Source organism: Halomonas sp. CSM-2 (assembly GCF_002119345.1).
In the GTDB taxonomy this organism is placed as follows: domain Bacteria; phylum Pseudomonadota; class Gammaproteobacteria; order Pseudomonadales; family Halomonadaceae; genus Vreelandella; species Vreelandella janggokensis.
Map to the genome: position 1 here is coordinate 1 of NZ_NBYR01000024.1, position 51,029 is coordinate 51,029.

The 51,029-nt window shown below is 58.1% G+C and carries 43 protein-coding genes, 3 tRNA genes, 1 rRNA gene and 1 pseudogene; 28 read left to right on the top strand and 20 right to left on the bottom strand.

Going from position 1 to position 51,029, the window contains the following annotated elements; genetic code table 11:
• Positions 1-224, bottom strand: a pseudogene (locus B7L15_RS17200) (iron ABC transporter permease); the annotation flags it as partial.
• On the bottom strand, positions 214-1,344 hold the full coding sequence (locus B7L15_RS17205; RefSeq protein ID WP_085920148.1) for an ABC transporter substrate-binding protein: 1,131 nt from the start codon (positions 1,342-1,344) through the stop codon (positions 214-216). The gene B7L15_RS17205 and the pseudogene B7L15_RS17200, both read right to left, overlap by 11 nt.
• A gap of 257 nt (positions 1,345-1,601) precedes the next feature.
• On the opposite strand from B7L15_RS17205, the gene B7L15_RS17210 reads away from it, so the two are divergent.
• The 5 genes from B7L15_RS17210 to greA all read left to right on the top strand — a co-directional run bounded on the left by B7L15_RS17210 (position 1,602) and on the right by greA (position 8,086).
• Positions 1,602-1,883, top strand: coding sequence for a DUF2218 domain-containing protein (locus B7L15_RS17210; protein WP_085920149.1), 282 nt, complete (start codon positions 1,602-1,604; stop codon positions 1,881-1,883).
• Between the two features lie 98 nt (positions 1,884-1,981).
• A complete protein-coding gene (gene dapB, locus B7L15_RS17215) occupies positions 1,982-2,788 on the top strand; it encodes a 4-hydroxy-tetrahydrodipicolinate reductase (protein WP_085920150.1) in 807 nt (268 codons plus the stop codon).
• 377 nt (positions 2,789-3,165) lie between these two features.
• Positions 3,166-4,311, top strand: coding sequence for a glutamine-hydrolyzing carbamoyl-phosphate synthase small subunit (gene carA / locus B7L15_RS17220; RefSeq protein WP_176243724.1), 1,146 nt, complete (start codon positions 3,166-3,168; stop codon positions 4,309-4,311).
• 71 nt (positions 4,312-4,382) lie between these two features.
• Positions 4,383-7,613, top strand: coding sequence for a carbamoyl-phosphate synthase large subunit (gene carB, locus B7L15_RS17225; protein ID WP_085920152.1), 3,231 nt, complete (start codon positions 4,383-4,385; stop codon positions 7,611-7,613).
• A complete protein-coding gene (gene greA / locus B7L15_RS17230) occupies positions 7,610-8,086 on the top strand; it encodes a transcription elongation factor GreA (protein WP_085920153.1) in 477 nt (158 codons plus the stop codon). Before carB ends, greA begins: the two co-directional genes overlap by 4 nt.
• Positions 8,087-8,204: 118 nt before the next feature.
• Here the strand turns inward: greA and yhbY are convergent, their stop codons facing one another.
• Complete coding sequence (gene yhbY, locus B7L15_RS17235; RefSeq protein WP_085920154.1) at positions 8,205-8,531, bottom strand: ribosome assembly RNA-binding protein YhbY; 327 nt, start codon at positions 8,529-8,531, stop codon at positions 8,205-8,207.
• 115 nt (positions 8,532-8,646) lie between these two features.
• Between yhbY and rlmE the strand changes: the two genes are divergently transcribed.
• The 16 genes from rlmE to B7L15_RS17315 all read left to right on the top strand — a co-directional run bounded on the left by rlmE (position 8,647) and on the right by B7L15_RS17315 (position 25,604).
• Positions 8,647-9,297: a 23S rRNA (uridine(2552)-2'-O)-methyltransferase RlmE gene (gene rlmE / locus B7L15_RS17240; RefSeq protein ID WP_085920155.1), complete on the top strand. Its 651-nt coding sequence runs from the start codon at positions 8,647-8,649 to the stop codon at positions 9,295-9,297.
• A 202-nt stretch (positions 9,298-9,499) separates the two neighbouring features.
• A complete protein-coding gene (ftsH, locus tag B7L15_RS17245; RefSeq protein ID WP_085920156.1) occupies positions 9,500-11,500 on the top strand; it encodes an ATP-dependent zinc metalloprotease FtsH in 2,001 nt (666 codons plus the stop codon).
• A 108-nt stretch (positions 11,501-11,608) separates the two neighbouring features.
• Positions 11,609-12,526 carry a dihydropteroate synthase gene (gene folP, locus B7L15_RS17250; RefSeq protein WP_085920181.1) on the top strand — a complete coding sequence of 306 codons (918 nt, stop codon included), beginning with the start codon at positions 11,609-11,611 and terminating at the stop codon, positions 12,524-12,526.
• Positions 12,523-13,872: a phosphoglucosamine mutase gene (gene glmM, locus B7L15_RS17255; RefSeq protein ID WP_085920157.1), complete on the top strand. Its 1,350-nt coding sequence runs from the start codon at positions 12,523-12,525 to the stop codon at positions 13,870-13,872. Before folP ends, glmM begins: the two co-directional genes overlap by 4 nt.
• Before the next feature lie 78 nt (positions 13,873-13,950).
• A complete protein-coding gene (tpiA, locus tag B7L15_RS17260; protein ID WP_085920158.1) occupies positions 13,951-14,700 on the top strand; it encodes a triose-phosphate isomerase in 750 nt (249 codons plus the stop codon).
• Between the two features lie 4 nt (positions 14,701-14,704).
• On the top strand, positions 14,705-15,064 hold the full coding sequence (gene secG / locus B7L15_RS17265; RefSeq protein ID WP_066316119.1) for a preprotein translocase subunit SecG: 360 nt from the start codon (positions 14,705-14,707) through the stop codon (positions 15,062-15,064).
• Positions 15,065-15,098: 34 nt separating this feature from the next.
• Positions 15,099-15,185 (top strand) — tRNA-Leu (locus B7L15_RS17270).
• Between the two features lie 121 nt (positions 15,186-15,306).
• Positions 15,307-15,383: transfer RNA gene (locus tag B7L15_RS17275), tRNA-Met, on the top strand.
• A 290-nt stretch (positions 15,384-15,673) separates the two neighbouring features.
• Positions 15,674-16,135, top strand: a complete 462-nt coding sequence (gene rimP / locus B7L15_RS17280; protein WP_085920182.1) for a ribosome maturation factor RimP — start codon at positions 15,674-15,676, stop codon at positions 16,133-16,135.
• 72 nt (positions 16,136-16,207) lie between these two features.
• The gene (gene nusA / locus B7L15_RS17285) at positions 16,208-17,722 is read left to right on the top strand and encodes a transcription termination factor NusA (RefSeq protein ID WP_085920159.1); all 1,515 of its coding nucleotides are present in this window, start codon (positions 16,208-16,210) and stop codon (positions 17,720-17,722) included.
• A gap of 27 nt (positions 17,723-17,749) precedes the next feature.
• Positions 17,750-20,305: a translation initiation factor IF-2 gene (gene infB / locus B7L15_RS17290; protein WP_085920160.1), complete on the top strand. Its 2,556-nt coding sequence runs from the start codon at positions 17,750-17,752 to the stop codon at positions 20,303-20,305.
• 15 nt (positions 20,306-20,320) lie between these two features.
• Positions 20,321-20,734: a 30S ribosome-binding factor RbfA gene (gene rbfA, locus B7L15_RS17295; protein WP_085920161.1), complete on the top strand. Its 414-nt coding sequence runs from the start codon at positions 20,321-20,323 to the stop codon at positions 20,732-20,734.
• Positions 20,734-21,657, top strand: a complete 924-nt coding sequence (truB, locus tag B7L15_RS17300) for a tRNA pseudouridine(55) synthase TruB (protein WP_085920162.1) — start codon at positions 20,734-20,736, stop codon at positions 21,655-21,657. The genes rbfA and truB overlap by 1 nt, the downstream gene beginning before the upstream one ends.
• Positions 21,658-21,777: 120 nt before the next feature.
• Positions 21,778-22,047, top strand: a complete 270-nt coding sequence (rpsO, locus tag B7L15_RS17305) for a 30S ribosomal protein S15 (RefSeq protein ID WP_066316110.1) — start codon at positions 21,778-21,780, stop codon at positions 22,045-22,047.
• Between the two features lie 139 nt (positions 22,048-22,186).
• Positions 22,187-24,349, top strand: a complete 2,163-nt coding sequence (pnp, locus tag B7L15_RS17310) for a polyribonucleotide nucleotidyltransferase (RefSeq protein WP_085920163.1) — start codon at positions 22,187-22,189, stop codon at positions 24,347-24,349.
• Between the two features lie 85 nt (positions 24,350-24,434).
• A complete protein-coding gene (locus B7L15_RS17315; protein ID WP_085920164.1) occupies positions 24,435-25,604 on the top strand; it encodes an MFS transporter in 1,170 nt (389 codons plus the stop codon).
• A 72-nt stretch (positions 25,605-25,676) separates the two neighbouring features.
• On the opposite strand, the gene B7L15_RS17320 is transcribed toward B7L15_RS17315, so the two are convergent.
• From B7L15_RS17320 to dksA, 11 genes are all read right to left on the bottom strand, one after another.
• The gene (locus B7L15_RS17320; RefSeq protein ID WP_085920165.1) at positions 25,677-26,855 is read right to left on the bottom strand and encodes an acetyl-CoA C-acetyltransferase; all 1,179 of its coding nucleotides are present in this window, start codon (positions 26,853-26,855) and stop codon (positions 25,677-25,679) included.
• Between the two features lie 185 nt (positions 26,856-27,040).
• Positions 27,041-27,421, bottom strand: coding sequence for an aspartate 1-decarboxylase (panD, locus tag B7L15_RS17325; protein WP_027337660.1), 381 nt, complete (start codon positions 27,419-27,421; stop codon positions 27,041-27,043).
• A gap of 21 nt (positions 27,422-27,442) precedes the next feature.
• Positions 27,443-28,309 (bottom strand): pantoate--beta-alanine ligase, encoded by an 867-nt coding sequence (gene panC, locus B7L15_RS17330; RefSeq protein WP_085920183.1) that lies wholly within the window; start codon positions 28,307-28,309, stop codon positions 27,443-27,445.
• Between the two features lie 57 nt (positions 28,310-28,366).
• The gene (gene panB / locus B7L15_RS17335) at positions 28,367-29,158 is read right to left on the bottom strand and encodes a 3-methyl-2-oxobutanoate hydroxymethyltransferase (RefSeq protein WP_085920166.1); all 792 of its coding nucleotides are present in this window, start codon (positions 29,156-29,158) and stop codon (positions 28,367-28,369) included.
• A 135-nt stretch (positions 29,159-29,293) separates the two neighbouring features.
• Positions 29,294-29,800, bottom strand: a complete 507-nt coding sequence (folK, locus tag B7L15_RS17340; RefSeq protein WP_085920167.1) for a 2-amino-4-hydroxy-6-hydroxymethyldihydropteridine diphosphokinase — start codon at positions 29,798-29,800, stop codon at positions 29,294-29,296.
• A 5-nt stretch (positions 29,801-29,805) separates the two neighbouring features.
• Positions 29,806-31,191: a polynucleotide adenylyltransferase PcnB gene (gene pcnB, locus B7L15_RS17345; RefSeq protein ID WP_085920168.1), complete on the bottom strand. Its 1,386-nt coding sequence runs from the start codon at positions 31,189-31,191 to the stop codon at positions 29,806-29,808.
• A gap of 834 nt (positions 31,192-32,025) precedes the next feature.
• A complete protein-coding gene (locus B7L15_RS17350) occupies positions 32,026-33,414 on the bottom strand; it encodes a sigma-54-dependent transcriptional regulator (RefSeq protein WP_085920169.1) in 1,389 nt (462 codons plus the stop codon).
• Positions 33,407-36,340: an ATP-binding protein gene (locus tag B7L15_RS17355; RefSeq protein WP_085920170.1), complete on the bottom strand. Its 2,934-nt coding sequence runs from the start codon at positions 36,338-36,340 to the stop codon at positions 33,407-33,409. Before B7L15_RS17355 ends, B7L15_RS17350 begins: the two co-directional genes overlap by 8 nt.
• Positions 36,330-36,506, bottom strand: a complete 177-nt coding sequence (locus tag B7L15_RS19620) for a hypothetical protein (RefSeq protein WP_176243723.1) — start codon at positions 36,504-36,506, stop codon at positions 36,330-36,332. The genes B7L15_RS17355 and B7L15_RS19620 overlap by 11 nt, the downstream gene beginning before the upstream one ends.
• 1 nt (position 36,507) lies before the next feature.
• A complete protein-coding gene (gene gluQRS / locus B7L15_RS17360; RefSeq protein WP_085920171.1) occupies positions 36,508-37,407 on the bottom strand; it encodes a tRNA glutamyl-Q(34) synthetase GluQRS in 900 nt (299 codons plus the stop codon).
• A gap of 78 nt (positions 37,408-37,485) precedes the next feature.
• Positions 37,486-37,923, bottom strand: a complete 438-nt coding sequence (gene dksA, locus B7L15_RS17365; protein ID WP_066316091.1) for an RNA polymerase-binding protein DksA — start codon at positions 37,921-37,923, stop codon at positions 37,486-37,488.
• Positions 37,924-38,108: 185 nt separating this feature from the next.
• Here dksA and B7L15_RS17370 point away from each other — a divergent pair, with 185 nt between their 5' ends.
• Both B7L15_RS17370 and sfsA read left to right on the top strand, forming a co-directional pair.
• The gene (locus B7L15_RS17370) at positions 38,109-39,269 is read left to right on the top strand and encodes an aminotransferase class I/II-fold pyridoxal phosphate-dependent enzyme (RefSeq protein ID WP_085920172.1); all 1,161 of its coding nucleotides are present in this window, start codon (positions 38,109-38,111) and stop codon (positions 39,267-39,269) included.
• The gene (gene sfsA / locus B7L15_RS17375; protein WP_085920173.1) at positions 39,266-40,057 is read left to right on the top strand and encodes a DNA/RNA nuclease SfsA; all 792 of its coding nucleotides are present in this window, start codon (positions 39,266-39,268) and stop codon (positions 40,055-40,057) included. The genes B7L15_RS17370 and sfsA overlap by 4 nt, the downstream gene beginning before the upstream one ends.
• Here the strand turns inward: sfsA and metW are convergent.
• The 5 genes from metW to B7L15_RS17400 all read right to left on the bottom strand — a co-directional run bounded on the left by metW (position 40,004) and on the right by B7L15_RS17400 (position 44,085).
• A complete protein-coding gene (metW, locus tag B7L15_RS17380) occupies positions 40,004-40,597 on the bottom strand; it encodes a methionine biosynthesis protein MetW (RefSeq protein ID WP_066316286.1) in 594 nt (197 codons plus the stop codon). The two genes, sfsA and metW, sit on opposite strands and share 54 nt — an antisense overlap.
• Positions 40,597-41,793, bottom strand: a complete 1,197-nt coding sequence (metX, locus tag B7L15_RS17385; RefSeq protein WP_085920174.1) for a homoserine O-succinyltransferase MetX — start codon at positions 41,791-41,793, stop codon at positions 40,597-40,599. Before metX ends, metW begins: the two co-directional genes overlap by 1 nt.
• Positions 41,794-41,846: 53 nt before the next feature.
• The gene (locus tag B7L15_RS17390; RefSeq protein WP_085920175.1) at positions 41,847-42,440 is read right to left on the bottom strand and encodes a YggT family protein; all 594 of its coding nucleotides are present in this window, start codon (positions 42,438-42,440) and stop codon (positions 41,847-41,849) included.
• A 29-nt stretch (positions 42,441-42,469) separates the two neighbouring features.
• A complete protein-coding gene (gene proC / locus B7L15_RS17395) occupies positions 42,470-43,294 on the bottom strand; it encodes a pyrroline-5-carboxylate reductase (RefSeq protein ID WP_085920176.1) in 825 nt (274 codons plus the stop codon).
• 86 nt (positions 43,295-43,380) lie between these two features.
• Entirely contained in the window at positions 43,381-44,085 is a 705-nt protein-coding gene (locus B7L15_RS17400) for a YggS family pyridoxal phosphate-dependent enzyme (protein WP_085920177.1), read from the bottom strand.
• Positions 44,086-44,118: 33 nt separating this feature from the next.
• On the opposite strand from B7L15_RS17400, the gene B7L15_RS17405 reads away from it, so the two are divergent.
• Complete coding sequence (locus B7L15_RS17405; RefSeq protein WP_085920178.1) at positions 44,119-45,162, top strand: type IV pilus twitching motility protein PilT; 1,044 nt, start codon at positions 44,119-44,121, stop codon at positions 45,160-45,162.
• Between the two features lie 3 nt (positions 45,163-45,165).
• A complete protein-coding gene (locus B7L15_RS17410) occupies positions 45,166-46,332 on the top strand; it encodes a PilT/PilU family type 4a pilus ATPase (protein WP_085920179.1) in 1,167 nt (388 codons plus the stop codon).
• 10 nt (positions 46,333-46,342) lie between these two features.
• Here the strand turns inward: B7L15_RS17410 and B7L15_RS17415 are convergent, their stop codons facing one another.
• On the bottom strand, positions 46,343-47,473 hold the full coding sequence (locus tag B7L15_RS17415) for an anhydro-N-acetylmuramic acid kinase (RefSeq protein WP_085920184.1): 1,131 nt from the start codon (positions 47,471-47,473) through the stop codon (positions 46,343-46,345).
• Positions 47,474-47,588: 115 nt separating this feature from the next.
• On the opposite strand from B7L15_RS17415, the gene tyrS reads away from it, so the two are divergent.
• The 3 genes from tyrS to B7L15_RS17430 all read left to right on the top strand — a co-directional run bounded on the left by tyrS (position 47,589) and on the right by B7L15_RS17430 (position 51,029).
• Positions 47,589-48,788 (top strand): tyrosine--tRNA ligase, encoded by a 1,200-nt coding sequence (gene tyrS / locus B7L15_RS17420; RefSeq protein WP_085920180.1) that lies wholly within the window; start codon positions 47,589-47,591, stop codon positions 48,786-48,788.
• Positions 48,789-49,237: 449 nt separating this feature from the next.
• Positions 49,238-50,769, top strand: a 16S ribosomal RNA gene (locus tag B7L15_RS17425).
• A 186-nt stretch (positions 50,770-50,955) separates the two neighbouring features.
• Positions 50,956-51,029, top strand: a tRNA-Ile gene (locus tag B7L15_RS17430).

The following is a 51,029-nucleotide window of genomic DNA, read 5'->3' on the forward strand; positions in this document are numbered from 1 at the left end:
ACCCGGGCCTGCTGGCTGACGCTGTCGGGGGTGAACAGCGCGGCCATGACCTCGCCCAGGCTATAGCGCGCAGGGCCGAGGGCAAGATCGACGCACAGGCTGAAGAAGAGCGCGACGACCAGCGCCGCCAGAATCATCTGGCGGCGAAACACTTGGCTGCGATAAAAGGCGCGCCCCTGTGAATCCTGCGCGTTGGGCGTTGTCGCGATGCTCTCAGTCGTCATTCAAGGATAACCAGTAGCCGGGTTCATAATCGATGGGTAAAAAGCGATCGTGCAGTTCCGCCATGGTGGCTTCCGGGTCCAGGTCCGCAAACAGGTCGGGGTGCAGCCATTTCGCCAATCGCTGGATAGCGACAAAATAGTAGGGGCTGTTATAGAACTGGTGCCAAATGGCGTGGACATTATCTGACTCGACCGCCTGAATACCGGTCATGGCGGTGCGTTCGGTGAGGGCCTCGAGCTTGGCCTGCGCCTTCTCCATGTCAGCGCCAGGCCCGACGCCGACCCAGTCGCCGCCTGGCACGTAGGCATCCCAACTGCCGCCAGTCACTACCATGTGGTCTGGGTCAGCAGCGATAATCTGCTCGGGATTCAAGGTGCCGAAGGTGTTGGGGATAATGTCCGCGGCAATGTTGGTGCCACCGGCCAGGGCGACGTATTCGCCAAAGTTGGCAGGGCCAAAGCTCATGCAGCATTCGTCTGAGTAGCCGCCCGCTCGGTCAATAAAGACGCTGGGTCGCTCGGGGTCGGCCTGCTCGATGACATCCGTGACCCGTGCAAGCTGTTCCTCGGCGAAGGTGATGAACTCTTCGGCGGCGGCTTCATCGCCCAACAGCTTGCCGATGATTCGCATAGAAGGAATGGTGTTTTTGATGGGGTCTTCGCGGAAATCCACATAGACGATAGGGATGTCCAGCTCGGCCAGTTTGTCGTCGTAGCCAGCATCCTCGGTGGCGGTTTTGGCTTCAATGTTCATCATCACCACGTCGGGGGTAAGCGATGCAGCCTGTTCAACATCGAAGGTGCCGTCTTTAAAGCCGCCAAAAGTCGGGATCGCTTCAATCTCAGGAAAACGCTCAAGATAGCGTGCGTAGTTGTCGGGGTCAGCTTGGGAAAAATCCTCGCGCCAGCCCACTACATGCGCAAAGGGGTCCTCCGGTTCCAGTATGCCCACCAAATAGATTTGCCTGCCTTCGCCTAGAATAACCCGCTCGGCCGGCGCTTCTAGGGTGACGTTGCGACCGGCAACATCGGTCACGGTAATCTCGTCAGCTGAAGCGACGCAGCTCAATGCAGACAGTGCACCAAACAGCCATTTTGAAAAGTGGGTAGCTATACGCATTTTTATTACCAGTCGATAAAGTGAGCCAGTGGGGGGAGTCGCAATGCTCGCCAACGGAGCGTGAATGATTCAACTATGTCCTGCGTTTAATTCCTATTTGCAACAGAGATCATTATCGTGGAAACGACCCTGGCTGTCGAGAGGGGTAACCCCGTAAACGCCGCGTCACGCCAAGGGTGAAAACGCTGCTTGGCACTTATGGCTGCGCGGATTAGGCTAGTAGGTACTCACTTGCCACTTCTTTTGGAGAAAGCAGCATGCCGCTATCTCGTGCTGAAATCGCGACGCCCTCTGGCGAGCGCTTAATGAATCGCTTGTGCAAGCACTGGGCGCACGAGCTTGAGGTTGAGCACTCTGATCAAGAGGCAAAAATCGTTTTTGGTTCCGGTACTTGCCTGATGAGGGCCGATGACGAAACCTTGATAGTGGCGCTCGAGACACTGGAGGAAGGCCATCTGGACGAATTGGAAGGAGTAGTGGAGCGGCACCTGGTGCGTATGGCCGGTGATGAAGCGCTGGTCATCATTTGGGAAAATTGAGCGAGACCCGACGTCGAACAGGATAGTGGGTCTGTTATAATCACTTTCTTTTATTTCCTCTATGTTGATGCACTAGACCACTTAGCGCAGGAGTTTCCATGACCCGAGTTGCCATTGTTGGCGTCGCTGGCCGGATGGGCCGCACACTGGTAAACGCTGTTGAACAGGAGGCAGACGCCACGCTGGCCGGTGGCATTGTCGAGCCTGGCAGTTCCCTGGCCGGTGCGGATATTGGCGAACTGGCAGGTGTTGGCAAGCGTGGTGTGAAGGCGGTGGATTCGCTGGAGGCCATCGTGGACGATTTCGATGTGCTGATCGATTTCACTGCGCCGCAGGTAACCCTGGCTAACCTGGCGTTCTGTGCCAAGCATGGCAAGCGTATCGTGATTGGCACCACGGGCATGAACGATGATCAACTGGCCCAGTTGGATAGCTACCGTGATGACGTCGCGATGGTGTTTGCACCCAATATGAGCGTGGGGGTCAACCTTACCCTGAAACTATTGGAAACCGCCGCCAAAGCGCTGGGCGATGAAGGCTACGATATTGAAGTTATCGAGTCCCACCATCGTCACAAGGTGGATTCGCCGTCGGGCACCGCGATCAAGATGGGCGAAGTGGTCGCGAAAAGCCTGGACCGCACGCTGAAAGAGCACGGCGTGTTCGAGCGGGTGGGGCAGTGCGGCCCGCGCACCGATAAAGAAATCGGCTTTGCCACCGTTCGCGCGGGCGATATCGTCGGTGAGCATACGGTGATGTTCGCCACCGAAGGCGAGCGCATCGAAATCACCCACAAGGCCTCCAGCCGCATGACCTTTGCCAAAGGCGCGGTGCGCGCGGCGCGCTGGGTCGCGGGTAAGGAGAGCGGCCGCTACGATATGCAGGATGTGCTGGCGTTGAAATAGATAAAGGGCGCGTCTGCGATATGACAGTTCGGTCTCTAGGGGGTAGTCTTGGGTCAGAAATTCCTGTAACATTCCAAAAATTTTGGCCGAGTGGCTGCCTACAGGCAGCGAAATGTCTGCAGCGAAAGCACCGCGCTTGTTGCACTGGCCTCAGGTTAGAGAGAAATAGCTAATCGCTGCGCCATGACGGTTAGCCATGGATGAGAACAACAAGCGGGATGAAACCGATTTTTAATCGGCGTCATCCCGCTTTTTTACGGCCCCAGTTTAATGAAGATAGTTTCACTAATGAGCGTCGTGAATAACGAAGAAATTGCTGAGCCTGCGCCCACAGGCTCCCATCAGCCTGGGAGGATCTTGTTTTGAATAACACCGCATTGAGCAAACCCGCAATATTGGCTCTGGAGGATGGCAGTGTCTTCCACGGAACCGCCATTGGCGCGGATGGCGCCACAAGCGGTGAGGTGGTATTCAATACAGCCATGACCGGCTACCAGGAAATCCTCACCGACCCTTCCTATACCCGCCAGATCGTTACCCTCACGTATCCCCATATCGGCAATACCGGCACTAACAGTGAAGACGTGGAATCTGCCTCGATTGCCGCTGCTGGGCTGGTGATTCGCGACCTCCCGCTGCTGGCCAGCAATTTCCGTTCCGAGCAGACGCTTTCAGACTACCTGAAAAGCCAGAACGTGCTGGGGATTGCCGACATCGATACCCGTCGCCTGACGCGCATTTTGCGTGATAAGGGGGCTCAGAACGGGGCGATTCTGGCAGGCGCTGATGCAGAAGGCGACGATGCGGTGGAACGAGCGCTGGAAGCCGCCCGCGCGTTTCCGGGGTTGAAGGGCATGGATCTGGCCAAAGAGGTGTCCTGTAAGGCGGTCTATGAGTGGTCGGAAGGCGAGTGGGCGCTAGGTGAAGGTTATGCAGATGCGACGCAAGGTGAGCGCCCCTACCATGTAGTGGCGTATGACTACGGTGTGAAATTCAACATTCTGCGCATGCTGGCGTCACGCGGCTGTCGTCTGACGGTGGTGCCAGCGCAAACCAGCGCCGCCGATGTGTTGGCAATGAAACCCGATGGCGTCTTTTTGGCCAACGGCCCCGGCGACCCGGAACCCTGCGACTATGCCATCAAAGCGATCCAGGACGTACTGGAAACCGATACGCCGGTGTTTGGTATTTGCCTGGGTCACCAGCTGTTGGCGCTCGCCTCGGGGGCAAAAACCATCAAGATGAGCCACGGCCATCACGGTGCCAACCATCCCGTGCAGGATCTGGATACCGGCACGGTGATGATCACCAGTCAGAACCACGGTTTTGCGGCGGACGAAGATAGCTTGCCCGCTAACCTGCGTGCTACGCACCGTTCACTGTTCGACGGCACCTTGCAGGGGGTTGAGCGCACCGATCGTCCGGCCTTCAGCTTCCAGGGGCACCCGGAGGCCAGTCCTGGCCCCCGCGACGTGGCGCCGTTGTTTGATCGCTTCATCGCCATGATGCAGGCGCGACGCTAACGCAATCGTTTGTTGCCGCCATTTATCGCCGTCTTTTGTCGTCCATCGTCACCATTTTTGCGGGAACCGTTATGCCCAAGCGTACCGATATCAACAGCATACTTATCATTGGCGCTGGCCCGATCGTTATCGGCCAGGCCTGCGAATTCGACTACTCCGGTGCCCAGGCGTGCAAGGCGCTACGTGAGGAAGGCTTCCGGGTGATTCTGGTCAACTCCAACCCGGCGACCATCATGACCGACCCGGTCATGGCCGATGCCACCTACATCGAGCCAATCACCTGGCAGGCGGTTGAAAAAATTATTGAAGCCGAGCAGCCGGATGCCGTTCTGCCCACCATGGGGGGGCAGACCGCGCTGAACTGTGCCCTCGATCTGGAAAAGCACGGTGTGCTGGCAAAGCACGGCGTCGAGATGATCGGCGCTAACGCCGATGCGATCAACATGGCCGAAGACCGTGACCTGTTCGATCAGGCCATGAAGCGGATCGGTCTGGAATGCCCGAAAGCGAAAGTCGCCCATACCATGGAAGAAGCCTGGGAGATCCAGGCCGAGCTCGGCTTCCCGACGATTATTCGCCCTTCCTATACCATGGGCGGCTCCGGCGGCGGCGTGGCGTACAACAAGGAAGAGTTCGAAGAGATCTGTATCCGCGGGTTTGAGCTTTCCAACAACCACGAGCTGTTGATCGACGAGTCGCTGCTGGGTTGGAAAGAGTACGAGATGGAAGTTGTGCGTGACAAAAACGACAACTGCATCATCGTCTGCGCGATCGAAAATTTCGACCCCATGGGGGTGCATACCGGCGACTCCATCACCGTGGCGCCGGCGCAAACGCTGACCGATAAAGAGTATCAGATCATGCGTGACGCCAGCCTCGCGGTCCTGCGCGAGATTGGCGTGGAAACCGGTGGCTCCAACGTCCAGTTCGGTATGGACCCCAAGACCGGCCGCCTGGTGGTGATCGAGATGAACCCGCGGGTGTCGCGTTCCTCGGCGCTGGCCTCAAAAGCCACTGGCTTTCCGATTGCCAAGATCGCCGCCAAGCTGGCGGTGGGTTATACCCTGGATGAGCTGCAAAACGATATTACCGGTGGGCGTACACCGGCGTCGTTCGAGCCGTCTATCGATTACGTGGTGACCAAGATTCCACGTTTCACCTTCGAGAAATTCCCGCAGGCCAACGACCGCCTGACCACCCAGATGAAATCGGTGGGCGAAGTGATGGCGATCGGCCGTACCTTCCAGGAGTCGCTGCAAAAAGCGTTGCGCGGCATGGAAACCGGTAACGACGGCCTTGATCCCATCATTACCGATTTCACGTCTGACAATATGGCGGTGATTCAAGGCGAGCTTCAGGCCGCCGGTGCCGAGCGCATCTTCTTTGTCGCTGACGCCCTGCGTGCCGGGATGAGCGTCGAGGAGGTGTTTGCGCTCACCAATATCGACCGCTGGTTCCTGGTGCAGTTGGAAGATCTCGTGCTGAGCGAAGCCGCTGTGCAACGGCGTTCTCTTAGCGAGCTTTCCGCCCGTGAGCTTTACCAGCTCAAGCGTAAGGGCTTCTCGGATGCCCGGTTGGCCAAGCTGTTGGGCGTGGCAGAGAAAGATTTCCGCAAAACGCGCCAGGCCGCCGGCATTCGCCCGGTCTACAAGCGGGTGGATACCTGTGCGGCGGAGTTCGCCTCGGATACCGCCTACATGTACTCCACCTACGAAGAAGAGTGCGAAGCAGACGTCTCTGACCGTCAGAAAATCATGGTGCTGGGCGGCGGCCCCAACCGGATTGGTCAAGGGATTGAGTTCGACTACTGCTGTGTGCACGCGGCGTTTGCCATGCACGACGATGGCTATGAAACCATCATGGTCAACTGCAATCCGGAAACCGTCTCGACCGACTACGATACCTCTGACCGGCTATATTTTGAGCCAGTGACACTGGAAGACGTGCTCGAAATCGCCGACAAAGAGAAGCCGGTGGGCGTGATCGTCCAGTTCGGTGGCCAAACCCCATTGAAGCTCGCCCGCGAGCTTGAAGCCGCTGGTGTGCCGATTATCGGCACCACGCCGGACGCCATCGACCGCGCCGAAGACCGCGAGCGTTTCCAGCAGATGATCGACAAGCTGGGCCTCAAACAGCCGCCCAACGCCACTGCGCGCAGCTTTGACGAAGCCTTTTCCAAAGCTGATGCCATTGGCTATCCGTTGGTGGTGCGGCCCAGTTACGTCCTCGGCGGTCGGGCGATGGAAATCGTCTACGATGCTTCCGAGCTCGAGAACTACATGACCAACGCGGTGAAAGTCTCCAACGACTCACCGGTCCTGTTGGATCACTTTTTGAGCGCGGCGATCGAGATCGATATCGATGCGGTTTCCGACGGTCAGCAGGTAGTGATTGGCGGTATCATGCAACACGTGGAGCAAGCGGGCGTTCACTCCGGCGACTCGGCCTGTTCGTTGCCGCCTTACTCGCTACCCGCCGCCGTGCAGGATGAAATGCGCGATCAGGTCAAGCAGATGGCCGTGGAGCTGGGCGTCAAGGGCCTGATGAACGTCCAGCTTGCCTGGCAGGACGGCGAGATCTACGTGATCGAGGTCAATCCGCGTGCATCGCGTACCGTGCCGTTTGTCTCCAAGTGCATTGGTACCTCGCTGGCCCAGGTCGCGGCGCGCTGCATGGCCGGTCAGACCCTTGCTGAGCAGGGCTTCGATCATGAAATCGTGCCGCACTTCTATAGTGTTAAAGAGGCGGTTTTCCCGTTCAATAAATTCCCCGGTGTCGATCCGATTCTGTCGCCGGAAATGAAGTCCACCGGCGAAGTAATGGGGTCGGGCGAGACCTTTGCTGAAGCCTTCTTCAAAGCGCAACTGGGGGCGGGGGAGGCGATTCCTGCGCTCACCGGCGAGCGCAAGGCATTTCTGTCCGTACGTGAGCCGGACAAGCAGGGGATTATCGAAGTGGCTCGTTCTCTGCTAACATTGGGCTTTACTCTCTGTGCAACGCGTGGCACGGCAGCTGCCCTGGAAGCGGCTGGTCTGTCAGTGGAGCACGTCAATAAAGTCTACGAAGGTCGTCCCCACATCGTCGATCTGTTGAAGAACGACGAAATCGCCTACATCGTGAACACTACCGAAGGTCGCCAGGCTATTAACGACTCTTCGGTCATTCGCCGTACTGCTCTCGCGCGCAAGGTGCCCTATGCGACCACCTTGGCGGGCGCTAATGCCGTTTGCATGGCGCTTGAGTACGGTAGGGAGATTACGGTGCGGCGCCTTCAGGATCTGCATGCAGGAGCAAGTCAATGAACAAGGTCCCGATGACGATAGCGGGCGAAAAAAGTCTTCGTGATGAACTCAATCACCTCAAGAGCGAAGCTCGTCCCCAGGTGATTGCGGCTATCGCTGAAGCGCGCGAGCACGGCGACCTTAAGGAAAACGCCGAGTATCATGCTGCGCGTGAACAGCAAGGGTTTATCGAAGGGCGTATCCAGGAAATCGAAAGCAAGCTGTCAGGCGCCCAGGTAATCGATGTCACCAAGCTGCCAAAGACCGGGAAGGTGATTTTTGGCGTGACGGTATCACTGCTCAATCTGGATACCGACGCTCAGGTGACGTACCGGATTGTGGGTGAAGACGAAGCCAATATTAAGTCAGGACTCATCTCCGTGACCTCGCCGATTGCCCGTGCACTTATCGGTAAAGAGGAAGGCGATGTGGTCGTGGTGACGACCCCGGGTGGCGACGTCGAGTACGAGATCGAGAGTGTTGAGCACCTCTGATTCAAGCTTGAGCGAAGCCTGAAACAAAACGCCCCCGCAACCATGGCTGCGGGGGCGTTTTGTCTGACGGCGGGTGCGGCATGCTGGCCTGGCGGTAGCTTCTGGCTCGTGCGAGGCGTTAGTGACGACCGTGGTGGTTTTCGAAGCGTTTGATGTTCGAAAGCTTGGGGTTCACTTGCGGATTGCGGCGATAGAGCAGCGCCATTTTGCCAATGGTCTGAACCGGCTCTGATTGGCTGTGGTTGATCAGCTCCTCGAGCATGGCGGCGCGCTCATCGCGCTCCGGTAATGCCAGCTTTACCTTGATCAGTTCGTGGTCGTTGAGCGCACGGTCGAGTTCAGCCAGTAAATTGTCGGAAACGCCGTTTTCTGAAACGGTGACGACCGGATTCAAGTGGTGACCAATGCTACGAAATGCTTTCTTTTGTGCCTGTGACAAGCTCATGGTATCTTGCGGTATCCCAGTTTGCGCTTAACGTTCCATCTTACGGTGAAACGCCACCGAGTGAAAGACATGGTGTTAAAGCGTGCCGTCGCCTCTTCCAGTGTTAGATTTTCTCATGCAGCACACGCCCCCAGGCCGTAAGCGGCCATCAAGTAAAACCAGCGCAAGCTGGATGAAAGAGCATTTTGACGATCCTTACGTCAAGCAGAGTTGGCAGGATGGCTATCGCTCGCGGGCGAGCTATAAATTGCTCGAGATTGACGAAAAGGACAAGCTGTTGCGTCCTGGGATGACCGTCATTGACCTTGGTGCTGCGCCAGGGGGGTGGAGTCAAATCGCCGCCGAGAAAGTCGGTCCGCAGGGCATGGTCATCGCTTCCGATATTCTCGATATGGATGGGCTGGCCGATGTGTCCTTTGTTCAGGGGGACTTTACCGAGGAAGCGGTGCTCAATGCGATTCTTGAGCGGTTGGAAAATCGTCCGGTAGACCTTGTGATGTCGGATATGGCCCCCAATATGAGTGGCATGGCGGCGATTGACCAGCCTCAAGCCATGTATCTGGTGGAGCTGGCGCTGGAGTTGGCGCGTGAAACGCTCTCTCCGGGTGGTCAGTTGCTGGTAAAGGTCTTTCAGGGCGAAGGCTTTGACAGTTATCTAAAAGAGCTTCGCGAAAGCTTCAAGCGGGTGGTGACACGTAAACCCGGTGCTTCTCGGGCGCGATCCCGTGAAGTCTATCTGCTGGCGGAGGGCTTTCGGGGGGCATGATCAGCGCTAGGACTATCGACAGGATTTATCACCGCGATAGCCAGACAGACAGTTGCAAAGTGTGTCATATTGAGCCTTAAAGGTGATCGTGGCACAGATGGCCCAAGGTATTAGACGCCTTGGCAATGGTTGAACCCTCGAGGCTGGTGTAAGGTCTCATTGATAGGTTTAACTGACGGATTCTTGTAATGAGGGTAGCCCCTTGAACGATATGGCAAAGAACCTGATTCTGTGGTTGGTCATCGCGGCCGTTCTACTGACAGTGTTCAATAATTTCAGTACCGAGAGCGCACCTCAGACAATGAACTACACCCAGTTCGTTGAGCAGGTGCAGGACCAGGAAGTACGCAGCGTCACTATTGATGGCTATACCATCTCCGGTGAGCGGACCGATGGTTCACAGTTTCAGACAATTCGTCCTGCGGCAGAAGATCCCAAGCTGATGGATGATCTGCTGAGCAACGACGTGACGGTTATCGGTAAAGAACCGGAGCAACAAAGTATCTGGACGCGTCTGCTGATTGCCAGCTTCCCGATTCTGCTGATCCTGGCCATTTTCATGTTTTTCATGCGCCAGATGCAGGGCGGTGCCGGCGGAGGTAAAGGCGGCCCGATGAGCTTTGGCAAGTCCAAAGCCAAGCTGCTCTCTCATGATCAGGTCAAGACGACGTTCTCGGACGTTGCCGGTTGCGATGAAGCCAAGGAAGAAGTCGAAGAGCTTGTCGACTTTTTGCGCGACCCGACCAAGTTCCAGCGCCTGGGCGGCACAATTCCGCGTGGTGTTCTGATGGTGGGGCCGCCGGGTACCGGTAAAACGCTGCTGGCGAAATCGATTGCCGGCGAAGCCAAGGTGCCGTTCTTCTCTATCTCCGGCTCTGACTTCGTTGAAATGTTTGTCGGTGTCGGCGCGTCCCGTGTACGCGATATGTTCGAGCAGGCCAAGAAGCAGGCGCCGTGCATCATCTTTATTGATGAGATTGATGCGGTAGGCCGCTCGCGTGGTGCTGGCATGGGTGGCGGTAACGACGAGCGTGAGCAGACCCTGAACCAGCTACTGGTTGAGATGGACGGCTTCGAGGCCAATGAAGGCGTCATCGTCATTGCGGCTACTAACCGTCCTGACGTGCTTGACCCCGCACTGCTGCGTCCAGGACGCTTTGATCGTCAGGTAACCGTTGCCTTGCCTGATATCCGTGGTCGTGAGCATATCCTCGGCGTGCACTTGCGCAAGGTGCCGCTGGCTGACGATGTCAAACCGCAGCTGATTGCACGCGGTACACCCGGCTTTTCGGGGGCCGATCTGGCCAACCTAGTCAACGAGGCTGCCCTCTTCGCTGCCCGTCGTAACAAGCGGCTGGTCAGTATGGAAGAGCTCGACCTGGCCAAGGACAAGATCATGATGGGCGCTGAGCGCAAATCCATGGTCATGACCGACAAGGAAAAGCTCAATACGGCTTACCACGAGTCGGGCCACGCAATTATCGGCCTGGTGGCGCCCAGCCACGACCCGGTTTATAAGGTAACGATCATTCCTCGGGGACGGGCATTGGGTGTGACCATGTTCCTCCCTGAAGAGGATCGTTACAGCCTGTCGCGTCAGCAAATTCTGAGTCAGATCTGCTCGCTGTTCGGTGGTCGTATTGCCGAGGAGATGACGCTTGGGCCTAACGGTGTCACCACCGGGGCATCCAACGATATCAAGCGCGCCACTGAGCTTGCCCATAACATGGTCGCCAAGTGGGGGCTGTCGGATGAAATGGGGCCGATCATGTATGACGAGGACGAGTCCCACCAGTTCCTCGGCGGTCCTGGCCAGGGTGGCTCCAAGATGAAGTCGGGTGAAACCACCACACGGCTCGATAAGGAAGTCCGCAAGATTATCGATGATTGCTACGAGGAGGCGCGCCGCATTCTGACCGACAATCGCGATAAACTCGACGCGATGGCGGAAGCGCTGATGAAGTACGAAACCATTGATGCCGACCAGCTAAAAGATATTATGGACGGCCGCGACCCGCGTCCGCCGGAAGGCTGGAATGACGGCGATTCATCCGGTGGTGGGACGCCTGCATCAAGCGATCAGTCCAGCGCGTCCCCCAGCGATACGCGTAATGGTGATGAGGCAAGTGGCGATGGTGATTCAGATGACGAAGAGCCTAGCCGTCGACCCTCTGACCCCCTAGGTGGCCCTGCCGGTCCTTAGGCTCCAAGTCCGGTCATTGAGCTAACATTAAGGCGTCCCCAAACGGGACGCCTTTTTGTTATGCTGTGCACCTATAATACCGATATGTTTTTTCGACCAGGCGACAGCATGACTTCTACGGCACGTCCCACCCCGTCGGCTCCGCAGGCGCAGCTTTCAGCGCAATTGCGTTGTGGCCGGCATTTACTTGACCTTTCCTTTCCTCGCGTCATGGGCGTTTTGAACGTCACGCCGGATTCGTTCTCTGACGGTGGCCAGCACGTGGCATTGGACGATGCGTTACGCCGCGCCGAGCAAATGCTGGCGGAAGGCGCCGCCATGATTGATGTGGGGGGTGAATCGACTCGCCCTGGTGCCTCCCCCGTCGGCGAGCAGCAGGAGCTTGATCGTGTTGCGCCGGTCGTGGAAGCACTGGTACGCGAGCTGGATGCGCTTGTTTCGGTGGACACCAGTTGCCCTGCCGTGATGCACGAGGCGAGCACGCTGGGGGCCGGCATGATCAATGACGTGCGGGCACTTGAGCGGGATGGGGCCTTGGCAGCCGCCACGGGCAGCGGATTGCCGGTGTGCTTGATGCACCGTCAGGGTGAGCCGCAGGATATGCAGCAGGCACCTGCCTATACTCAACCCATCGAAGAAGTGGTGGTCGACTATCTGGCGGCCCGAGTTGCCGAGTGCGAAGCCGCAGGGCTGCGCCGTCATCGTCTGCTCGTGGATCCGGGGTTTGGCTTTGGCAAGACGGTTGAGCACAATTTGCGCTTGCTGAATCGCATGGATGCCCTTCGATCATTAGGTCTGCCGGTGCTCGTCGGCATGTCACGCAAGAGCATGATCGGTAAAGTGTTGGGTCGACCCATAGACGAACGGCTGCCAGGCGGGCTTGCGTTGGCGGCCATGGCGGTTGAACGCGGGGCGAGTATCGTTCGCGTCCATGATGTGGGGCCGACGGTCGACGCCATCAATATGGCGTGGGCTGTGTGTCAGGAAGGCTGTGAGGCCGCTACCAAGAAGGAGAATAACGCATGACAAGACGCTATTTTGGCACGGACGGTATTCGCGGAACGGTCGGTCAGTCACCCATTACCGCCGATTTTATGCTCAAGCTGGGCTGGGCCGCGGGGCAGGTCTTACGCCGGGAGAAAGGTCGCACCCGGGTGTTGATCGGCAAGGATACCCGTATCTCTGGTTACATGTTCGAGTCTGCGCTTGAATCGGGGCTGTCTGCAGCGGGCGCCGATGTGGCGCTGCTGGGGCCAATGCCTACCCCCGGTATTGCCTATTTGACGCGCACCTTTCGGGCCGATGCCGGGATCGTGATTTCAGCCTCCCACAATCCATTCGACGATAACGGCATCAAGTTTTTTTCGGCGGAGGGTAAGAAACTCCCGGACGCTATTGAAGACCAAATCGAGACCATGCTGGATGCGCCGTTAACCACCGCAGGGGCCGCCCAACTGGGCAAAGCCATGCGGATTGATGATGCGGCCGGTCGCTATATCGAGTTTTGCAAATCGACCCTGCCGGATCGCCTCAGCCTGCATGGCTTGACCATTGTGCTCGACTGCGCTCATGGTGCCACTTATCACATCGCGCCGAGTGTGTTTCGCGAACTGGGGGCCGAGGTCAGCATCATTGGCGGGACGCCAGATGGTTTGAATATCAACCAGAACGTGGGCTCGACGCACCCGGCAGCGTTGCGCGCGGCGGTTATCCAGCAAGGCGCCGACCTGGGGATCGCCTTTGACGGCGACGGCGATCGTGTATTACTGGTCGATTCCGATGGTCGTGAAGTCGACGGCGACGATATTCTTTATCTGATTGCCCGGGATCGTCACGAGCGTGGTTTGCTGGATGGCGGTGTGGTAGGGACGCTCATGAGTAACTTGGGGCTGGCGATGGCGCTGGAAAAAATGGGTATTCCGTTTGAGCGCGCCAAGGTCGGTGACCGTTTCGTGATGGAGCGTATGGCGGCCAATCAGTGGGAGTTGGGTGGCGAATCGTCGGGCCATATCTTGTGCAGCCATGTCCAGACCACCGGAGACGGCATCGTGTCAGCGTTGCAGGTGTTGGCGCTGATGATGCGTGAGCAGCAACCGCTCCCCGCCTTGTTAAGAGGGTTGGAAAAAGTCCCGCAGGCGCTGGTGAACGTCAGGTTGCCTGCAGGGACAAATGCCAAGGACGTGATGGCCTCGGAGCCGCTTCAGAAGGCAGTGTCCGCTCTCGAAAAGGAGTTGGGTGATGAAGGTCGTGTATTGCTCAGGGCCTCGGGCACTGAGCCGTTAATTCGTGTCATGGTGGAGGGGCGCGCGCATCTGGATGTCGATAAGTTGGCCAATCGTTTGGCTGAACAGGTGCAAGCGCTGCTTAAATAGCCTCTGCTGACAACAGCGGTTGTCTTGACAAGTCCGCTCCTATACCATTTCGCTCCACCTTGAGTGTGAGGAGATTCCATGCGTAGGCCATTAATTGCCGGTAACTGGAAAATGAACGGTTCGACGGCTCTGGTGAAAGCGTTTGGCGATGCTTTTGCGGCCGCCAAATTGCCTGCTGGCGTTGATGTGGTCGTTATTCCGCCTTTTCCTTATCTGGAGATGGCGCGGCAGGCCTTCAAAAAGACGTCGCTAAAACTGGGTGCGCAGACGCTCAATCCTCAGTCCTCAGGCGCTCATACCGGCGAAGTCAGTGGCAGTATGCTTCAGGAGTTTGATGTCGCCTACGTACTGGCTGGCCATTCAGAGCGGCGTCAGCTTTATCAGGAAAATGACGAGCAGGTATTTGATCGTCTGATGGCAGCCCTGGCGTCAGGACTTACCCCGATTCTCTGTGTCGGGGAAACCCTGGAAGAGCGCGATGCGGATCGCACCATGGATGTCGTGCTGCGCCAGGTCGGGTACGTAATGTCTCGCCTGGAGCCCGCTCAGCGTTCTGAGGTGGTCATCGCCTATGAGCCGGTTTGGGCGATTGGCACAGGACGAACAGCAACGCCTGAACAAGCTCAAGAGGTAATGGCCGGTATTCGGTCTTACCAGGCGTCCTTCGACGCGGTGCTTGCCGAACAGCTCAAGCTGTTGTACGGCGGCAGCATGAATGCAAGCAATGCGGCTGAGCTGCTTGCTCAGCCGGACATCGACGGCGGTTTGGTGGGCGGTGCTTCGCTCAAAACCGACGAATTTTACGCCATTTGTCAGTCAGCAGGATAACGCCATGCAAGTTGCAATTCTAATGGTCCACGTGGTGATTGCGATCGCCCTGGTTGTGCTCATCCTGCTTCAGCAGGGTAAAGGTGCCGAAGCAGGTGCCGCCTTTGGTGGCGGTGCGTCGCAAACGGTATTTGGTTCACGCGGCAGCGGTAATTTTCTGTCTCGTTTCACGGCCATCCTTGCCGCAGGCTTTTTCGTCACATCGATGGCGCTGGCTTACTTTGCCACTCAGGCAGGGCAGGCACCGGAAGCAGGTATTCCTGATGCCAACCTGATCGAGCAACAGCAAAGTGCACCAATGCTTGACGAAGGTGACGAAAGTGCGGATAATGCCGCGCCAGTGCTAGAGGAAAGCAGCGAGTAACTGATTGATGTTGCTTCCTTGAGCCTCCCCTGATGCCGAAGTGGTGGAATTGGTAGACACGCTATCTTGAGGGGGTAGTGACCTTACGGTCGTGCGGGTTCAAGTCCCGCCTTCGGCACCATCTGTTGCGCTGGTTCTCCAGCTCCCCAGACGTAATAAACGCTACTTGGTTGGAGCGTGTAAGGGTAAAAGACAGCTTGACGAAATAAGCTTGAGCGTCTATTATCTGCGACCTAGATTGATGCGGGGTGGAGCAGTCTGGTAGCTCGTCGGGCTCATAACCCGAAGGTCATCGGTTCAAATCCGGTCCCCGCTACCACTTTCTGGCGATAAGCAAACATGTGCGAGCGTTTCATGTCATAAGAGGCGGCGCCATCGTTAAGGGCTTTCCCAATGCTTACCGTCATGTTGGTGTAACAGGTTTCTTTCAAAAAGCCCCTTCCTGTGAAGGGGCTTTTTGTTAGCAGCTTTTCGTTAACAAGCGTGTCTCAAGGGCGGATGCCCATCGGCTTGCCGGAGGCACATTTCCGGGTAACGCCAATCAGCCACCTAGCTTTTCATATGTCTCCTGGCCAGGTGCCTGATGCAACGGCTATAGGAGCAATGTCTGTGGCCACAAAACATGCGGCGCTGCACGCGCTGATAGAACCTGTTGTTGCTGCCATGGGCTTTGAACTATGGGGCATCGACCATCTTTCGCAGGGTAAGCATTCGCGGTTGGTGATTTATATCGAACGCGAAAGCGGCGTCAATGTTGAAGACTGCGCCGATATCAGTCGTCAAGTCAGTGCGATATTAGACGTCGAAGATCCTATTCCGGGGGAGTATCGGCTCGAAGTGTCTTCGCCGGGCATGGCACGCCCGCTGTATACCCTGGATCATTTTTCCCGTTTTCAAGGTCATCATGTCGCATTAAAACTGCGCGCCCCTTTTGACGGGCGTCGCAAGTTCCAAGGATTGCTGGCAGGTGTCGAGGGCGACGAAATACTGCTGCAGATGGATGGCGAAGAGTATTGTTTTCCCATAGAAGGCATTGATTCTGCGCACATTGTACCGCAGTTTGACGATTAACCAGGTGGCGTGGTGGCCGGCAGGCAGCTGGCACGATGCACATAAGGACAGGTTTTCTGGCGAGGCAAACGCATGAGTAAAGAAATATTAATGGTCGTTGACGCGATCTCTAACGAAAAAGGTGTTCCCCGCGACGTTATTTTTGAAGCGGTGGAATCTGCTCTTGCGAGCGCGTCACGCAAGCGTTTTGACAATGAAGAAGCCAGCGTGCGGGTGCACATTGACCGCCGTACGGGGGATTACGAGACGTTTCGCTACTGGACGGTGGTCGAGGACGACGAATTCGAAACGCCAGACTACGAAATTAAGCAGACCATCGCTGAACAGCGCGATCCGCCGCTGAAGCTGGGCGATGTCGTCGAGCAGAAAATCGAAAACGCCGTGTTTGGTCGTATTGCTGCACAAACGGCCAAGCAAGTCATCGTGCAAAAAGTGCGCGAAGCCGAGCGTGCCGAGGTCGTACGTCAATACACCGACCGTGAAGGGGAGTTGGTCGCCGGTATTGTCAAAAAGACCACGCGCGACGGCTTGATCATTGACCTGGGCGACAATGCAGAAGCGTTTCTGCCGCGCAACGAAATGATCCACGGTGAGCGCTACCGCATGAACGAGCGTGTGCGCGCGCTGCTGGTCAAGGTGGATCCAGACGCCCGCGGTGCCCAGCTACAGCTATCGCGCACCTGCCCCGAGTTGATTATCGAGCTGTTCAAGATTGAAGTGCCGGAAATCGCCGAGCAGCTAATCGAGATCAAAGGGGCGGCAAGGGATCCCGGTTCACGCGCCAAGATTGCCGTGAAGACCAATGACCGTCGTATTGACCCAGTCGGTGCCTGTGTCGGCATGCGTGGCTCTCGCGTTCAAGCAGTATCGACCGAGCTACAAAACGAACGTGTCGATATCGTGCTATGGGATGACAATCCAGCACAGTTGGTGATTAATGCCATGGCACCCGCCGACGTGGCGTCTATCCTTGTTGACGAAGATGCCCATGCGATGGACGTTGCCGTTGCCCAGGACAACCTGGCCCAGGCCATAGGCCGAAGCGGCCAGAATGTGCGTCTGGCTTCTGATCTGACCGGATGGCGCATTAACGTCATGACCGAAGATGAAGCGGAAGCCAAGCGCGACCAGGAAATTGATAGTCTGGTAGATTCTTTCGTCAGCCATCTCCAGGTCGATGAAGATGTTGCCCGCCTGTTAGTGGAAGAAGGGTTCACAACCCTTGAAGAAGTCGCCTATGTGCCGCTTGAAGAGATGCTTGAAATCGAAGAATTCGACGAGGATCTGGTTGAAGAGCTGCGTGCACGAGCGAAAGACGAGCTGCTGACGATGGCCATTGCCTCGGAAGAAGCGTTAGACGGTGCCCAGCCGGCAGACGATCTGCTGGCGATGGACGGCATGGAGCGCCATCTGGCCTTCATTTTTGCCAGCCGCGGCATTGTTACCATGGAAGATCTCGCCGAGCAGTCTGTTGACGATCTGGTCGATATCGAGGAGTTGGACGAAGCGCGCGCAGCGGCACTGATCATGACTGCCCGTGCGCCCTGGTTTGAAGACGATGACGCGTCGGATTCAAACACACAGTAAACAGGTCACGGGCTGAGGAGGGTCAATATGTCAGATATGACAGTTAAAGATTTTGCAGTAAAGGTAGGCCGCGATGTGCCTCGCCTGCTAGAACAGATGAAAGAAGCGGGTTTGCAGCACGCCTCGGAAACCGATGCCGTATCAGAAGAAGATAAGCGCACCTTGCTTAACTTTCTGAAGAAAAGTCACGGCGGCGATGGCGATGAAAGTGATAGCGGCAAGAGCCGTATTACACTGACGCGCAAAACCCGCAGCCGTATCAAGACAGGCGAGCGCGGCAAAACGATTGAAGTTCAGGTGCGCAAGAAGAAGACGTACGTCAAGCGCTCTGAAGAAGAGAATAAGCCGAAAGCGCCTGAGCCCAAGCATGCTGGCCCGCGTCAGTTAGTCGGTGACATGGCGGAAGCTGAGGCTGAAAGCAAGGCACGCGAGGCGCGTGAAGCGGAAGAAAAAGCCGCTGCAGAAAAAGCCAAGGCGGCTGAAGAAGCGGCGCGTAAAGAAGCCGAACAAGCAGCTCAGGTCGAGGCACAGAAAGCATCTGACGCTCAAGTTCCTGAGCTGCAGATCGACGATACCCCGGCACCTGAAGAAATGCCGCCGGCACCGCCGAAAGAAGGCCGCACCGATCGCCGCACAGCACCGCCCAAGAAATCAGCGGCCAAGAAGAAAGGCCGTCGTGATGACGAGGAAGATCGCGGTGATCGTGAAGAGCGCAAGCGCGGCGCTGGTGGCAAGAAAGCCAAGCGTGCCGAACGCCGCGGCGGTCGTCGTGGTGGTAGTTCAAGCGGTGGTAACGGCAAGCATGGCTTCCAGAAGCCGACCCAGCCGATCGTGCGCGAGGTCTCGATCCCCGAGTCCATCAGCGTGGCGGATCTGGCCGACAAGATGTCGATCAAGGCCAATGAAGTCATCAAGGCGATGTTCAACATGGGCGCGGCGGTCACCATCAACCAGACCATCGATCAGGATACGGCGGCCATCGTCGTCGAGGAGATGGGTCACAAGGTCAAGCTGGTGAAGGACGACGCGCTGGAAACGGAAATGCTCGAAGGCATCTCCTATGAAGGCGACGAGATCACCCGTTCCCCGGTCGTGACCGTGATGGGCCACGTTGACCATGGTAAGACGTCGCTTCTCGATTATATCCGTAAGGCCAAGGTGGCGACCGGCGAAGCGGGTGGTATTACCCAGCATATCGGTGCCTACCATGTGGAAGACGAACATGGCGGCGTTACCTTCCTGGATACGCCAGGCCACGCGGCGTTCACCGCCATGCGTGCCCGCGGCGCCCAGGCGACCGACGTTGTCATTCTGGTCGTGGCGGCGGATGACGGTGTGATGCCCCAGACGGTTGAGGCGATCGAGCACTCCAAAGCGGCGGGTGTGCCGATGGTAGTGGCGGTCAACAAGATCGACAAAGAGGGTGCTGACTTCGACCGCATTCGTAACGAGCTATCGCAGCACGGCGTGATCTCGGAAGAGTGGGGCGGCGATACCCAGTTCGTCCACGTGTCTGCCAAGAGCGGTGATGGCATTGAGGAGCTGCTGGAAGCGATCCAGTTGGTCTCTGAAGTGCTCGAGCTTAAAGCCGTGCCTGAAGCACCGGGTAAAGGTGTCGTGGTTGAGTCGCGCCTGGATAAAGGCCGTGGCCCCGTGGCGACCGTGCTGGTTCAGAACGGTACGCTCAAGAAAGGCGATATCGTCCTGGCCGGGCTGCACTACGGTCGCGTGCGGGCGCTAACCAACGAACTTGCCAAGCAAGTGGACGAGGTGGGCCCGGCCATGCCGGTCGAGATCCAGGGCCTGGACGGTACGCCGGACGCCGGTGACGACTTCATGGTGGTGGCCGACGAGAAGAAAGCCCGCGAAGTGGCCAACTTCCGTCAAGGCAAGTACCGCGAAGTACGCCTGGCGCGTCAGCAAAAGGCCAAACTGGAGAACATGTTCAGCCAGATGGGCCAGGACGAAGTGGCCAAGGTCAACATCGTCTTGAAAGTCGACGTCCAGGGCTCGCTGGAAGCCATCAAGGGCGCGTTGGAAGAGCTCTCCACCGACGAAGTCGAAGTGGCGGTTGTGTCCTCGGGTGTGGGCGGTATCACCGGTACCGATGCCAACCTGGCGCTCGCCTCCGAAGCCATCGTGGTCGGTTTTAACGTGCGTGCCGATGCTGCCGCCCGCGAAATCATCGAACGTGAAGGCCTGGATCTGCGCTATTACAGCGTCATCTACCAGCTGATCGACGAGGTCAAGCAGGCGATGAGCGGTATGCTTGCGCCGGAGTGGAAAGAAGAAATCGTCGGTATTGCCGAAGTACGTGATGTCTTCCGCGCGCCGAAGATCGGCGCGATCGCCGGCTGTATGGTGGTTGAAGGCACCGTGCACCGGAACAAGAAGATTCGCGTGCTGCGTGATGACGTGGTGATCTACGAAGGCGAGCTCGAATCGCTGCGCCGCTATAAGGACGACGTTCAGGAAGTACGTAGCGGCGTCGAGTGTGGCATCGGCGTGAAGAACTACAACGATGTTCAGGTCGGCGACAAGATCGAAGTCTTTGACCAAGTGAAGGTCGAGCGCAGCCTGTAGGGCTGAGGAGCAAGCATGCGCGAATTCAAGCGTACCGACCGGGTAGCCGACCAGCTCCAGAAGGAGCTGGCGGTGCTGATCCAGCGCGAAGTGAAAGACCCACGCCTCGGCATGGTCACGGTCAGCGGTGTCACCGTGAGCCGCGACCTGGGTTATGCTGATATCTACGTCACCCTGTTGGGTGAGCAGGATCCCGAGCGTATCAAGGAAAACCTGAAGGTGCTGAAACGGGCGGCAGGTTTCTTGAGAAGCCAGATTGCCAAGCGCATTAAACTGCGCCACGTTCCCGAATTGCGCTTTCATTTCGATGAAAGCGTGGTGCGTGGCCAACAGCTGTCGTCGCTGATTGACGAAGCGGTTTCAACCGACCGTGCCCGTCAGGAACAGGATGATGAAGGCGCGGATGAGCCAGGCGGGGAGACGCGTTAATGGCGCGTCGCCACCGGGGGTTGCCGGTGAATGGTATTGTTCTGCTGGATAAACCGAAAGGGCTTTCCAGCAACCATGCCTTGCAGCGGGTGCGTCGTCTTTTCGAGGCACAAAAAGCGGGCCACACCGGCACGCTGGATCCGATGGCCACCGGCTTGCTGCCCATCTGCCTGGGTGAGGCCACCAAGTTTTCATCGCACCTGCTGGAAGCCGACAAGGTGTATCGCACCCGGGTAGAACTGGGGACGATAACCGACACGGGGGATGCAGAAGGCGCGGTCATTGAGCAACATGATGTGCCAAGCCTGACGGTCGACGATATTGAGTCGGTATTATCCGGCTTTCGCGGTGAGATCGACCAGGTGCCGCCGATGTACTCGGCGCTGAAGCACGAAGGTAAAAAACTCTACGAGCTGGCCCGCGAAGGGAAGCAGGTTGAGCGTGCAGCGCGGCGGGTAAGCGTGTATGATGCCCGCCTGCTGTCATTTGAAGGCACGGCCTTCGAACTGGAAGTCAGCTGCAGCAAAGGGACCTACATCCGTACCCTGGCTGAAGACATTGGCAAGGCACTGGGCTGTGGCGGCCACATCAGTCAGCTGAGAAGGCTCAAGACCGGCCCTTTCAACGGCGATGCCATGTGGACGCTGGAAGCGCTTGAGGCGTTAGCCGATCAAGCGGCCCGCGAAGCCGAGCTGATGCCGGTTGACGTGCTGGTAGATCATTTGCCGTCGCTTACATTGGACGAACCGGCTTATGGGCGCTTGGCTCACGGCCAGTCGGCCAATGTGGTGTCTGGTAAATCACTGCCACCCGAGGCGCTGGCAAGACTTTATTACGCGGAGGCGTTCATTGGCCTTGGCGTTGTAAAAGAGGGCCAGGAAGTGGCACCCAAGCGGCTGTTAAGTACGGTCGCTATCTCGTAAAGCGTTGCATCAATGCGGCGATTTGCGCGAAAATTGTAGACCTAGAGTAGTAGATTGAGACTGCAAATATGCGTGGTCTCACCCATTCATTGTTAGGCATATTGCTTACTGGAGAGACAGATGGCATTAACCGCTGAAAAGAAGGCCGAAATCGTCAACGAATACGGCCGCGGCGAGAACGACACCGGATCACCTGAAGTGCAGGTTGCACTGCTGAGCGCCAACATCAACGGCCTGCAGGATCACTTCAAAACCAACAAGCAGGATCACCACTCGCGTCGTGGTCTGATCCGCATGGTAAACCAGCGTCGTAAGCTGCTGGATTACCTGAAGCGTAAAGATTTCGAGCGCTATCAGTCTCTGATTCAGAGCTTGGGCATCCGCCGCTAAGTTATTGTTGGCGAAGGTCGAGAAACGGGCAGCTCCTCAGGGGCTGCCCGTTTTCTTGTTTGTGGTAGCCCTATTGCGCGGCAACGCCTAGAATGGTGGCGAGTCCAAACGACCCAAACGAAAAGACAAGTAGCTATTAATGTTAAAGGAAGTCGCCGTGAATCCGGTAAAAAAAACGTTCCAATACGGTCGTAGCACCGTCACGCTAGAAACTGGGCGCATTGCTCGTCAGGCCACCGGCGCCGTTATGGTCACCATGGATGACACCGTGGTGCTGTGTACGGTAGTGGCAAAGAAAGAAGCAAATCCCAACCAGCCCTTCTTCCCTCTTTCGGTTCATTACCAGGAGAAAACCTACGCGGTAGGCAAGATTCCTGGCGGCTTTTTCAAACGCGAAGGTCGTCCCACCGAAAAAGAGACGCTCACCTCGCGTTTGATCGACCGCCCTATCCGTCCGCTGTTCCCCAAGGGGTTCATGAACGAAGTGCAGGTGATCTGTACCGTTCTCTCCACCGATCGCAATCACGATCCGGATATCGCGGCAATGATCGGTACCTCAGCGGCGCTGTCGATTTCAGGTGTGCCGTTTAGCGGCCCGATTGGCTGTGCCCGGGTCGGCTTTAACGAAGAGCAGGGCTACTTCCTGAATCCCACCGTTGAAGAGCTTGCCAGCTCGGAACTGGATATGGTCGTCGCCGGTACTGAAAAAGCCGTGCTGATGGTCGAGTCTGAAGCCAAAGAGCTGCTTGAAGACGAAATGCTGGGTGCCGTGCTGTTCGGTCATCAGGAAATGCAGGTTGCTATCAGTGCGATCAATGAACTGGTTGCAGAGGCCGGTAAGCCGCGCTGGGATTGGCAGCCGCCCGAAGAGAACATGGCGCTGAAAGCGGCCATGGCCGACGCCTTCGAAGCCAAGGTCGGCGAGGCCTATCGAATTACCGATAAAATGGCGCGTCAGGATGCCCTTTCGGCCTTGAAAGACGAAGCAGTCGACCAGCTTGCTGCTGCCGAAGGCGAAGAGACAGAAGGCAAGTTCAGCAAGGACGACGTCAAAGGCGCCTTCGCGGGTCTTGAAAAGCGTGTCGTACGCTCTCGTGTTGTCAAGGGCGAGCCGCGTATTGACGGCCGTGACAATACCACGGTACGTCCGTTGGACATCGAGGTCGGTACGCTGCCCAAGACCCATGGTTCCGCTGTGTTTACGCGTGGTGAGACCCAGGCGATAGCCATTGCGACCCTGGGCACACTGCGCGATTCGCAGCTCATTGAGTCGTTGGAAGGCGAGCGTAAAGACCGCTTTATGCTGCACTATAATTTCCCTCCCTACAGCGTCGGTGAAGCGGGCTTTTTCGGTGGACCGAAGCGCCGTGAAATCGGCCATGGTCGCCTCGCTCGCCGGGGTGTACAGGCCATGCTGCCGGCTGAAGATGCGTTTCCCTATACCATTCGTGTGGTGTCGGAAATTACCGAGTCCAACGGCTCAAGCTCGATGGCCTCAGTCTGCGGCTCGTCGCTGGCCCTGATGGACGCCGGTGTACCGCTCAAGGCGCCGGTGGCCGGTATTGCCATGGGTCTGGTGAAAGACGAAGACGGTTTTGCGGTATTGACCGATATCCTGGGTGACGAAGATCATCTTGGTGATATGGACTTCAAGGTGGCTGGTTCTGAAGAGGGCGTGACCGCCCTGCAGATGGACATCAAGATCGAAGGTATCAACGAAGAGATCATGGAAACGGCCCTGCAGCAGGCTTTGAAAGCACGCCTGGGTATTCTTGAGCAGATGAATGCCGTGATCGCCCAGAGCCGTGCCGAAGTGTCTGAGAATGCTCCATCCATGGCGACGATCAAAATCGCGCCGGACAAGATCCGCGATGTGATCGGCAAGGGCGGCGCCACGATCCGCAAGATCTGCGAAGATACCGGCGCATCGGTTGATCTGGACGATGACGGCACCGTGCGTATCTACGCGGAAGATAAAGCCGCCGCGAAAAAAGCCATTGATACCGTGTTGGCCATTACGGCAGAAGCGGAAATCGGCAAGCTGTACATGGGTAAAGTGGTACGTATCGCCGACTTCGGGGCTTTCGTGAATATCATGCCAGGTACCGATGGTCTCGTGCATATTTCGCAAATTGTTCAGGAGCGGGTTAACAACGTCCGCGATTTCCTGAACGAAGGCGACGATGTGCTCGTTAAAGTCCTCGATATTGATAACCGCAACCGGGTGAAGCTCTCGATCAAGGAGATCACCGAAGAAGAGAAGGCGGCCTTCGAAGCCGACGACGCGGAAATCGCTGATTAATCCAGCGGCAGCGTCGACATCACCGCCCTCGCAGCGTCTCGTTGCGGGGGCGGTAGTGTTTGGGGGCTTAGGAAAGGAGCATGCGATGGAACAGCAAATGGCGCCGCGTTGGTGGGCAGTGGTCGCCGTCATGATGGGGATTTTCCTGTTGGTGACTGCCGAGCAGTTACCGATTGGTCTGCTGCCGCAGGTGGCGTTTTCTATGGACGTTACCCCGGGCATGGCTGGCTTGATGGTGACAGTGCCTGGGGTCGTGGCGGCCTTTTCAGCGCCGCTTCTGCCGGTCGCGGTGGGGCGTCTTGATCGCCGTATCATGTTGACATCACTGATGGGCGTTATGGTGGTCGGTAGCCTGCTGACGTCAATGGCCAGCAGCTTCGTATTGCTATTGGCCTCTCGGGTGCTGGTAGGGCTCAGTATTGGCGGTTTCTGGGCGGTGGCAGGGAGTATTGCCCCGCGTCTGGTGCCCGAGGCCCAGGTTTCCAAAGCGATGACGGTGATCTTTGGTGGTGTCGCGGCGGCGTCGGTCCTTGGGGTCCCGCTAGGAACCCTGTTGGGCGAGTTCAGTAGCTGGCGGGTTGCCTTTGGGGCGCTGGGCGGGTTAAGCCTGTTAACAGCGATGGCGCTGTGGTATTGGCTGCCGCCATTGCCACCCAGCGAGCCGGTTCGTCTGAGGATACTGGCGCAACAGTTCCAGAACCGTGGGGTCAGGGTGGCCGTGCTGACCACCGGCTTGGTGGTGGTGGGGCACTTTGCGGCCTATACCTTTATCAGTCCCGTCCTACAGGACATCAGCGGTATTGCCCAGCGCCACGTAGGCAGCCTACTGCTGCTATACGGGGCGGCAGGCATCCTCGGCAACATAGCGGCAGGCATGTTCGCCGGGCGCCATCCTTACCGAGCGGTGCTGGCGATTCCCAGTCTGCTGCTCCTTGTCGTGGCCAGCTTCCCGGTGCTGGGTGTGCAGCCAAGCAGTGGTGTGATGCTGCTCATGGTATGGGGTGCGGTATTCGGCAGCGTCTCGGTGAGCATTCAAACCTGGATTTTGCGGACGGCGCCCAACACCGAAGCGGCTACCGCACTGATGGCCTTCACCTTTAATTTGTCCATTGGCTTTGGCGCCATGGTGGGCGGCCGCATTGTCGATGGCACCAGTCTGCCGGTCGCCATGTGGGCTGCCTCGGGATTGTTTTTACTGGGCACGCTGCTGGTATGGCTAACGCCGTCGCGGGTTGTGGGAGTGAAGCATCGCTGAGGCAAAAAAATGCCCCCGCTGATGCGGGGGCATGAGAGGCGATACGTCTGTCGCTTAGGCAATTCTCGCTAGCTAGCTTCGCTCAATTGCCAGCGCAACCCCCTGACCGCCGCCGATACACAGCGTCGCCAAGCCTTTTTTCGAGTCGCGGGCGATCATCTCGTGGAGCAGCGTCACGAAAACGCGGCAGCCGGAGGCGCCGATGGGGTGGCCCAGGGCAATTGCGCCGCCATTGACGTTGACCTTGTTGGTGTCCCAACCGAGTTCCTTGTTGACCGAAAGTGCCTGGGCAGCAAAGGCTTCGTTGGCTTCCACCAGATCCAGGTCGTCGAGGCTCCAACCGGCTTTCTCCAGACAGCGGCGGGTGGCCGGTGCCGGGCCGATACCCATGATTGCCGGGTCGACACCGGCATTGGCGTAACCGGCGATCCGGGCGAGCGGCTCCAGGCCGAGCTGCTTGGCTTTTTCCGCCGAGCAGATCATCACCACCGCCGCGCCGTCGTTGAGCGCCGAGGCGTTGCCTGCTGTCACGGTGCCGTCTTTCTTGAACGCGGGGCGCATGCCGCCCAGTTTCTCGGCGGTGACTTCGCGTGGGTTTTCGTCGGTATCAAACACCATCGGGTCGCCTTTGCGCTGGGGAACTTCCACCGGCACGATCTGGCTTTTGAACCTGCCCTCTTTAATGGCGGCCGCGGCTTTCTGCTGCGACGCGGCGGCGAATTCATCCATGGCTTCACGGGTAATGCCGTACTTCTCGGCCAGGTTTTCGGCGGTGATGCCCATATGGTAGTTGTTGAAGGCATCCCACAGGCCGTCATGCACCATGGAGTCAATCGCTTTCCAGTCACCCATGCGCTGTCCGTTGCGCGAGTTGGGCAGCACGTGGGGAGACGCCGACATGTTCTCCTGCCCACCGGCCAGAATCAGCTCGGCATCACCGCAGCGAATCGCCTGAGTGGCGAGGTGCAGGGCTTTAAGGCCCGAACCGCAGACCTTGTTGATGGTCATGGCCGGTACAGCCTCGGGAAGACCGGCCTTGATCGACGCCTGACGGGCAGGGTTTTGGCCCACACCGGCGGTTAGCACTTGACCGAGCAGGACTTCATCGACCTGGTCGGCGGCAACGCCCGTTGATGAAAGAATGTCTTTGATGACGAGTGCGCCCAGGTCACTCGCGGGAATGCCGGCGAGTGACCCTCCAAAAGCGCCTACAGCGGTGCGGCGTGCCGCCACAATGACTACTTCTTGCATAACAGACTCCTGGTCTAAGTAACGCCGTTGAAAAAACGCCAGCGTTTGTATTGAGCGTTGTTGTAACCGTTATCGTCTCAGCGAAGGTCTTGTCTCAGCATAGGGGAAGGATGTGGCTGGCGGCAATACGCTTTTTGATCCAAATGAAAACGGGCCAACTTGTGGCCCGTCAATCATCGTTTCTGCTAGGCAAGCTGGACGGGAATCGCATTGCTGGTGTGGCTGACGTGGTTGCCTTCCTGAAGATACACCAGCGCTGGCTGATGGTTATCCAGCTCGGCTTCCGAGTAATGCGCATAGCTGCAGATGATGATGCGATGCCCCGGAGCGGCAAGATGGGCGGCGGCGCCGTTGATCGAGATCAATCGGGAGCCCTCTTCACCGCGGATGGCGTAAGTGGTGAAGCGTTCGCCATTTTCCACGTTATAGATCTGGATCTGTTCGTTCTCGCGGATGCCCGCCATGTCCAGCAGATCGCCGTCGATGGCACAGGAGCCTTCGTAGTTGAGTACCGCGTGGGTCACGCGGGCCATATGCAATTTGGCTTTGAGCATAATCGTGTGCATGGAAACTCCTAGATAACAAAGCTAGCGGCCAGCGTCAGTTGCAGCCGGCAATTGGACGCTGAGGTTGTCGATAAGCCGAGCCGGGCCGAGATGGGCGGCGGCTAGCAGAACGGCGTGGCGTGTCGAGGGGGTTACTGGGCCAAGCATGGTGTCACGCAGCTCCAGGTAGTCCGGCGTAAAACCCGCATCATACAGGGCCGTGTGACCTCCGTGTAGTACTCGTTCGACAGATTCGCCGCCCTCTAATGCATCGCGCAACTTGCAGAGGGTTTGGTAGAGCGCGGGGGCAATCGCCCGCTCCTCCTGGCTCAAATAACCGTTACGAGAGGACAACGCAAGTCCATCCTCAGCGCGCACAATGGGCACGCCGATAATCTCGATGGGCATGTGCAGGTCGCTGGCCAGCTTACGAATCACCGCAAGCTGCTGGTAGTCCTTTTGGCCAAAAAAGGCTACATCGGGCTGCACCAGGTTAAACAGCATGCTGACCACGGTCGAAACGCCGTCAAAGTGCCCAGGCCGGGAGCTGCCACACAGGCCTTCTCCCATCTCGGGCACATGCACACGGGTCTGGGCGGTTAAACCATTAGGGTACAGCGCGCTGATGGTCGGGCTGAACAGCACATCGCAGCCTGCCTCGGTCAGCTGTGCCTGGTCCGCCTCGAAGGTACGGGGGTAGGCGTCCAGGTCTTCGCCGGGGCCAAACTGCATCGGGTTGACGAACAGACTGGCGACCACCACGTCGGCGTTCGCTCGGGCGCGGGCCACCAGGGCCAGGTGCCCGGCATGCAGGTTGCCCATGGTGGGTACCAGGGCAATCCGTTGGCCGCGTAATCGGTGCTCACGCAGCGTATGGCGTAGCTCGGAGATGTCTCGCAAAGTATGCATAGCAGTCTTGTCGTCGTTCACGGGCATTGTGCTAATACGTTCCCATTGGAACATCGTTTAGAAGCAGTGTTCCGGCGCGGGGAACGTCCGGGTTTTGACCGCCTCGTGGTAGTGCTGAAACGCCGACTGAATGCTGTCAGCGTCGGTCATGAAATTTTTCACGAAGCGTGGCGTGCGGCCATGGGTAACGCCGAGAACGTCGTGCATCACCAGGATCTGGCCGTCGGTATCCGGACCAGCGCCAATACCGATCACCGGCACATCCAGCGCTTCCGTCACCGCCTTGCCCAGACTCGCGGGCACGCACTCCAGTAAAATGATCGATGCGCCCGCCTCAACGAGGATTTTGGCATCATTAATGATCTGTTCTGCCTGGGCGGCTTCGCGGCCTTGTACCTTATAGCCGCCAAGTTGATAGACCGTCTGCGGTGTCAGCCCCAGATGCGCGCAGACAGGGACACCGCGGCGAGTCAGCTCGCGTATGCCGTCGGCCATCCAGGCTTCGCCCTCTACCTTGACGAGCTCGGCACCGGCGCGCATCAAGGCGGCGGCGTCTTCCAGCAAGCGCTCGGTGGTGGCATTGCTCATGAAGGGCAGGTCGACCATCAGCAGGCTATGGCCTTTGCCACGGGCCGTGCAGCGGGTGTGGTAACAGATGTCGTCAATGGTCACCGGCAGGGTGCTGTTATGGCCCTGCAGGACCATGCCCAGCGAATCGCCCACCAATAACACGTCAATACCTGCGTGGCTGGCGGCGTGGGCAAAGGAGGCATCATAAGCGGTCAGGCAACTGAACGTCTCACCGGCGCGCTTGTGCGCCTGTAGCGTGCTCAGGGTGACGGTTTTCATGGCGTGCTCTCATGTTTCTACGTGAGGCCGACGCGACATTGGCGTTCGGCCAGTGTTAACGCCGCCTGACGGCGGACGCTGAGTGGCGTAACCGGCAATTGTTACCTGAATGCGGCCTTGGTGTCGAGATTTGTGTCAGATGGTAGCAGTCGGGGTGACATCGGTATCCATGAGTCGGCGTATCGGTGCGCTATCGAGCTTGGCAAGCCAGTCGCCAAGTGGACGCTGATGAAGACTTAACCCGGGGGCTAGCTCGTAGAGCGGTACAAGGACAAAGGCGCGTACGTGCATATGCAAGTGGGGCAGCTTGAGGCGGGGGGTGTCGAGTGCTAACTGGTCATAAAGCAGCAGGTCTAGATCGAGGGTACGAGGCCCCCAGTGACGACGCCTCTGGCGGCGATGATGCTGTTCCAGTGCCTGCAGTTGGTCAAGGAGCGCAAGTGGCGACAGTGATGTTTGAAGCGCGGCGACGGCGTTAATAAAATCGGGTTGATCCTGGGGGCCCAGAGGGGGAGTGGCATACAGCGAAGAGGCACCGACCATGTCGCTTAGCGGTAGACGGGCAAGCTCGCCAAGCGCCTGGCGAATCTGGTCGGTGGGGTTATCCAGATTGCTTCCCAGGCCGATATAGGCAAACGACATGTGTGTTACTCTTCGCTTTTACGCGGTTTGCGTCGCCGTTTGCGGCGGCGGTCGCCCTGGCTGGCAGGATCGCCGCCCACCTTCTGCAATAGTCGGCGTTGATCGTGCTCGTCGCCAGTCTGGAAGGCGTTCCACCATTCGCCCAGCCCTCTCGGGATTTCCCCTGCCTGTTCGCGCAGCAGCAGCAGGTCATAAGCGGCACGGAAGCGGGGGTGTTCGCGGGTCTGGAACGCTTTTTTACCCCGGCGCAGGGGTAAGCGCCCCTGAAGCTCCCAGATATCGCGCATCGGCATGCCAAAACGTTTGGGGATGGAGATGTGCTGTAGCTGTCGAGTCACGACCTGCTGAGCGGCCGCTTGTAGCGCGGGAATGGACGGCATGCCTTCACTTTCAAGCTCTGCCTGGCGGTGGGCAACCGGGGCCCATAAGAACGCCGCCAGCAAGAAAGCGGGTGTAACGGGGCGGTCTTCGGCAATACGCTTGTCGGTGTTGGCAAGCGCCTTTTCAATCAAATCTTCTGCCCATGCCGCATCCGCCATGGCTTCTTCGGCCTCGGGGAACAGCATGCCAAACAACCCATAATGGCTTAGCATCCTGAAGGTCACTAGTCCGTGACCCGACATGAAGAGCTTGAGCGCTTCATCGAACAGCCGTGCCGGGGGAATGTTCAACAGCAGCGGCGCCAGATCGTACATGGGCGTTTCGGTGTCGGCATCAATCGTAAAGCCCAGCTTGGCGGCAAACCGCACTGCCCGCAGCATGCGAACAGGATCCTCGCGGTAGCGCGTGGCGGGGTCTCCAATCAAGCGAAGCGTCCGCGCCTCAATATCCTTGGCCCCGTTGGCAAAGTCATGGATGGTGAAGTCGGCGATGTTGTAATACAGCGCATTCACGGTGAAATCGCGCCGCAGGGCATCTTCTTCGATATTGCCCCATACATTGTCACGCAGCAGAAGGCCGTCGTCAGATTGCTGGGCGATATGGTCGCCGTGCTCGTCCTGGGGTTTGCCGCGGAAGGTCGTGACCTCGATAACTTCTCGACCAAAGCGCACGTGCACAATACGAAAACGTCGCCCGATCAGGCGCGAATTGCGAAAAAGATCGCGCACCTGCTCGGGTGTTGCATTGGTAGCAACGTCGAAATCCTTGGGCATCTTGCCAAGCAGGGCGTCGCGAATGCAGCCGCCCACCAGATAGGCCTCAAAACCGGCGCCATTGAGGCGGTACAGCACCTTCAGGGCAGCATCACTGATCTGCTGACGAGAAACGGGGTGCTCGGAGCGAGGTATAATGCGTGGGCTAAGCGCGCCTGACGCGCCCTGTTGGGGTTCGAGCAGAGATTTCAATTGCTCTCCCGGACTGAGTAATAAACGGGTAAATCCTTTAAGCATGCGGCGGAATCGACTCGCAGGATATCGAAAAAATGGCCCTAATGTAAGCGACGAGTCGCTGAGTGTAGCCGACCGCTAGAGGCTTGCAAAGCCTTGGCAGGGTTGTGGCATGAGCAAAACCGCTAAACGCAGACCGCTAAACGCAGAAAGGGGAGGCTAATAAGGCCTCCCCTGTAAAAGCGACAATCAGCGTCCGTTGCTGCTGTTTTTCTTCATGATGGCACATCGCCCTGAATACGCACCGCAGTCGGTAGGCGTGGCAATCACGTGGATTCCGACCGCCTCGTATTCAAAACAATAATCCAACCGCGAACTTTTCATCCCCCGGCGAGTTGTTGTTGGGTCCGGGGTGTACACACTGACTACTGTTGTTCTTGTTAGGGCGCAGTCTTTCAGGTGTACGTCGCGTCCATTTTTGGGCACTTGCCGTATGTTGTTGTTGTGTCTAGCGCTTATTTTTCTTAGCGCAAGCAAGTAACGAGATACAAGCCTGTTGTTTTTGTTAGTACCGTTATCTCTGCCTGGCCGTGTTGTTTTTGTTTTGGCTCAGGTCTGGGCGGTGTCATGTTGTTTTTGTTGACGACTTACCGCGTTGCCCAGTTTGTTTTTCTTACCCAGTTATATTGCACTCGCCGTGCCACTCGTAGAATAATTCCGAAAATTCAGCAGGTTGAAATTTTCCGCTATGCCAGGGATCGATCGTGGGAAATAAGTGTTACCCGCTTTGAGCGGTCTTTCGTGTGGGAAGGTAACAGTATGCGGGTAACGAATTCCGTGGATATTTCTTTGGTAAATCAGTGTATTAGACGTTAGTTGTAGGTGCGGTTGAGCTGTTCAGGTAGGGCGGCGTGCCGTCTTCTTGCGCGGTATGCCCAGCCGCTGGCGTCGCTCCCATAGGTTTTTGCGGCTGATCCCCAACTTCTGTGCCAGCTCGGTCTCGCTCATCTGGTCCTGATGCTCAAGTACAAAGTGTTGGAAATAGTCTTCCAATGACAGGTCATCTTCTTCGGTGCCGGATTGAATCGTGTCGGCGCTGGCGGCTGACGGAGGGGAGCTAGCCGCTGGTGTCGGGCGATGCGAAACGGGGGCCAGTCCCAGGTCATCGGGGTGGATCAAATGGCCTTCGGCCAGAATGACGCCGCGTTCCAGGGCATTTTCCAGCTCACGCACGTTGCCGGGCCAGGGGTAGTCACGCAGCTCATGGCGCGCCGCCCGGGATAAGCGCAGCCCTTGGCGTTCGTGGCGCTTGCAGGCCTTGTCGAGCAGGATGTCGGCGATTTCCAGCACATCGTCCTCACGCTCACGCAACGGCGGCAGCTCTATCTGCATGACGTTCAGTCGGTAATACAGGTCCAGGCGAAATTCGCCACTCTTGGAGAGCGCACGAAGGTCGCGATGGGTCGCGGCGATCAGGCGGACATCGACATGGCGGGTTTCCACCGATCCGATTTTGCGAATTTCGCCTTCCTGGAGTACGCGCAGCAGCCGTGCTTGAGCGTCGAGGGGGAGCTCGCCAATTTCGTCCAGAAATAACGTGCCGCCGTCGGCGGCTTCGACCAGCCCGGTACGCGCGGCGCTGGCGCCGGTAAAGGCCCCTTTCTCATGACCAAACAGCTCTGACTCGATCAGCGTCTCCGGGATAGCCGCGCAGTTGACGCATATCAGTGGGGCCTTGGCCCGTTTGCTTTGTTGGTGCAGGGCCCGGGCGACGAGTTCCTTGCCGGTGCCGGACTCCCCCAGAATGAGCACCGTGACATCGGCGGGGGCGGTTTTGCGAATGCGGGTATAGACCTGCTGCATGGCCACGCAGTTGCCGATCATGGTTTGGCGGCCACCTCCGTCATCGGTGATGGCGGGGGGCGGGCTGTGTTGCATTGACTGCTGGTGCAGAATCCGTGCAACGGTTTCCAAAAGCTCTGCGTGGTCAAACGGTTTAGCAACGTAATCCACAGCGCCCTGTTTGAGGGAGTCGACCGCTGAGCGCATGCTGGCATAGCTGGTCATGATCAGAACCGGCGCCGGGGCGGCGGCCTGGATCAGGCGGGTGCCCGGCTCACCGGGCAGGCGCAGGTCGCTGATAATCAGATCAAAGCCGACCAGCTCAAACGTCTCGGCCTCTTCAGCACTGCCCGCTTCGCTGACCTCGTAGTCGTGACGCTCGAGCAGACGCCTGAGCGCACTGCGGATAATGGCTTCATCTTCAACAATCAGAATCCTAGACATGGGGCAGCTGATCATCCTGTTGGAAAAGCGGTAGCCACAAGGTAATGGCCGTGCCGCGAGATGTTCCGGGCGGTGGCGACGCCACCTCTATTCTGCCGTGATGCTCATTGATAATTTGGTAGGCCAGTGATAACCCAAGACCGGTGCCTTCACCGGCCGCTTTGGTGGTAGTGAAGGGCTCGAACAGGTGGTCACGTACCTTGGGGTCAATACCCAGACCATCGTCGGTAATACACCACCATGCCTGATCATCCTGCCTGTCGGCCGTAATGTGCACGCTGCCCTCGGGGCTGCAGGCATCCCGTGCGTTGCCCATTAGATTCACCATCACCTGGGTCAAGCGCTGGGCATCACCTTGCACCACCAGCTCTTCCGCACACGCATTGGTAAAGATGACATCCTCGCCCGAGCGGGCCAGGTGGATCAAGTGCAAGGCATCGTCGGTGATCGTTCTAAGCACGACAGGCGAGCGCGGCATGCCGGGCGAGTCGCGCCCGGCATGGGCAAAGCCGACCAGCGAATTGACGATCTTGGTCACCCGTTCGGTCAACTGCTGAATATGGTCGGCGGTTTCCAGCAAGGCGGGATCCTGAGTGTCATAAAGCAGGTTTTGCGCCAACGACGAGATGCCGGTGATCGGGTTGCCTATCTCATGGGCAACACCCGCTGCCAATTGGCCGATGGAGGCGAGGCGGGCGGCGTGAACCAGTTCATCCTCCAGCCACTTCATCTCGGTGTGATCTTCCACCAGAATGACGCTGCCACCACGGCTGTCATTACCGCTCAGGTCGGCTTTATGCAGGGTCAGGAAGTAGTCTTTATCATGGAGCCTTACCGCTTGTTTATACAACGGTGACGGCCCCTCGTTGAGCACGCTACCCAGCAGCCATGGCCAGGGGGCGGGCAAGCTGTCCCGGCGCGAGCCGATCACGCTTTCACCGCTGATGCCGGACAGCTGGGAAAGCGCTTGATTCCACATGACCAGCTCTTCGTCGTCGCCGAGGACGCAAAGCCCGACGGGCAGGTAAGCCAGCGTTTGACGATGGTGGCGGCGCAGGCCGTCGAGTTCCCGGGCCAGCCCCGTGAGCCGCGAGCGATAGGCTTCCAGGCGGCTTTCCACGAAATGGATGTCATCGGTAATCGGCGCATCGTCGTGCCGGTAGGGCAGGTAACGGTCGACGATGTCGCGCGCCACTGAAGGACCCATCAAGCCGGAAAGGTTTGCCTGGATACGGTCGCGCAAGCGGCGCAGTGCGTAGGGGCGGCGTTCCTGGTGAGTCAGGTTGAGTGCCTTGAGCGCGCGGTCGACTTCACGGTGGGCGGCGTCATCGCCCAGTGCCTGGGCCAGGTGGGCGGAGAAGTCACTCGCTGTGGCGGCTTCCAGCGGCAGGCGTTTCGAGCGAATGACCGCATCCACCGAGCAGGCTTCGGCCGCCGATTTTTCACCTTCCGAGGTGCGAGTGAACAGCGAAACGACAATCAGCAGCAGGATGTTGAGCGATTGAGACAGCAAGGTGACGCTATACCAGATGGGCGCATCCGTGGGTGTCAGCGGTGTCAATGGCAGGGTGGGTGGGGTATAGCCCGCCACCAGGGGCAGCCATAGCCCCCAGAGCCAGACGCCAACGCCACCGATCAGGCCAGCCACCATGCCCTTGCGGTTGGCACCCGGCCAGTAGAGCAGTGCCAGCATGCCTGGCAAACACTGGGCCATGCCGATGAAGGCGGCGAGCCCCAGGCTGGTCAGCGGGTGATGACGGCCAATCCACTGATAAAACAGCCAACCGCTTAAAATAACCCCGATCACCAGCCCCCGGCGCAGCCATAGCAGCCAGCCATACAAGTCGCTACGTGCTTCGGGGGGCCTTGCCACCAATACGATGTGGTTAAGCACCATGCCCGAGAGTGCCAGCGCGATCAGCATCATGGTGCCGCTGGCGGCAGCCAAGCCGCCGATAAACGCCAGCGCACCGACCCACCAGTGCTCGCTCAATGCATAGGCGGCGTAGGCGGTGATGGGGAGTGTCTCGTTGACCGACTGCGCAGCCCACCAGATAAGGGGGACAGGCAACGCCATCAGCAGTAAAAATAACGGCAAGGTCCAGCTTGCCTGCAGCAGGGTTTGCGGTGACAGGCTTTCCGCAAAGGTGATATGAAACAGGTGCGGCATCATGAAGGCGGCGGCAAAAAACAACAGCAGCAGGGTGCGCCATTGGGCGGGATCAAAACGCGCTGTGTGTGCCTGGGCAAGGTAGCCGGGGCCTTCGAGCCATGCCTGCAAGTCGCCAGGGCCGCTGAACACCAGCCACAATGCCACGGCACCCAGCCCCAGCATGGCCAGCAGTTTGACGACCGACTCGATCGCAATGGTGCTCAACAGGCTGTTGTGACGGCTATGCACATGACTATGTCGCGCCCCTAGCATCACCGCTAAAGCGGCGATGGCCGTGCAAAATGCCAGTGCCACGACAGGACCAGCCTGGCTCTGGGTGAAAAGATTGACCGCCTCGCTCATGGTTTTGACCTGAATGCCCAGTAAGGGCAATACCGCGAGCAGGCTGACCAAGGTTACCAGGGTGCCCGCCCAGCGGGAGCGAAAACGAAAGGCGAACAGGTCCGCCAGGGAGGCGAGTTGGTAGGTGCGAGTGATCCGCTGAATGGGGACCAACAACACCGGGGCAAGCAGAAAGGCACCGGCGGCCCCCAGGTAGTAGGCGAGATAGCCAAAGCCGACATTAGCCGCTAGTTCGACGCTGCCATAAATTGCCCAGGCGCTGGCATAAACGCCCAGTGCCAGGGTGTAGACGGCAGGGTGACGGCTGATGCGCAACGGTATCCAGCCCCGTTCCACCGCCAGGGCACAGCCCAGCAGAAGGGCGAGATAGCCCAGGCCGAGAAACAGCGCGCCAAGAACCTCAACGCTCATCCAGTTTCCTCTTCTGATCGAGCCACAGAGTCAGGGCGATCAGCCCACCCCAGATAACAAAGGGCCGATACCAGGCCACGCTCGGGTCGCTCCAGCCATCCATCAGCAAGGGGGAGAGCAGATAGCCGCCAAACACCAGAAACAGCATGATGCGGTAAACGTACATGTCAGGGCTCCTGTGGCAGTTCGCGCTGTGCTGACGGTGACAGTTGTTCGACCGACCAATGCGTCACCGCCCAGTCTAACTGCGTTGTCACCGGTGCTTGGGAAAGGTCATCGGGCGGCGCCTGGTCAAGTGCCTGCAGCGCCCGAAACAGCTGCTGGCGTACGGCGTGCGGCTCGTCGGCCAGCGCAGGTGCAAGGTTCTGCTTGGAAAGCTTCTGGCCCTGCGATGTCACCACCAACGGCAAATGCAGGTAACGTGGCTCGGGAAATGCCAGTGCCACTTGCAGCTGGCGCTGCCAGGGCGTGTTGTCGAGCAGGTCAAAGCCTCTGACAACGTCCGTTATGCCCTGCTCGGCGTCGTCGACCACCACCGCCAGTTGATATGCCCAGAGAGCATCTTTGCGCTTGAGGATGACGTCCCCCAGGGTTTCAGGGTCTAATTGCTGCCAGCCAAACAGGCGGTCGTGCCATTGGATCGGGCGCTTGCCCAGATCGCTGCGCAGCCGCCAGGCGACTGGCTGGGCGGGGTCACTCAGCCCTGTGCGACACCAGCCGGGGTATACCGGATATGCCTGCCATTGTTTGCGCGAACAGCTGCAAGGGTAGGCCAGCCCCTGATCGGCCAGCGTATCGAGCGCCTGCTGATAGGCAGCGTGGCGGTCATGCTGCCAGCGAACGGTCTCGTCCCAATGAAGCCCAAACGTTTCCAACTGGTGCAGAATGGTGCTGTCAGTGCCTGGTGGGCAGCGGGGTGGGTCGATATCTTCAATGCGTACCAGCCAATCGCCGCCCGCCGCGCGGGCGTCCAGGTAACTGCCCAGGGCCGCCACCAGCGAGCCGAAGTGTAGCGGCCCTGACGGCGTGGGGGCAAAACGTCCTCGGTAGCGAAGTGGTTGCGTCATCAACGTCTTCCAGAAACCAAAACGGGCACCACAGGGTGCCCGCATTCCACAATAGCATACAGGTCGATTGTTCCTGGCTTAACCGCCGAGTTGCTTCTCCTTGAGCTCGGCCAGGGTCTTGCAGTCGACGCATAGCGTGGCGGTCGGGCGCGCTTCAAGACGGCGAATACCAATCTCGACGCCGCAGGCTTCGCAGAAGCCGTAATCGTCTTCGTCGATCTTTTCGATGGTTTCGTTAATTTTCTTGAGCAGCTTACGCTCGCGATCCCGAGTGCGCAGCTCAAGGCTGAAGCCTTCTTCCTGGGTCGCCCGATCAGCCGGATCGGCGTAGTTGTTAGCATCTTCCTGCAGGTGGCGTACGGTACGGTCCACCTCTTCCATGAGGTCCTGTTTCCAATCCAACAGCAGCTGGCGGAAGTGCGCCAGCTGTTGGTCATTCATATATTCTTCACCCGTTGCCGGCTCATACGGTGTGAAGGGCTTGGACGCTTCCGGTTTTTTTTCCGCTACTGGCATGGGAGTGCCCCCTACGTATGTGACTACTGATCGACCATGAGCGTGTGTCACGATCTCACGCCAAAGGGATGCTTGTTTAGCTGAAAATTGGCTGCGTTGCAAGCATAATAGGGCGCTTTCTATCATGAACTTGCCTTCAGTGCGACCAAGCTCATGTTTTTACTACCGCTAGGTAAGGAGCCACTATGGCCTGGAATTCACGCGTGAATCATGTCGCACCTTTTCGTGTGATGCATCTACTGGAAATGGCTCAGGCGCGTGAGGCAGCGGGCCATGATGTGATTCACCTTGAAGTAGGGGAGCCGGATTTCGCTACCCCTGCGCCGGTGGTGACCGCGGGCCAGCAAGCATTGGCGACTGGCAAAACCCGCTACACGCCTGCCGCTGGCCTGCCCGCATTGCGCGAGGCCATTGCCGGCCATTACGCGGAGCACTTCAATGCCTCGGTGGACCCCGCGCGGATTCTGGTCACCCCTGGCGCATCGGGGGCATTGTTGTTGGCCAGTCAACTATTGGTCGAGACAGGCGACCGGGTAATGATGGCCGATCCCAACTATCCGTGTAATCGTCATTTCATGGCCCTGGCCGGTGCCGACGTCGATGCTATCCCGGTTGGTCGTGAAAGCGGCTGGCAGTTGGACGCTGCGCTGGTCAAGCGGCACTGGCAAACCAATACGCGGCTGGCGATGTTGGCATCCCCCTCCAATCCGACCGGTCATACGTTGAGTGCCGATGCCTTGCAATCGGTATTCAAGGCGGTGTCCGAGCGTGGTGGCGAGGTGCTGGTCGACGAGATCTATCAGGGGCTGAATTACGACGACGCGCCTCTTTCGGCAACGTCGTTGTCTAGCGACGCCTTTGTGGTCAACAGCTTTTCCAAATACTTCGGCATGACAGGCTGGCGCCTGGGCTGGCTGGTGGCCCCTGAACACGCGATCGAGCCGCTCACCAGGCTTGCCCAGAACGTGTTTCTTGCCGCTCCCACGCTTTCCCAGCACGCAGCATTGGCTGCCTTTACCCCCGAGTGTCGCGATATTCTCGAGACTCGGCGGACGACGCTCAAGCAGCGCCGTCAGGTATTGCTTGAGGGCCTGGCGCAATTAGGGCTGGCGCCGGATTTGCCGCCCCAGGGGGCGTTTTATCTGTGGCTGGACATCTCCCGCTATAGTCGTGACAGCCAGGATTTTTGCGAACGGCTTCTGCGTGAGGAGAACGTGGCGATCACCCCGGGTATCGACTTTGCCGTTCAGGGCGGCGAGCATCATGTGCGTATTGCCTTTACCAACGACGTCGAGCGGCTGGAAGACGCCGTGGAGCGCATCACCCGCTTTGTGAGCCGTCTATGAGCCTTGCCTGCCAGGGCTTGGTGCCCGGTACCTTGCTGCGGCGCTACAAGCGCTTTCTGGCCGATGTGCGCCTGGATGATGGCCGGGACGTCGTCGCCCATTGTCCCAACACAGGCTCGATGAAGGCGGTCAATGTGCCCGGTTGCCGCGTATGGCTGTCGCCAAGCGATAACCCGAAACGCAAGCTGGCCTGGACCTGGGAGTGGATCGAGCTGCCGCAGCCGGATGGCACGGTGGCACTGGCTTCGGTGCATACCGGGCGTGCCAACCGCATTGTGGAGGCGGCCATCGAGGCGGGCGATATCGCGCCGCTGGCTGGCTATCAAACCCTCAAGCGCGAGGTGAAAATAACCGATGCACGGCTCGACTTTCGCCTGGATGACCCTAAGCTTGGTAATGCTTACATCGAAGTAAAGCAGGTGACGCTGAGAGAGTCTGATGGCCATGGCTATTTCCCCGACTCGGTCAGCGTACGAGGCACCCGGCATCTGCGTGCGCTACAGGCGCTGGCCGAGCAGGGCGAGCGGGCGGTGCTGCTGTTTTGTGTCGCCCATGAAGGCATCTGTGACGTGGCGCCCGCGGCGCATATCGACCCTGCTTATGCCGCGGCGCTGGGTGAGGCGGCGCAAGCAGGGGTCGAGGTGTTGGCGTACGGGATTGAGGTGCAGCGGGCTGCGGCAAGCCCCACGTTCGTGCGTTTATCGCGGCCCTTGCCGATACGCTGGCCAGATTCGCTAGCGACGGCGAACGCGGAAAATGGCGATTTCACCGAACAGGTTGGGCCATAGCCGGGAAGTCCAATGCCCACGGTGGTCACCCACGCCCACGGCGCGATCCACAATCACCATGCCTTTTTCACGGCACAGGTGCTCAAAGTCGTTGAAGGTGGAGAGATGAATATTGGGGGTGTCGTACCAGGCGTGAGGCAGCGACTTCGAGACCGGCATGTAGCCCCGCAGGCCCAGATGAATGCGGTGACGCCAATAGGCAAAGTTGGGAAACGTGATGATGCCCTCTTCGGCAACGCGCAGCATTTCATCGAGCATTTTATCGGGGCGACGCAAGGCCTGCAGGGCCTGGGTCATGATCACCTGATCGTAGCTGTTGTCGCAGAAGCTACCCAGGCCATCGTCAAGGTTATGCTCGATGACGTTGACGCCGCGGGCTACGCAGCCGGTAATGCCGTCGTGATCGATTTCGAGCCCATAGCCGGTCACGCCTTTGTGCTGGGCCAGCGCTTCGAGCAGTACGCCATCACCGCAGGCCAGGTCCAGCACGTGCGCGCCTTCGGGGACCCAGTCATAAATCAGTTCCAGATCAGCGCGCATCATGGTGTCTCCTCTGCATCCGGATGAGCGAGGTTAAGCTCGCGGGCCGCGCGGTTCATGAAGGCGCCGAATACTGCTTCGTAGCGTGGTTCGGGTAACAAGAAAGCGTCGTGGCCATGGGGCGAGTCGATATTGGCGTAGCTCACCGGTTTGCCCGCACGAGTGAGGGCGTCGACCAACTCCCGAGAGCGTGGCGGCGGAAAGCGCCAGTCAGTCGTGAAGCTGACAATCAGGAACGGACACTGAGCCGGGGAGAGGGCGTTGGCGAGGTCTCCGCCCTGCGTGGCCGCCGGGTCGAAGTAATCCAGTGCCTTGGTCATCAGCAGGTAGGTATTGGCGTCAAAAGCGGTGGAAAACGTATCACCCTGGTAGCGCAGGTAGGACTCCACCTGGAATTCGACGCCGAAGCCGAAGTTCAAGTCGTTGCTGCGCAGGTCACGGCCGAACTTGCTGCCCATGGCGTCTTCGGAAAGATAGGTGATATGGCCCACCATACGAGCCAGCTTCAGCCCACGCTTGGGCACGGTATTATGTTCGGCGTACCAGCCGTCAAAAAAATCCGGGTCGGAGCGAATCGCCTGTCGCGCGACTTCATTGAAGGCGATGTTCTGCGCTGACAGGCGTGGCGTCGCGGCGATGACCACCGCATTGGCAACCCGGTCAGGGTAGGTCATTGTCCATTCCAGCACCTGCATACCCCCCAGGCTGCCACCCACAGCTGCCGCCCAGCGCTCGATCCCCAACTGATCGGCCAGGCGAGCCTGGCTGGCCACCCAGTCACTCACCGTGACCATGGGGAAGTCGGGTCCCCACTGGCGTCCGGTGTCGGGATTGTGGCTCACCGGACCGGTGCTGCCATGGCAGCCGCCCAGGTTGTTCAGGGACACGACGAAAAAGCGGTTGGTGTCGATAGGTTTGCCGGGGCCGATGTGGGCATCCCACCAGCCGGGTTTGCGGTCTTCCTGACTGTGATAACCCGCCGCATGATGGTGGCCGGACAGGGCATGACAGATCAGTACCGCGTTGCTTCGTTCGGCGTTAAGGGTGCCGTATGTCTCGTAAATCAACTCATACTCGGGCAGTACCTTGCCGCAGGCGAGCGAAAGCGGTGTGTCGAACTTGGCGACATTCGGAGTGACCAGCCCGACGGAATTCGTCGGCCGGTCTTCAAAAGCAAGCGTGTCTGAATCGGGCATCGAAAGCGTTAGTCCTGCTGAGTCAGTCGTCGTAAATAAGCCATTGCGAGTGATTACAGGCCGACCAGGGCGCCGGAAATGCCGGCCGCGCGAATCAGTGAGCCAACCAGTAGCCCATCCACCAGATTAATGGCGATAAATACCACAATGGGAGATAAATCAATCATGCCTAGCGGCGGGATGACTTTGCGTACCGGCGCCATGATGGGCTCCACCAGCTGCATGACCAAGAGCGCGCCTGGGTGGCTAGCGTTGGGGGCGACCCAACTTAGGATGATCATCACGATCAAGGCGAAGAAGTAAATCTTCAGGATGGCGTTGGCCAGCGCGGCGATGCCAGCGATCAACAGGCCTGTAACAGGCGGCATGCCAACGCCGATGACCATGAAAATGGCGATAATGCTGAGGACCTTGAGGACAAACCCTGCCGCCAGTGTCGCAAGATCAAAGCGACCGGCGACCGGCCCTAGAAAGCCCTGGAACAGGCCCACGACCGGCTGGGTAATCTTGACCACTGTCTGGCTCATGGGGTTGTAATAGTCGGCCCTTGATGCCTGCAATAAAAATCGCAGCATGAGTAAAAACAGATAAATGTTAATCAGCGAGTTAACCAGCATTAACCCGGCGCTGCCCAATTCGTTGCCCATGGCTGTTTCTCCTATAAAATCCGCTTGGTTTAGTGGCCGCTCAGTTCCTTGGACATGGCTTGGGCGCGCTTGGCGCAGGCCTGCATCGCATCAGCGATTGTCGTCCTTAGCTGGGCATCTTCCATGTGTTGAATCGCTTGTTCGGTCGTTCCACCGGGCGACATGACATTCTGTTTAAGTGTTGCCGGGTCTTTATCGCTTTGTTGTGCCATGGTGGCGGCACCCAGCGCGGTTTGAATCGCCAGGCGGCGCGCTGTATCAGCGGGAAGGCCGAGCTTGACGGCGGCGTCTTCCATGGCTTCCAGCATCAGGAAAAAATACGCCGGCGCGCTACCGGAGACCGCTGTCACCGCGTCCAGCAAGGCTTCTTCCTCGACCCATTCGACGATACCCACCGCTTCCATTAGGTGAGTCGCGACATCGCGCTGGGCATCGCTGACCCGCGCATTAGCATACAGGCCACTGGCACCGCGTCCTACCAAAGACGGTGTATTCGGCATGCAGCGAACCACAGCGCTATCCCCGCCCAACCATTGGTCAATGGTGGCCGCGTCAAGGCCGGCGGCGATGGAAATGACCAGAGGGTTGCGTTGTTTAACCGTGTCGCTAAGCGCTTCGCATACGTCGCGCATGATCTGTGGTTTAACGGCCAGCACCAGAACGTCGGCCTGACTCGCGGCGGCGTTGTTATCGGTTTGCGTCTGAATATTGAGGCGTGTGCGAATCGTGTCCAGTTCGCTTTCCCGTGGCGCGGTGGCAGTGATGTCGGCAGGCGTGACACCGCTGTCGATCAGGCCGCCAATGATGGCGCTTGCCATGTTGCCTGCGCCAATGAAGGTGATCTTGTTCGTCATGGGGGTATCCTCTGTTGAAAAAGGCGGCGTTGAGCCGTGTTATGTCACTCGTCGGGGTAAGGCATTCCCGCTTAGTTCGTTGGTTCTCAGGTCGTATCCCGCGCGCCAAAGATCGCCGTCCCTAAACGTACCAGTGTGGCACCTTCCAGCACAGCCGCTTCCAGATCGTCGCTCATGCCCATGGAAAGCGTATCGAGAGGCGCATCGGGCAGAGCCTTCTGCAACGCCGACAAAAGCTCGCGCATCTCGCTCAGAGGCTGACGCTGGGCCGACAGGCTTTCTGCCGGAGCAGGGATTGCCATCAGGCCTCGCAGCTTGAGGCCAGGTAGTGCTGCGACCTCTTTGGCAAGGGCTTCCACGTCCTCTGGCATGACGCCTGATTTTGAGGGCTCGCGGCTGATGTTGACCTGTAAGCAAACGTTGAGTGGGGCTAGGTGGGTGGGTCGTTGTTCGCTAAGCCGCTTGGCAATTTTCAGGCGGTCAATGGTGTGCAGCCAGGCGAAATTTTCCGCAACAGCGCGTGTTTTGTTCGATTGCAGAGGGCCAATAAAATGCCACACAAGGTCGTCCAGGTCGGCCAGTTCTTCCTGTTTTTCCAACGCCTCCTGCAGATAGTTTTCACCAAACTCGCGCTGACCCAGCGCGCTTGCCTGGCGAATCATCGAGGCCGGTTTGGTTTTGCTTACGGCCAGCAGCGAGGCATCATCAAGGGGGCGGTCAGCGTCAATGAGCGCGCGTTCTAGTCGCTCACGCGCGCGGGCTAGTGACGCTGGAAGCGCGTTATCTGTCATACTCAAGCACCTTACCGCAGCTGGGGAAGAAAGATGGATATTACCGAACTGCTGGCATTCTCGGCAAAGCAGAATGCTTCAGACCTCCACTTATCCGCGGGCTTGCCGCCCATGATACGGGTTGATGGCGATATCCGTCGGCTGAATGTGCCCGCCATGGATAACAGTGAGGTCCGTCGGTTGATTCACGACATCATGAACGATCGCCAGCGTCGCGACTACGAAGAACACCTTGAAGTCGACTTTTCTTTCGAAGTGCCGGGCGTGGCGCGTTTTCGGGTCAATGCCTTTAATCAGGCACGCGGTGCGGGAGCGGTATTTCGCACCATTCCCAACCAGGTGCTATCGATGAAGACCCTGGGGCTGGGGGAAGTGTTCGAGCGCCTTTCAATGCTGCCGCGCGGTCTGGTGTTGGTGACCGGGCCAACCGGTTCGGGAAAAAGTACCACACTCGCGGCCATGATCGATTACATCAACGATCATCGCTTTGAGCACATTTTAACCATCGAAGACCCGGTTGAGTTTGTGCATGCCAGCAAGCGTTGCCTGATTAATCAGCGGGAAGTCCATCGTGACACGCATGGCTTTGCGGAGGCATTGCGCAGTGCGCTGCGCGAAGACCCGGATGTGATTCTGGTGGGAGAGCTGCGCGATCAGGAAACCATCCGCCTGGCGTTAACAGCGGCAGAGACCGGACACCTGGTGCTCGGGACGCTGCATACCACCTCAGCGGCCAAGACCATTGACCGGATTATTGATGTCTTCCCCGGCGAAGAGAAGGCCATGGTGCGTTCGATGCTGTCGGAGTCGCTACAGGCCGTGGTATCCCAGGCGCTGTTGAAACGCCAGGGGGGCGGCCGTGTGGCGGCCCATGAAATTCTGATCGCGACCTCGGCGGTGCGCAATCTGATTCGTGAAGACAAAGTGGCGCAGATATTCTCGGCGATTCAAACCGGCGGCAATCTGGGTATGCAAACGTTGGACGCCGCACTGATGCAACTGGTCAACGACGGTCATGTCGGCATGGAAGATGCCCAGGCGCTGGCCAAAGGCACCCTCTCTTCGCGGGAGGCGTAATCGATGACGAACAACGACGCCTCAACGCTGACGCCTGGCCAGTGGTTGCATCAGCTGTTGGACATCATGGTGACGCAGCAAGCCTCAGACCTACTCATTTCAACGGGGGCACCACCCAGCCTCAAGATGCCCAGCGGGCTGGTTCCTCTTGGCCAACGGCCCTTGAGTGAACATCAGGTAAGTGAGCTGGTAACGCACACCGTGCCTGAAGGGCTGCGCGAGCGTTTTAGCCAACAGCGCGAGGCGAATTTTGCGCTGGGTTTTGAAGACAAAGGGCGCTTTCGCGTTAGCGCCTTCCAGCAGCGAAATCAGCCCGCCATGGTGATTCGCCGTATTGAGCAGCACATTCCCACCCTGGAAACCCTGGGTGTGCCCACGGTGCTTGCCTCGCTCGCCCATGCCAAACGGGGGCTGGTATTGGTGGTAGGGGGCACGGGGACCGGGAAATCCACCACCCTGGCGTCGATGGTGCAGGAGCGCAATGAAACGATCGGTGGGCACATCATCAGCATTGAAGATCCGATCGAGTACCTGCACCCGCACAAGCGCGCCATCGTTAACCAGCGTGAAGTGGGGATTGATACCGAGTCATTTGAAGTAGCGCTCAAGAACACCCTGCGCCAAGCCCCTGATGTGATCTTGATCGGTGAGATACGCAGCCGTGAAACCATGGAACATGCGTTGACGTTCGCTGAAACAGGGCATCTCTGTCTGGCCACCTTGCACGCCAACAACGCCAATCAGGCGTTGGAGCGTATCATTCACTTCTTTCCTCATGAGCGTCATGAGCAGATATGGATGGACCTCTCCCTCAATCTCCGCGCGGTGGTGGCTCAACAGCTGTTGCCCAGGCTGAACGGTGGTCGTTGTGCGGCGGTTGAAGTCATGCTGCCGTCGTCACGGATTGCCGACCTGATTCGTAAAGGCAGGGTCGCCGAGATTAAAGCCGCCATGGCGGCGTCGCGTGATGACGGCATGCAGACGTTTGATCAAGCACTCTTCGATCTTTGCCAGGCATCACAGATTAGTCATGAGGTAGCGCTTGCCCACGCGGACTCCGCCAATGACTTGCGACTCATGCTGAAGCTGCAAGGGGAGGCGACGTCGCGTTCGCTGGATGAGCGTGCTCCAAGTCATTGGGATCTGCGCGACCGCGACGATGCATGGTGACGCTGATGTCCTAGGGCGCGTAGACGCCGCCAAGGACGCGCGGCCCTCTGGCACCGGTCACCGAGGGCAGATTGCCGGGTAGCTGGTGCAGGCGCTGGTGGGCCAGCCAGGCAAAGGCGCCTGCCTCGATCCAGTCTTCAAGCCATCCGTAGCTTGACGGTGACGCAAAGGTGGCAAACGGCAAGTGAGCGGCCAGCCTGGCCATCAGATCAGCGTTATGCGCACCGCCCCCGCAAGTAATCAACGTGACGCCCTGATGAGAGAAAGGCAACTGCTGGATACCTTGTGCAACACTGACCGCAGTGAGTTCGGCAAGTGTGGCCTGGACATCATCAGGCGCTTCGTGACCGGCCAGATGACGTTCCAGCCATGGCAGATGAAATAGCTCTCGACCCGTGCTACGCGGTGGCGGCTGTTGAAAAAAGGGGGCATCCAGTAGCCGTTCCAGTAACTCAGGGTCCACATTGCCGCTGGCAGCCCAGGCCCCATTCTGATCAAAACGGCCGCCCTGGTGTTTTGAGAACCAGGCATCCAGCAACACATTCGCAGGCCCCGTATCGAAACCGGTCACAGGCGTTTTCGAGTTGCTGGGCAGCCACGTCAGGTTGGCAAAACCGCCCAGATTCAAGATGAGCTGTTCGCCTTCCTGGCGCCCAAACAGCGCCTGATGAAAGGCTGGTGCCAGCGGTGCCGCCTGCCCGCCTGCTGCCAGATCGCGTCGTCGAAAATCAGCCACAACGGTGCAGCCGGTCAACTCAGCCAGCAGGCTAGGGTTATCCAATTGCAGTGTGTAAGCCGGGCCTCCATTATGGCCGTCTGGAGCGTGCTCAACGGTCTGCCCATGGCTGCCTACCGCCTGGATCTGTTCAGGCGAAAGTTGCTGTGCGGTTAGCAGGGCTTTCACCGCCTCGGCTTGCAGTCGGCAAAAGGCGTCCTCCGCGGCGGCCAGCTCGGCAAAGCTCACTTCTTGTGCATGACAAAGATGCAGCAGCTGTTCATGCAGCGTGTCAGGCATTTCGGCAGCCAGGGTGCCCAGCAGTTGTGGCGGTGTATCGCGGCCAATCGCCACCAGAGCGGCATCGATGCCGTCAAGGCTAGTGCCCGACATCAGGCCAATATAATAATGTGGTGCAGATTTCATAAGACGACCCATACAAAGCGCGTTAAGGCTCAACCAATATCCGTGAGCATGATAACATCGCCCACTATTTATTATTCGAACGCCAACAAGGCGATGCTTACGTGGAGATAAAGCAATGAGTGAGGTGGATCAGGCGCTAGCGTTGCTGTCGCGGGGGACGCACGAAATCCTGCTGGAGGAGGAGCTGCGCGAAAAGCTGGCCTCTGGCCGTACACTGCGTATCAAGGCAGGTTTCGATCCTACAGCCCCCGATCTACACCTAGGGCACAGCGTCCTGCTGACCAAGATGCGCCAGTTCCAGGATCTGGGGCACACCGTTATCTTCCTCATCGGGGATTTCACCGGTCGTATTGGAGATCCCACCGGTAAAAACGTGACTCGCAAACCGCTGACCGAAGCTGACGTTAAAGCCAATGCCGATACCTACAGGGAACAGGTATTTAAAATCCTTGATCCCGATAAAACCGAGGTACGCTTCAACGCTGAATGGTTTGGCGATCTAACCGCCGCCAAGATGATCGAGCTGGCAGCGCAAAGTACTGTTGCGCGTATGCTCGAGCGCGATGACTTTGAAAAACGCTACAAAGCCAACCAGTCGATCGCCATCCACGAATTTCTCTACCCGCTGGTACAGGGCTATGACTCGGTCGCGTTAGACGCGGATGTCGAATTAGGCGGTACTGACCAGAAGTTCAACCTGCTGATGGGGCGAGAGATCCAAAAGCATTTCGGTCAGGAGCCGCAGGTGGTGATCACCATGCCGCTACTTGAAGGTTTGGACGGTGTGCAGAAGATGTCCAAATCGCTGGGTAATTATGTTGGCGTCGATGAAACACCCGGCTCCATGTTCAATAAGCTGGTTTCCATGCCGGATACCTTGATCTGGCGCTATTTTGATTTACTGTCGCTGAAGTCCAACGAAGAAATCGAAGCGCTTAAGCAAAGCGTTGAGCAGGGTGCCAACCCACGCGATGTCAAAATGGCGTTGGCGCGTGAGCTGATAGCGCGCTACCACGGAGATGAAGCCGCGGCCAATGCACATAAATCTGCCGGCAACCAGTTGGCGGATGGTGAGTTGCCCGAAGATCTTCCCGAGGTTGAGGTTGATTTTGAAGGCAGTGACGATGCGCCGATTGCCGCTGTGCTAAACCGTTCGGAGTTAACCAAGAACAGTGCCCAGGCCAAAGACATGCTGAAAAATGGCAGCGTCAAAGTAGATGGCGAGGTTGTGGCGCAAGACGCCATGCTGTCCACCGGCAAGGCTTACGTTATCCAGGCAGGCAAGAAACGTTACGCCCGTGTGACACTGCGCTAATTTTTTCCGCACACCCCTTGCGTCCTCGTCAGCAAAGCCGTAAAGTACGCATCCGCTGCCGGGGACGCCCAGCGTTGCCAGCGGTGAATGAGGTGTAAAAACCTCGGTTTGTCAGTAGGTTAGGCAAATAGCAGGAAGGAAAGTTGAGTTAAACATTTCCTTCGCTTCTGCCAAACAATCGTTGACAAACACTGGAAAGTGCGTAGAATACGTCTTCCTCGCTTAGCAGCGGCCACGTCAGGTTTTGAGGCCCGCAAGCGAAACGCTCTTTAATAATGTGATCAGGTAATTCATGTGGGCGCTTGCCGATGAGGGTGATAAATCACCAACTATCAAGGCAAGCGGCTCGTCCAAGGTCTTCGGACCTTGAGAGAACGTTTGAAAACCTTGAGCCAAGTTTGATCCGCTTTTGTTACTTTCGGGTGACAAGTAAGGATCACAATGATTGTAAACTGAAGAGTTTGATCATGGCTCAGATTGAACGCTGGCGGCAGGCCTAACACATGCAAGTCGAGCGGTAACAGGTCCAGCTTGCTGGATGCTGACGAGCGGCGGACGGGTGAGTAACGCATAGGAATCTACCCGGTAGTGGGGGATAACCTGGGGAAACCCAGGCTAATACCGCATACGTCCTACGGGAGAAAGGGGGCTTMGGCTCCCGCTATTGGATGAGCCTATGCCGGATTAGCTGGTTGGTGAGGTAATGGCTCACCAAGGCGACGATCCGTAGCTGGTCTGAGAGGATGATCAGCCACATCGGGACTGAGACACGGCCCGAACTCCTACGGGAGGCAGCAGTGGGGAATATTGGACAATGGGGGCAACCCTGATCCAGCCATGCCGCGTGTGTGAAGAAGGCCCTCGGGTTGTAAAGCACTTTCAGCGAGGAAGAACGCCTGTCGGTTAATACCCGGCAGGAAAGACATCACTCGCAGAAGAAGCACCGGCTAACTCCGTGCCAGCAGCCGCGGTAATACGGAGGGTGCAAGCGTTAATCGGAATTACTGGGCGTAAAGCGCGCGTAGGTGGCTTGATAAGCCGGTTGTGAAAGCCCCGGGCTCAACCTGGGAACGGCATCCGGAACTATTAGGCTAGAGTGCAGGAGAGGAAGGTAGAATTCCCGGTGTAGCGGTGAAATGCGTAGAGATCGGGAGGAATACCAGTGGCGAAGGCGGCCTTCTGGACTGACACTGACACTGAGGTGCGAAAGCGTGGGTAGCAAACAGGATTAGATACCCTGGTAGTCCACGCCGTAAACGATGTCGACCAGCCGTTGGGTGCCTAGCGCACTTTGTGGCGAAGTTAACGCGATAAGTCGACCGCCTGGGGAGTACGGCCGCAAGGTTAAAACTCAAATGAATTGACGGGGGCCCGCACAAGCGGTGGAGCATGTGGTTTAATTCGATGCAACGCGAAGAACCTTACCTACCCTTGACATCCTGCGAACTTGTGAGAGATCACTTGGTGCCTTCGGGAGCGCAGAGACAGGTGCTGCATGGCTGTCGTCAGCTCGTGTTGTGAAATGTTGGGTTAAGTCCCGTAACGAGCGCAACCCTTGTCCCTATTTGCCAGCGATTCGGTCGGGAACTCTAGGGAGACTGCCGGTGACAAACCGGAGGAAGGTGGGGACGACGTCAAGTCATCATGGCCCTTACGGGTAGGGCTACACACGTGCTACAATGGCCGGTACAAAGGGCTGCGAGCTCGCGAGAGTCAGCGAATCCCTTAAAGCCGGTCTCAGTCCGGATCGGAGTCTGCAACTCGACTCCGTGAAGTCGGAATCGCTAGTAATCGTGCATCAGAATGGCACGGTGAATACGTTCCCGGGCCTTGTACACACCGCCCGTCACACCATGGGAGTGGACTGCACCAGAAGTGGTTAGCCTAACGTTGGAGGGCGATCACCACGGTGTGGTTCATGACTGGGGTGAAGTCGTAACAAGGTAGCCGTAGGGGAACCTGCGGCTGGATCACCTCCTTAAACGATGCATCATCCTCGCGGTAAGCGCTCACAATGAATTACCTGATCACGTGATAGAGCAAACGGTTTAAGCACGAACCCTCTTGGGTCTGTAGCTCAGTTGGTTAGAGCGCACCCCCTGACCTTAAATGGAAAGGAGGGTGAAGTCGGCCAGCCGATGCAGTAACGAGAGGTCGTTAGAAGCACGGGTCTGTAGCTCAGTTGGTTAGAGCGCACCCCTGATAAGGGTGAGGTCGGCAGTTCAAGTCTGCCCAGACCCA

Bases quoted from the DNA above. Each gene is read 5' to 3' on its own strand.
- infB (WP_085920160.1), top strand. From the start codon at position 17,750: ATGTCAGATATGACAGTTAAAGATTTTGCAGTAAAGGTAGGCCGCGAT.
- B7L15_RS17320 (WP_085920165.1), bottom strand. From the start codon at position 26,855: ATGCAAGAAGTAGTCATTGTGGCGGCACGCCGCACCGCTGTAGGCGCT.
- metX (WP_085920174.1), bottom strand. From the start codon at position 41,793: ATGCCCGATTCAGACACGCTTGCTTTTGAAGACCGGCCGACGAATTCC.
- truB (WP_085920162.1), top strand. From the start codon at position 20,734: ATGGCGCGTCGCCACCGGGGGTTGCCGGTGAATGGTATTGTTCTGCTG.
- rpsO (WP_066316110.1), top strand. From the start codon at position 21,778: ATGGCATTAACCGCTGAAAAGAAGGCCGAAATCGTCAACGAATACGGC.
- B7L15_RS17210 (WP_085920149.1), top strand. From the start codon at position 1,602: ATGCCGCTATCTCGTGCTGAAATCGCGACGCCCTCTGGCGAGCGCTTA.
- metW (WP_066316286.1), bottom strand. From the start codon at position 40,597: ATGCGCGCTGATCTGGAACTGATTTATGACTGGGTCCCCGAAGGCGCG.
- panC (WP_085920183.1), bottom strand. From the start codon at position 28,309: ATGCATACTTTGCGAGACATCTCCGAGCTACGCCATACGCTGCGTGAG.
- B7L15_RS17390 (WP_085920175.1), bottom strand. From the start codon at position 42,440: ATGGGCAACGAATTGGGCAGCGCCGGGTTAATGCTGGTTAACTCGCTG.
- B7L15_RS17350 (WP_085920169.1), bottom strand. From the start codon at position 33,414: ATGTCTAGGATTCTGATTGTTGAAGATGAAGCCATTATCCGCAGTGCG.
- dksA (WP_066316091.1), bottom strand. From the start codon at position 37,923: ATGCCAGTAGCGGAAAAAAAACCGGAAGCGTCCAAGCCCTTCACACCG.
- tpiA (WP_085920158.1), top strand. From the start codon at position 13,951: ATGCGTAGGCCATTAATTGCCGGTAACTGGAAAATGAACGGTTCGACG.
- B7L15_RS17355 (WP_085920170.1), bottom strand. From the start codon at position 36,340: ATGAGCGTTGAGGTTCTTGGCGCGCTGTTTCTCGGCCTGGGCTATCTC.
- rlmE (WP_085920155.1), top strand. From the start codon at position 8,647: ATGCAGCACACGCCCCCAGGCCGTAAGCGGCCATCAAGTAAAACCAGC.
- greA (WP_085920153.1), top strand. From the start codon at position 7,610: ATGAACAAGGTCCCGATGACGATAGCGGGCGAAAAAAGTCTTCGTGAT.
- B7L15_RS17315 (WP_085920164.1), top strand. From the start codon at position 24,435: ATGGAACAGCAAATGGCGCCGCGTTGGTGGGCAGTGGTCGCCGTCATG.
- B7L15_RS17405 (WP_085920178.1), top strand. From the start codon at position 44,119: ATGGATATTACCGAACTGCTGGCATTCTCGGCAAAGCAGAATGCTTCA.
- dapB (WP_085920150.1), top strand. From the start codon at position 1,982: ATGACCCGAGTTGCCATTGTTGGCGTCGCTGGCCGGATGGGCCGCACA.
- panD (WP_027337660.1), bottom strand. From the start codon at position 27,421: ATGCACACGATTATGCTCAAAGCCAAATTGCATATGGCCCGCGTGACC.
- folK (WP_085920167.1), bottom strand. From the start codon at position 29,800: ATGTCGTTTGCCTATATCGGCCTGGGAAGCAATCTGGATAACCCCACC.
- B7L15_RS17415 (WP_085920184.1), bottom strand. From the start codon at position 47,473: ATGAAATCTGCACCACATTATTATATTGGCCTGATGTCGGGCACTAGC.
- B7L15_RS17370 (WP_085920172.1), top strand. From the start codon at position 38,109: ATGGCCTGGAATTCACGCGTGAATCATGTCGCACCTTTTCGTGTGATG.
- gluQRS (WP_085920171.1), bottom strand. From the start codon at position 37,407: ATGACGCAACCACTTCGCTACCGAGGACGTTTTGCCCCCACGCCGTCA.
- tyrS (WP_085920180.1), top strand. From the start codon at position 47,589: ATGAGTGAGGTGGATCAGGCGCTAGCGTTGCTGTCGCGGGGGACGCAC.
- nusA (WP_085920159.1), top strand. From the start codon at position 16,208: ATGAGTAAAGAAATATTAATGGTCGTTGACGCGATCTCTAACGAAAAA.
- B7L15_RS19620 (WP_176243723.1), bottom strand. From the start codon at position 36,506: ATGTACGTTTACCGCATCATGCTGTTTCTGGTGTTTGGCGGCTATCTG.
- carB (WP_085920152.1), top strand. From the start codon at position 4,383: ATGCCCAAGCGTACCGATATCAACAGCATACTTATCATTGGCGCTGGC.
- glmM (WP_085920157.1), top strand. From the start codon at position 12,523: ATGACAAGACGCTATTTTGGCACGGACGGTATTCGCGGAACGGTCGGT.
- panB (WP_085920166.1), bottom strand. From the start codon at position 29,158: ATGAAAACCGTCACCCTGAGCACGCTACAGGCGCACAAGCGCGCCGGT.
- folP (WP_085920181.1), top strand. From the start codon at position 11,609: ATGACTTCTACGGCACGTCCCACCCCGTCGGCTCCGCAGGCGCAGCTT.
- yhbY (WP_085920154.1), bottom strand. From the start codon at position 8,531: ATGAGCTTGTCACAGGCACAAAAGAAAGCATTTCGTAGCATTGGTCAC.
- B7L15_RS17205 (WP_085920148.1), bottom strand. From the start codon at position 1,344: ATGCGTATAGCTACCCACTTTTCAAAATGGCTGTTTGGTGCACTGTCT.
- proC (WP_085920176.1), bottom strand. From the start codon at position 43,294: ATGACGAACAAGATCACCTTCATTGGCGCAGGCAACATGGCAAGCGCC.
- secG (WP_066316119.1), top strand. From the start codon at position 14,705: ATGCAAGTTGCAATTCTAATGGTCCACGTGGTGATTGCGATCGCCCTG.
- B7L15_RS17410 (WP_085920179.1), top strand. From the start codon at position 45,166: ATGACGAACAACGACGCCTCAACGCTGACGCCTGGCCAGTGGTTGCAT.
- pcnB (WP_085920168.1), bottom strand. From the start codon at position 31,191: ATGCTTAAAGGATTTACCCGTTTATTACTCAGTCCGGGAGAGCAATTG.
- B7L15_RS17400 (WP_085920177.1), bottom strand. From the start codon at position 44,085: ATGACAGATAACGCGCTTCCAGCGTCACTAGCCCGCGCGCGTGAGCGA.
- pnp (WP_085920163.1), top strand. From the start codon at position 22,187: ATGTTAAAGGAAGTCGCCGTGAATCCGGTAAAAAAAACGTTCCAATAC.
- rbfA (WP_085920161.1), top strand. From the start codon at position 20,321: ATGCGCGAATTCAAGCGTACCGACCGGGTAGCCGACCAGCTCCAGAAG.
- sfsA (WP_085920173.1), top strand. From the start codon at position 39,266: ATGAGCCTTGCCTGCCAGGGCTTGGTGCCCGGTACCTTGCTGCGGCGC.